At 64.4% G+C, this 54,778-nt stretch carries 57 protein-coding genes and 2 pseudogenes (1 of these 59 cut by a window edge); 19 read left to right on the top strand and 40 right to left on the bottom strand.

The features are described 5' to 3' along the window. Nucleotides 1-9, bottom strand: partial view of an autotransporter family protein gene (locus tag PCJ21_RS11655; RefSeq protein ID WP_269931577.1) — the beginning only. Its footprint begins 2,661 nt before the window's first position; 9 of the gene's 2,670 nt are visible here — the first part of the coding sequence; its start codon is at nucleotides 7-9; its stop codon lies beyond the left edge, outside the window. 399 nt (nucleotides 10-408) lie between these two features. Between PCJ21_RS11655 and PCJ21_RS11650 the strand changes: the two genes are divergently transcribed. The 4 genes from PCJ21_RS11650 to purF all read left to right on the top strand — a co-directional run bounded on the left by PCJ21_RS11650 (nucleotide 409) and on the right by purF (nucleotide 5,630). Beyond that, the gene (locus PCJ21_RS11650) at nucleotides 409-1,908 is read left to right on the top strand and encodes a replicative DNA helicase (protein WP_269931576.1); all 1,500 of its coding nucleotides are present in this window, start codon (nucleotides 409-411) and stop codon (nucleotides 1,906-1,908) included. 121 nt (nucleotides 1,909-2,029) lie between these two features. Further along, the gene (radA, locus tag PCJ21_RS11645) at nucleotides 2,030-3,433 is read left to right on the top strand and encodes a DNA repair protein RadA (protein WP_269931575.1); all 1,404 of its coding nucleotides are present in this window, start codon (nucleotides 2,030-2,032) and stop codon (nucleotides 3,431-3,433) included. Nucleotides 3,434-3,460: 27 nt separating this feature from the next. Next, complete coding sequence (locus tag PCJ21_RS11640; RefSeq protein WP_269931574.1) at nucleotides 3,461-4,075, top strand: CvpA family protein; 615 nt, start codon at nucleotides 3,461-3,463, stop codon at nucleotides 4,073-4,075. Nucleotides 4,076-4,160: 85 nt separating this feature from the next. Further along, nucleotides 4,161-5,630, top strand: a complete 1,470-nt coding sequence (purF, locus tag PCJ21_RS11635; protein WP_269931573.1) for an amidophosphoribosyltransferase — start codon at nucleotides 4,161-4,163, stop codon at nucleotides 5,628-5,630. A 111-nt stretch (nucleotides 5,631-5,741) separates the two neighbouring features. Here the strand turns inward: purF and PCJ21_RS11630 are convergent, their stop codons facing one another. Then, nucleotides 5,742-6,146, bottom strand: coding sequence for a DoxX family protein (locus tag PCJ21_RS11630; protein ID WP_269931572.1), 405 nt, complete (start codon nucleotides 6,144-6,146; stop codon nucleotides 5,742-5,744). Nucleotides 6,147-6,331: 185 nt separating this feature from the next. Between PCJ21_RS11630 and PCJ21_RS11625 the strand changes: the two genes are divergently transcribed. Next, complete coding sequence (locus PCJ21_RS11625; protein WP_269931571.1) at nucleotides 6,332-7,078, top strand: SDR family NAD(P)-dependent oxidoreductase; 747 nt, start codon at nucleotides 6,332-6,334, stop codon at nucleotides 7,076-7,078. A 313-nt stretch (nucleotides 7,079-7,391) separates the two neighbouring features. Beyond that, nucleotides 7,392-8,018 carry a hypothetical protein gene (locus PCJ21_RS11620; protein WP_269931570.1) on the top strand — a complete coding sequence of 209 codons (627 nt, stop codon included), beginning with the start codon at nucleotides 7,392-7,394 and terminating at the stop codon, nucleotides 8,016-8,018. Nucleotides 8,019-8,043: 25 nt separating this feature from the next. Here PCJ21_RS11620 and PCJ21_RS11615 read toward each other — a convergent pair whose 3' ends face one another. Next, entirely contained in the window at nucleotides 8,044-8,550 is a 507-nt protein-coding gene (locus PCJ21_RS11615) for an OsmC family protein (protein WP_269931569.1), read from the bottom strand. Between the two features lie 123 nt (nucleotides 8,551-8,673). Between PCJ21_RS11615 and PCJ21_RS11610 the strand changes: the two genes are divergently transcribed. Further along, complete coding sequence (locus PCJ21_RS11610) at nucleotides 8,674-9,573, top strand: DMT family transporter (protein WP_269931568.1); 900 nt, start codon at nucleotides 8,674-8,676, stop codon at nucleotides 9,571-9,573. 228 nt (nucleotides 9,574-9,801) lie between these two features. Beyond that, a complete protein-coding gene (locus PCJ21_RS11605; protein ID WP_269931567.1) occupies nucleotides 9,802-12,024 on the top strand; it encodes an AMP-binding protein in 2,223 nt (740 codons plus the stop codon). A gap of 2 nt (nucleotides 12,025-12,026) precedes the next feature. On the opposite strand, the gene pssA is transcribed toward PCJ21_RS11605, so the two are convergent. From pssA to PCJ21_RS11580, 5 genes are all read right to left on the bottom strand, one after another. After that, nucleotides 12,027-12,803: a CDP-diacylglycerol--serine O-phosphatidyltransferase gene (gene pssA / locus PCJ21_RS11600; RefSeq protein ID WP_269931765.1), complete on the bottom strand. Its 777-nt coding sequence runs from the start codon at nucleotides 12,801-12,803 to the stop codon at nucleotides 12,027-12,029. Between the two features lie 80 nt (nucleotides 12,804-12,883). Beyond that, complete coding sequence (locus PCJ21_RS11595) at nucleotides 12,884-13,582, bottom strand: phosphatidylserine decarboxylase (RefSeq protein ID WP_269931566.1); 699 nt, start codon at nucleotides 13,580-13,582, stop codon at nucleotides 12,884-12,886. 228 nt (nucleotides 13,583-13,810) lie between these two features. After that, a complete protein-coding gene (locus tag PCJ21_RS11590) occupies nucleotides 13,811-15,706 on the bottom strand; it encodes an ABCB family ABC transporter ATP-binding protein/permease (protein WP_269931565.1) in 1,896 nt (631 codons plus the stop codon). A 14-nt stretch (nucleotides 15,707-15,720) separates the two neighbouring features. Then, nucleotides 15,721-16,059: an ArsR/SmtB family transcription factor gene (locus PCJ21_RS11585; protein ID WP_269931564.1), complete on the bottom strand. Its 339-nt coding sequence runs from the start codon at nucleotides 16,057-16,059 to the stop codon at nucleotides 15,721-15,723. 158 nt (nucleotides 16,060-16,217) lie between these two features. Continuing rightward, nucleotides 16,218-17,570 carry a LysM peptidoglycan-binding domain-containing protein gene (locus PCJ21_RS11580; protein WP_269931563.1) on the bottom strand — a complete coding sequence of 451 codons (1,353 nt, stop codon included), beginning with the start codon at nucleotides 17,568-17,570 and terminating at the stop codon, nucleotides 16,218-16,220. A 109-nt stretch (nucleotides 17,571-17,679) separates the two neighbouring features. On the opposite strand from PCJ21_RS11580, the gene PCJ21_RS11575 reads away from it, so the two are divergent. Further along, entirely contained in the window at nucleotides 17,680-18,291 is a 612-nt protein-coding gene (locus PCJ21_RS11575; protein ID WP_269931562.1) for a TIGR00730 family Rossman fold protein, read from the top strand. Between the two features lie 9 nt (nucleotides 18,292-18,300). Here PCJ21_RS11575 and PCJ21_RS11570 read toward each other — a convergent pair whose 3' ends face one another. From PCJ21_RS11570 to cysS, 10 genes and pseudogenes are all read right to left on the bottom strand, one after another. Continuing rightward, nucleotides 18,301-18,987, bottom strand: a complete 687-nt coding sequence (locus PCJ21_RS11570; protein WP_269931561.1) for a glutathione S-transferase family protein — start codon at nucleotides 18,985-18,987, stop codon at nucleotides 18,301-18,303. A gap of 20 nt (nucleotides 18,988-19,007) precedes the next feature. Then, nucleotides 19,008-19,916: an EamA family transporter RarD gene (gene rarD / locus PCJ21_RS11565; RefSeq protein ID WP_269931560.1), complete on the bottom strand. Its 909-nt coding sequence runs from the start codon at nucleotides 19,914-19,916 to the stop codon at nucleotides 19,008-19,010. A 126-nt stretch (nucleotides 19,917-20,042) separates the two neighbouring features. Then, nucleotides 20,043-21,713, bottom strand: a complete 1,671-nt coding sequence (gene cimA / locus PCJ21_RS11560; protein WP_269931559.1) for a citramalate synthase — start codon at nucleotides 21,711-21,713, stop codon at nucleotides 20,043-20,045. Nucleotides 21,714-21,834: 121 nt separating this feature from the next. Further along, a complete protein-coding gene (pip, locus tag PCJ21_RS11555; RefSeq protein WP_269931558.1) occupies nucleotides 21,835-22,794 on the bottom strand; it encodes a prolyl aminopeptidase in 960 nt (319 codons plus the stop codon). Then, nucleotides 22,791-23,267 carry a GFA family protein gene (locus tag PCJ21_RS11550; protein WP_269931557.1) on the bottom strand — a complete coding sequence of 159 codons (477 nt, stop codon included), beginning with the start codon at nucleotides 23,265-23,267 and terminating at the stop codon, nucleotides 22,791-22,793. The genes pip and PCJ21_RS11550 overlap by 4 nt, the downstream gene beginning before the upstream one ends. Further along, nucleotides 23,264-23,737, bottom strand: coding sequence for a GFA family protein (locus tag PCJ21_RS11545; protein ID WP_269931556.1), 474 nt, complete (start codon nucleotides 23,735-23,737; stop codon nucleotides 23,264-23,266). Before PCJ21_RS11545 ends, PCJ21_RS11550 begins: the two co-directional genes overlap by 4 nt. Continuing rightward, nucleotides 23,734-24,222 (bottom strand): GFA family protein, encoded by a 489-nt coding sequence (locus PCJ21_RS11540; protein ID WP_269931555.1) that lies wholly within the window; start codon nucleotides 24,220-24,222, stop codon nucleotides 23,734-23,736. Before PCJ21_RS11540 ends, PCJ21_RS11545 begins: the two co-directional genes overlap by 4 nt. 12 nt (nucleotides 24,223-24,234) lie before the next feature. Next, nucleotides 24,235-24,615 (bottom strand): VOC family protein, encoded by a 381-nt coding sequence (locus tag PCJ21_RS11535; RefSeq protein WP_269931554.1) that lies wholly within the window; start codon nucleotides 24,613-24,615, stop codon nucleotides 24,235-24,237. Next, nucleotides 24,575-24,748, bottom strand: a pseudogene (locus PCJ21_RS11530) (DUF559 domain-containing protein); the annotation flags it as partial. The gene PCJ21_RS11535 and the pseudogene PCJ21_RS11530, both read right to left, overlap by 41 nt. A 22-nt stretch (nucleotides 24,749-24,770) precedes the next feature. After that, entirely contained in the window at nucleotides 24,771-26,183 is a 1,413-nt protein-coding gene (cysS, locus tag PCJ21_RS11525; protein WP_269931553.1) for a cysteine--tRNA ligase, read from the bottom strand. 447 nt (nucleotides 26,184-26,630) lie between these two features. Between cysS and PCJ21_RS11520 the strand changes: the two genes are divergently transcribed. Continuing rightward, nucleotides 26,631-26,786 (top strand): transcriptional regulator, encoded by a 156-nt coding sequence (locus tag PCJ21_RS11520; RefSeq protein ID WP_269931552.1) that lies wholly within the window; start codon nucleotides 26,631-26,633, stop codon nucleotides 26,784-26,786. Here PCJ21_RS11520 and PCJ21_RS11515 read toward each other — a convergent pair. Together PCJ21_RS11515 and PCJ21_RS11510 are read right to left on the bottom strand one after the other, a co-directional pair. Further along, nucleotides 26,783-27,400 carry a LysE/ArgO family amino acid transporter gene (locus tag PCJ21_RS11515; RefSeq protein WP_269931551.1) on the bottom strand — a complete coding sequence of 206 codons (618 nt, stop codon included), beginning with the start codon at nucleotides 27,398-27,400 and terminating at the stop codon, nucleotides 26,783-26,785. The genes PCJ21_RS11520 and PCJ21_RS11515 overlap by 4 nt on opposite strands. Nucleotides 27,401-27,420: 20 nt before the next feature. After that, on the bottom strand, nucleotides 27,421-28,200 hold the full coding sequence (locus tag PCJ21_RS11510; protein WP_269931550.1) for an SOS response-associated peptidase: 780 nt from the start codon (nucleotides 28,198-28,200) through the stop codon (nucleotides 27,421-27,423). 113 nt (nucleotides 28,201-28,313) lie between these two features. On the opposite strand from PCJ21_RS11510, the gene PCJ21_RS11505 reads away from it, so the two are divergent. The 4 genes from PCJ21_RS11505 (at nucleotide 28,314) to PCJ21_RS11490 (ending at nucleotide 30,471) form a co-directional block, all read left to right on the top strand. Then, nucleotides 28,314-28,733: an NUDIX hydrolase gene (locus PCJ21_RS11505; RefSeq protein ID WP_269931549.1), complete on the top strand. Its 420-nt coding sequence runs from the start codon at nucleotides 28,314-28,316 to the stop codon at nucleotides 28,731-28,733. 62 nt (nucleotides 28,734-28,795) lie between these two features. Further along, entirely contained in the window at nucleotides 28,796-29,173 is a 378-nt protein-coding gene (locus tag PCJ21_RS11500; RefSeq protein WP_269931548.1) for a TIGR02301 family protein, read from the top strand. Between the two features lie 133 nt (nucleotides 29,174-29,306). Beyond that, entirely contained in the window at nucleotides 29,307-29,564 is a 258-nt protein-coding gene (locus PCJ21_RS11495; protein WP_269931547.1) for a hypothetical protein, read from the top strand. 82 nt (nucleotides 29,565-29,646) lie between these two features. Further along, nucleotides 29,647-30,471: a hypothetical protein gene (locus PCJ21_RS11490; protein ID WP_269931546.1), complete on the top strand. Its 825-nt coding sequence runs from the start codon at nucleotides 29,647-29,649 to the stop codon at nucleotides 30,469-30,471. A gap of 142 nt (nucleotides 30,472-30,613) precedes the next feature. On the opposite strand, the gene PCJ21_RS11485 is transcribed toward PCJ21_RS11490, so the two are convergent. After that, entirely contained in the window at nucleotides 30,614-31,945 is a 1,332-nt protein-coding gene (locus PCJ21_RS11485) for a dihydroorotase (protein WP_269931545.1), read from the bottom strand. 69 nt (nucleotides 31,946-32,014) lie between these two features. Here PCJ21_RS11485 and ygfZ point away from each other — a divergent pair, with 69 nt between their 5' ends. Then, entirely contained in the window at nucleotides 32,015-32,869 is an 855-nt protein-coding gene (gene ygfZ, locus PCJ21_RS11480; protein WP_269931544.1) for a CAF17-like 4Fe-4S cluster assembly/insertion protein YgfZ, read from the top strand. After that, entirely contained in the window at nucleotides 32,869-33,480 is a 612-nt protein-coding gene (locus tag PCJ21_RS11475) for an HD family hydrolase (protein ID WP_269931543.1), read from the top strand. Before ygfZ ends, PCJ21_RS11475 begins: the two co-directional genes overlap by 1 nt. Before the next feature lie 4 nt (nucleotides 33,481-33,484). Here the strand turns inward: PCJ21_RS11475 and PCJ21_RS11470 are convergent, their stop codons facing one another. The 8 genes from PCJ21_RS11470 to PCJ21_RS11435 all read right to left on the bottom strand — a co-directional run bounded on the left by PCJ21_RS11470 (nucleotide 33,485) and on the right by PCJ21_RS11435 (nucleotide 40,287). Then, nucleotides 33,485-34,111 (bottom strand): glutathione S-transferase family protein, encoded by a 627-nt coding sequence (locus PCJ21_RS11470; RefSeq protein ID WP_269931542.1) that lies wholly within the window; start codon nucleotides 34,109-34,111, stop codon nucleotides 33,485-33,487. Between the two features lie 270 nt (nucleotides 34,112-34,381). Beyond that, nucleotides 34,382-35,173 (bottom strand): SDR family NAD(P)-dependent oxidoreductase, encoded by a 792-nt coding sequence (locus PCJ21_RS11465; protein ID WP_269931541.1) that lies wholly within the window; start codon nucleotides 35,171-35,173, stop codon nucleotides 34,382-34,384. 1 nt (nucleotide 35,174) lies between these two features. Then, nucleotides 35,175-35,762 carry an SRPBCC family protein gene (locus tag PCJ21_RS11460; protein WP_269931540.1) on the bottom strand — a complete coding sequence of 196 codons (588 nt, stop codon included), beginning with the start codon at nucleotides 35,760-35,762 and terminating at the stop codon, nucleotides 35,175-35,177. Beyond that, nucleotides 35,759-36,121 (bottom strand): ArsR/SmtB family transcription factor, encoded by a 363-nt coding sequence (locus PCJ21_RS11455; RefSeq protein ID WP_269931539.1) that lies wholly within the window; start codon nucleotides 36,119-36,121, stop codon nucleotides 35,759-35,761. The genes PCJ21_RS11460 and PCJ21_RS11455 overlap by 4 nt, the downstream gene beginning before the upstream one ends. 52 nt (nucleotides 36,122-36,173) lie before the next feature. Next, the gene (locus PCJ21_RS11450; protein WP_269931538.1) at nucleotides 36,174-37,634 is read right to left on the bottom strand and encodes a RimK family protein; all 1,461 of its coding nucleotides are present in this window, start codon (nucleotides 37,632-37,634) and stop codon (nucleotides 36,174-36,176) included. Then, complete coding sequence (locus PCJ21_RS11445; protein ID WP_269931537.1) at nucleotides 37,631-38,737, bottom strand: GNAT family N-acetyltransferase/peptidase C39 family protein; 1,107 nt, start codon at nucleotides 38,735-38,737, stop codon at nucleotides 37,631-37,633. Before PCJ21_RS11445 ends, PCJ21_RS11450 begins: the two co-directional genes overlap by 4 nt. Nucleotides 38,738-38,977: 240 nt before the next feature. Continuing rightward, nucleotides 38,978-39,772: an anti-sigma factor family protein gene (locus PCJ21_RS11440; RefSeq protein WP_269931536.1), complete on the bottom strand. Its 795-nt coding sequence runs from the start codon at nucleotides 39,770-39,772 to the stop codon at nucleotides 38,978-38,980. Next, nucleotides 39,769-40,287: an RNA polymerase sigma factor gene (locus PCJ21_RS11435; protein ID WP_269931535.1), complete on the bottom strand. Its 519-nt coding sequence runs from the start codon at nucleotides 40,285-40,287 to the stop codon at nucleotides 39,769-39,771. Before PCJ21_RS11435 ends, PCJ21_RS11440 begins: the two co-directional genes overlap by 4 nt. A 235-nt stretch (nucleotides 40,288-40,522) precedes the next feature. Between PCJ21_RS11435 and PCJ21_RS11430 the strand changes: the two genes are divergently transcribed. After that, nucleotides 40,523-41,764 (top strand): MFS transporter, encoded by a 1,242-nt coding sequence (locus PCJ21_RS11430; RefSeq protein WP_269931534.1) that lies wholly within the window; start codon nucleotides 40,523-40,525, stop codon nucleotides 41,762-41,764. A gap of 76 nt (nucleotides 41,765-41,840) precedes the next feature. Here the strand turns inward: PCJ21_RS11430 and PCJ21_RS11425 are convergent, their stop codons facing one another. The 8 genes from PCJ21_RS11425 to PCJ21_RS11390 form a co-directional block, all read right to left on the bottom strand. Further along, nucleotides 41,841-42,467, bottom strand: coding sequence for an outer membrane protein (locus tag PCJ21_RS11425; protein ID WP_269931533.1), 627 nt, complete (start codon nucleotides 42,465-42,467; stop codon nucleotides 41,841-41,843). 407 nt (nucleotides 42,468-42,874) lie between these two features. Beyond that, on the bottom strand, nucleotides 42,875-45,613 hold the full coding sequence (locus PCJ21_RS11420) for a DUF2339 domain-containing protein (protein ID WP_269931532.1): 2,739 nt from the start codon (nucleotides 45,611-45,613) through the stop codon (nucleotides 42,875-42,877). A 29-nt stretch (nucleotides 45,614-45,642) separates the two neighbouring features. Beyond that, nucleotides 45,643-46,161, bottom strand: a complete 519-nt coding sequence (locus PCJ21_RS11415) for a PaaI family thioesterase (protein WP_269931531.1) — start codon at nucleotides 46,159-46,161, stop codon at nucleotides 45,643-45,645. Further along, nucleotides 46,158-46,919 carry a DNA repair protein RecO gene (gene recO, locus PCJ21_RS11410; RefSeq protein ID WP_269931530.1) on the bottom strand — a complete coding sequence of 254 codons (762 nt, stop codon included), beginning with the start codon at nucleotides 46,917-46,919 and terminating at the stop codon, nucleotides 46,158-46,160. Before recO ends, PCJ21_RS11415 begins: the two co-directional genes overlap by 4 nt. 72 nt (nucleotides 46,920-46,991) lie before the next feature. Continuing rightward, nucleotides 46,992-48,173, bottom strand: coding sequence for an MFS transporter (locus PCJ21_RS11405; RefSeq protein WP_269931529.1), 1,182 nt, complete (start codon nucleotides 48,171-48,173; stop codon nucleotides 46,992-46,994). 169 nt (nucleotides 48,174-48,342) lie between these two features. Continuing rightward, nucleotides 48,343-49,575 (bottom strand): peptidase T, encoded by a 1,233-nt coding sequence (gene pepT / locus PCJ21_RS11400; protein ID WP_269931528.1) that lies wholly within the window; start codon nucleotides 49,573-49,575, stop codon nucleotides 48,343-48,345. Nucleotides 49,576-49,684: 109 nt separating this feature from the next. Next, nucleotides 49,685-49,915: a DUF4287 domain-containing protein gene (locus tag PCJ21_RS11395; protein WP_269931527.1), complete on the bottom strand. Its 231-nt coding sequence runs from the start codon at nucleotides 49,913-49,915 to the stop codon at nucleotides 49,685-49,687. 29 nt (nucleotides 49,916-49,944) lie between these two features. Next, nucleotides 49,945-50,859 carry a DMT family transporter gene (locus PCJ21_RS11390; RefSeq protein ID WP_269931526.1) on the bottom strand — a complete coding sequence of 305 codons (915 nt, stop codon included), beginning with the start codon at nucleotides 50,857-50,859 and terminating at the stop codon, nucleotides 49,945-49,947. 50 nt (nucleotides 50,860-50,909) lie between these two features. Between PCJ21_RS11390 and PCJ21_RS11385 the strand changes: the two genes are divergently transcribed. Further along, on the top strand, nucleotides 50,910-51,461 hold the full coding sequence (locus tag PCJ21_RS11385) for a MarR family winged helix-turn-helix transcriptional regulator (protein ID WP_269931525.1): 552 nt from the start codon (nucleotides 50,910-50,912) through the stop codon (nucleotides 51,459-51,461). A 24-nt stretch (nucleotides 51,462-51,485) separates the two neighbouring features. Here PCJ21_RS11385 and PCJ21_RS11380 read toward each other — a convergent pair whose 3' ends face one another. Further along, nucleotides 51,486-52,367, bottom strand: coding sequence for a sugar phosphate isomerase/epimerase family protein (locus PCJ21_RS11380; RefSeq protein WP_269931524.1), 882 nt, complete (start codon nucleotides 52,365-52,367; stop codon nucleotides 51,486-51,488). 136 nt (nucleotides 52,368-52,503) lie between these two features. Here PCJ21_RS11380 and PCJ21_RS11375 point away from each other — a divergent pair, with 136 nt between their 5' ends. Next, nucleotides 52,504-53,187: a pentapeptide repeat-containing protein gene (locus PCJ21_RS11375; protein WP_269931523.1), complete on the top strand. Its 684-nt coding sequence runs from the start codon at nucleotides 52,504-52,506 to the stop codon at nucleotides 53,185-53,187. A 24-nt stretch (nucleotides 53,188-53,211) separates the two neighbouring features. Here the strand turns inward: PCJ21_RS11375 and PCJ21_RS11370 are convergent, their stop codons facing one another. Together PCJ21_RS11370 and PCJ21_RS11365 are read right to left on the bottom strand one after the other, a co-directional pair. Next, entirely contained in the window at nucleotides 53,212-54,417 is a 1,206-nt protein-coding gene (locus tag PCJ21_RS11370; protein WP_269931522.1) for an NAD-dependent formate dehydrogenase, read from the bottom strand. Between the two features lie 251 nt (nucleotides 54,418-54,668). Then, nucleotides 54,669-54,778, bottom strand: a pseudogene (locus PCJ21_RS11365) (IS5/IS1182 family transposase); the annotation flags it as partial.

Raw genomic sequence — 54,778 nt, 5'->3', positions numbered from 1 at the left:
AATACGCATGTTGCCTCCTCAAGCAGATGAGGCCAATGCGCAAACACAGCGCGAATTGGCCCCTGGGACCCGCAGGGCAAACGCATCGCCATGTGCCGCATCGCGATGAAAATCCCCCTAGGGAGGACAACGATCATCGAATATCCAAGCAAAATCAACAAGAAGCTTGGCGATCTGCGCGTCGACTCGCCGGGCGCTTTGTTAGGGAATTCAACGCTCCACAAATATTCCTGTTTTGTTCTTGTCGGCTCGACGCTAAAATCCTTGCGAATCGCGTCAACCGGTTTCCACCGTCCAGCGCCCGTGCCTGTGGACGAGTGTGAATAGCGTGACCAGTTGAAATGACGATGGGCGGTTTTGGTCCTGGCTCTGCTACTGGGAACGTTCGGCAACGGATTGGGGACGACATTGGCAGAGGCAGCGCGCAAGTTCGAAGTGGCGGAAGCGACCCCGCTCTATCGGGAAGCCCCGAACAACATCGAGGCCGAACAGGCGCTGCTCGGCGCAATGCTGGTCAACAACGACGCCTTTTACCGCGTCTCCGACTTCCTCAAGGCAACCCACTTTTACGAACCGCTGCACCGCAAGATTTTCGAGGTCTCCTCCGAGCTCATCCGCATGGGCAAGATGGCCAACCCGGTGACCATCAAGACCTTCCTGCCCGCCGACGAGAAGGTCGGCGACATGACGGTCTCGCAATATCTGGCCGCCCTTGCATCCAATGCCGTCACCGTCATCAACGCCTCCGACTACGGCCGCGCCGTCTACGACCTCGCCACGCGCCGCGCGCTGATCACAGTCGGCGAGGACATGGTCAACATCGCCTATGACGCGCCTGTCGACATGTCGCCATCCGAACAGATCGAGGACGCGGAGCGCCGCCTGTTCGAGCTTGCCGAAACCGGCCGCTACGACGGAGGCTTCGAAAGCTTCTCCGATGCGGTCAAGACCGCCATCGACATGGCCAGCGCCGCCTACATGCGCGACGGCCATCTCTCCGGCGTCGCCAGCGGCCTGCACGACCTCGACGCCCGCATGGGCGGCCTGCAGTCTTCCGACTTGATCGTGCTCGCCGGCCGCCCCGGCATGGGCAAGACCTCGCTCGTCACCAACATCGCCTTCAACGTGGCGCACGCCTATGTGCCGGCGCAGCAGGCGGACGGCTCGTTCAAGGCCGAAAATGGCGGCGTCGTCGGCTTCTTCTCGCTCGAAATGTCGTCCGAGCAGCTCGCCACCCGTATCATTTCCGAGCAGGCAGAGGTGCCTTCTTCCAAGATCCGCCGCGGCGATCTCACAGAGGCTGACTTCGAAAAGCTGGTCAGTTGCACCCAGACGCTGCAGAAGATTCCGCTGTTCATCGACTCGACCGGTGGTATCTCGATCGCCCAGCTCTCGGCGCGCGCCCGCCGCCTCAAGCGCCAGCGCGGCCTCGACCTCATCATCATCGACTATATCCAGCTGATGCAGGGCTCGTCGGCCAAGTCGTCGCAGAACCGCGTCCAGGAAATCACCGAGATCACCACCGGCCTGAAGGCGCTGGCCAAGGAACTCAACGTCCCGATCATCGCGCTGTCGCAGCTGTCGCGCCAGGTCGAAAGCCGCGACGACAAACGCCCGCAGCTCTCCGATCTTCGCGAATCGGGTTCGATCGAGCAGGACGCCGACGTCGTGATTTTCGTCTACCGCGAGGAGTACTACCTCAAGAACAAGGAGCCGAAGCCAGGCACCGACGATTACATCAAGTGGGAAGGCGACATGGCCGAGGTGCGCGGCAAGGCCGAAGTCATCGTCGCCAAGCAGCGTCACGGCCCCACGGGCACCGTCAGCCTGGGCTTCCAGGGCGAGTTCACCCGCTTCTTCGACCTCGCGCCCGAGCATCATTTGCCGGAGAGGTTTGGAGAAGAATAGGCTTTGTCCGACACCGCATTTCTTCCCACCTTGTCCTACTCGCCTGCCGGTCTGGCCAGAAGGCCAGTAGGCGGCGTGCCGATGCTCAGTTCCCCCTCAGCAGAAATGTATTCCCGTCCCCATGGCTAAAGCCCGCGTTCAGTTCGTCTGCCAGAATTGTGGCGCCGCGCACCAGCGCTGGGCCGGCAAGTGCGATTCCTGCGGCGAGTGGAACACGCTCGTCGAGGAAGGCACGTCGGGCGGCATCGGCTCCGGCCCCGGATCGCTGAAGAGCGCGCGCAAGGGCCGCGCGGTCACGCTGACCTCGCTGGACGGCGACATCGAGGACGCACCGCGCATCGTCTCGGGCATCGGCGAACTGGACCGGGCGACCGGCGGCGGTTTCGTCCGTGGCTCTGCCTTGCTCATCGGCGGCGATCCGGGCATCGGCAAGTCCACACTGCTCACCCAGGCGGCCGCAGCGCTGGCTTCGCGTGGCCACCGCGTGGTCTATGTGTCGGGCGAAGAGGCGGTGGCGCAGATCAGGCTGCGCGCCCAGCGGCTCGGCGTCGCCTCGACGCCGGTGGAGTTGGCCGCGGAAACCAATGTCGAGGACATCCTCGCCACCATCGCCGACGGCAAGCGGCCAGACCTGGTCATCATCGATTCGATCCAGACGCTGTGGACAGACCTCGCCGACTCGGCGCCCGGCACCGTTACCCAGGTGCGCGCCGCGTCCCAGGCGATGATCCGCTACGCCAAATCGACGGGCGCAGCCGTCGTGCTGGTCGGTCACGTCACCAAGGAAGGCCAGATCGCCGGCCCCCGCGTCGTCGAGCACATGGTCGACGGCGTACTCTATTTCGAGGGCGAAGGCGGCCACCACTACCGCATCCTGCGCACCGTGAAGAACCGATTCGGCCCGACCGACGAGATCGGTGTGTTCGAGATGTCGGACAAAGGGCTGCGCGAAGTCGCCAATCCATCAGAATTGTTCCTCGGCGAACGCCACGCCAAATCGCCGGGTGCTGCGGTTTTTGCAGCTATCGAAGGCACGCGACCTGTGCTGGTGGAAATCCAGGCGCTTGTAGCGCCCTCGACGCTTGGTACGCCGCGCCGCGCCGTCGTGGGCTGGGATTCGCCACGCCTGTCGATGATCCTGGCAGTGCTCGAGGCGCATTGCGGTGTGCGCTTCGGCCAGCACGACGTCTATCTCAACGTCGCCGGCGGCTACCGCATCTCGGAACCCGCGGCGGACCTGGCGGTAGCTTCCGCACTGGTTTCATCGCTCACCGGTATTGCCCTGCCTGCTGATTGCGTCTATTTCGGCGAAATCAGCCTTTCTGGCGCGGTGAGGCCGGTTGCTCATGCGCAACAGCGCCTTAAGGAGGCCGAAAAGTTGGGGTTCGGAAGGGCTGTATTGCCTTCCGGCAGTGGGGACATCGCAGGCGGGACAAATGCCGGGACGTTCCAACCATCCGCGCTGGCGGACCTGGTGGCGCGGATAGCCGGCTCAAAACGAAGCCGCGCGGAAGAGACGGACTAAAGCCGCCGTCATGGAGTGGACGAGACGATGCCGATAACGCTGCTCGACGGAATTCTGGTCGGCTTCACCCTGGTTTCGGCGATGCTTGCCATGGTGCGCGGCTTCTCGCGTGAAGTGCTTTCGATCGCTTCCTGGGCGGCGGCGGCCATTGCCGCCTTCTTCTTCTACAAGCCGGTCGTGCCCTACGTTCAGCCCTACATCGACAACGAAAAGATCGCCATGGCGGCCGCCGCCGGCATCGTGTTTGTCGTGGCGCTCATCGTCGTCACCATCATCACGATGAAGATCGCCGATTTCATCATCGACAGCCGCATCGGGGCGCTCGACCGCACGCTCGGCTTCCTCTACGGCGCAGCGCGCGGCGTCCTGGTCGTCGCCGTCGGCCTGTTGTTCTTCAACTGGCTGGTCGGCGACAAGGCGCCAGGCTGGATCACCGAAGCCAAGTCGCGCCCGCTGCTCGAAAGCATCGGCACGACGCTTGAAAACCTGCTGCCCGAGGATCCCGAGAACTCGATCCTCAAGAAGCTCAACCCGCAGGGCGAAGAGTCCGGCACCGCGACGCCACCGGCGGAAGGCGGCGCGGAAGCGCCCGCCGAAGGCGAAGCCGATGCTCCCGCCGAGCCGGCGCCGAGCAGCAACTGACGATGGCGTGAAGGGCGCGGAACTTCCGTTGCCCTTCACGCCCCTTGGCACTATATAGCCTTTTTGCGACGAGAGGCCTCGCCCCATGGCAGACGCATCGACCGCTCTTGCAGCGGAAGCAGATGATCATTTCCACGACGAATGTGGTGTGTTCGGCATCTTCGGCCGACCGGAAGCCGCGGCGATCGTCACGCTGGGGCTGCATGCGCTCCAGCACCGCGGCCAGGAGGCCGCCGGCATCGTCAGCTATGACGGCAGCCAGTTCCACGTCGAGCGCCACATCGGCCTGATCGGCGACAACTTCACCAAGCAGTCCGTCATCGACCGGCTAAAGGGCAACCGGGCCATCGGCCACACGCGATACGCCACCACCGGCGGCGCGGGCATGCGCAACGTGCAACCCTTCTTCGCCGAGCTGGCCGACGGCGGCTTCGCCATCGCCCACAACGGCAACCTGACCAATGCGATGACGGTCCAGCGCGCGCTGCAAAAGCAGGGCGCGATTTTTTCATCGACGTCAGACACGGAAACGCTGCTTCACCTCGTCGCCACGTCCAAGGAACGCGACCTGAACTCGCGCTTCATCGACGCCGTTCGCCAGGTCGAAGGCGCGTTCTCGCTGGTTGCGATGTCGTCGAAGAAAATGATCGGCTGCCGCGACCCGCTGGGCATTCGTCCGCTGGTGCTGGGCGACCTCGACGGCGCCTGGATCCTCGCTTCCGAAACCTGCGCGCTCGACATCATCGGCGCACGTTTCGTACGCGACCTGAAGCCCGGCGAAATGGTTGTCGTCACGTCGAAGGGCATCGAGAGCATGTTCCCGTTCGAGCCGCAGAAGTCGCGCTTCTGTGTGTTCGAGTATGTTTATTTCGCCCGCCCGGATTCCTCGGTCGAAGGCCGCAACGTCTATGACGTGCGCAAGCGCATCGGCATCGAACTGGCCCGCGAGAGCCCGGTCGACGCCGACATTGTCGTGCCTGTTCCCGATTCGGGAACGCCGGCGGCGATCGGCTTCAGCCAGGAAGCGGGCCTGCCGTTCGAGCTTGGCATCATCCGCAACCACTATGTCGGCCGCACCTTCATTTCGCCCGGCGATTCGATCCGGCACATGGGCGTCAAGCTCAAGCACAACGCCAACCGCCGCATGATCGAAGGCAAGCGCGTCGTGCTCGTCGACGACTCCATCGTGCGCGGCACCACCAGCCAGAAGATCGTGCAGATGGTGCGCGAAGCAGGTGCCAAGGAAGTGCATATGCGCATCGCCTCGCCGCCGACGCGCGCTTCGTGCTTCTACGGCGTCGACACGCCGGAAAAGGCCAAGCTTCTGGCGTCGCGCATGTCGATCGAGGAAATGGCGGAGTTCATCCGCGTCGATTCCCTCGGCTTCCTGTCGCTGGACGGCCTTTATCGCGCAGTGGGCGAACCGGGCCGCAACGAAGAGCAGCCGCAGTTCTGCGACGCCTGCTTCTCGGGCCAGTATCCGACCCGCCTGCTCGACCACGAAGGCGCCGACAACGTCCGCACGTTGTCGCTGCTGGCGACCGGCGGACAGTAGGCTACGTCCACAATTGATGTCTGGCCGCAGCAGGATCTTGGCGTTGCCGTGGTCGCGATGACCGCCCCCAAGCCGGTGATGCGCTCATGGGCTTGTCCGGGAGCAACCGGCTCAACGGCTGGACATGATCGTCTTTCGAACGGCCAGCACCTCGCCCGGGCCATGAACGGCTGCGTACAGCAATCCGGCCAGGAAGGTGAAGTGGTCGACGAAAAAGCCGAACTCGGCCTGATTTGACTGCCAGTGCGACGGGCCGTGGAAGGCGAAAGCCAGGAAGATCACATAGGCTCCGGCCAGGAGCGCCGCTTCCGAAAAGAACGCGCCGCTGAGGAAGGCCAGCACCAGCCCGACCTCGAAGAAAGCCGCGATCCATGCCAGCGCCAGCGCAAACGGAAAGCCGGCTGCGGAGATATAGGCGGCTGTGTCTGCCATACCGGCGAATTTGAAGATGGCCGCCATCGCAAAGACGCCGGCGAAGATCAGCCTGGCAAGCAGGATTGCAGCAGTTTTGCCCATCATGTCCTCCTGTGGGGTAAGTCTCGTATCCTAGGACGCAGCGCAGTCGGGATTTCCGACATCGTGGGCAAGAAATAGGGCATGGCCATGCACCTGCGGCATCCATTCAGCCCCGATGGGGTTTTGTTCGAGACAAAATCGTCCTATCAGGCTGCGGAACGATCAAGATCGAACTGGATGCCCTGATGACCACCGTTCCCGACCTTTCCGGCCGCATCGCCCTCGTCACCGGCGCCTCGCGCGGCATCGGCTACAACGCCGCCAAGCAACTGGCGGCGGCCGGCGCGCATGTGATCGCGGTTGCGCGTACGGTCGGCGGCCTGGAAGAACTTGACGACGAGATCAAGGCTGCCGGCGGCAGCGCCACGCTCGTCCCGCTCGACCTGACCGACATGACCGGCATCGACCGGCTGGGCGGCTCGATCCACGAGCGCTGGGGCAAGCTCGACATTCTGGTCGCCAACGCGGCCGTGCTCGGCGTAATCGCACCGATCGGACATGTCGAAGCCAAGGTGTTCGACAAGGTCATGAACATCAACGTCAATGCCACCTGGCGCGTCATCCGCGCCGTCGATCCGCTGTTGCGCATGTCCGACGCCGGCCGCGCGGTGGTCGTAAGCTCGGGCGCGGCGCATTCGGCGCGCGCATTCTGGGGGCCTTACGCTGCGTCCAAGGCAGCCGTCGAGGCGCTCGCTCGCTCGTGGGCCGACGAGACCAAGAATACCAAGCTGCGCGTCAACATCTTCGACCCGGGTACCAGCCGCACCGCAATGCGCGCGCAGGCCGTGCCGGGCGAAAACCCCGAAACCGTGACCCATCCGTCGGAAACGGCAAGGCACATCCTGCCGATGCTCGACCCGGCGCTGACCCACACCGGCCAGATCTACCAGATCAGGCAGGAGCGCTGGGCTTCCTACCAGATGCCTGCCTGAGACAGCGTCTGCCAGCAACTCCACCGGGACCGACGCAACGATCGCGCGGCTGCCGCGTTGACGCCGGTCATGCTCGCATCGCGTTGATGGTGGCGGCGTTCATCCGGGGCGGTTCCGCTACGACCTGGTCGCATACGCCGCGCTGATCGCGGCAGTGCGGCGGCGGTGCCGTTGCTGATGCTCGTCTGGCCAATGCAAGCGGCATCCTGCACGGTCGTTCGAATTCCACTTTGGCGACACGCAAGCGTGATTGGCGGCGGATTTCCACTCGCCCTAGCTTGCCTGATCGACGAAAACAGGGAGGAACATCCGCATGAAACACCTACTTCTCGTGTCGGCAGTCCTGTGCGCCGGTCTCGGCACGGCCTATGCACAAGACAACACCATGAGCTTTTTCGTCACCAGCGCCGGCTCCGGCAAGGGCGCCAATCTGAGCGGCCTCGAGGGTGCGGATGCCCATTGTGCCAGCCTGGCGGAAGCCGCCGGCGTCACCGGCAAGACCTGGCATGCCTACCTCTCCACCGGCTCGGTAGACGCCAAGGACCGCATCGGCGCTGGCCCATGGGTCAATGCCAAGGGCCAGAAAATCGCCGACGATGTCGCTTCGCTGCACAGCGATGCCAACAACATCAACAAGGAGACCGCGCTCGACGAAAAGGGCAATGCCGTCAACGGCCGCGGCGATACGCCGAACCGCCATGACATCCTGACCGGTTCCAACCCCGACGGAACGAAAATCGCCGACCAGACCTGCGGCGACTGGACCCTCGATGGTACCGAGGGGGCGGCCATGTTGGGCCACCACGACCGCATGGGGCTCGACGAGTCGGCTGCCGCGAAATCCTGGAATTCCTCGCACGCATCGCGTGGCGGCTGCAGCCAGGAGGCGCTCAAGGGCACCGGCGGCGACGGCCTGTTTTATTGCTTTGCCGCGAACTGAGCAGTCCAGGGGCGCTTCGGCGCCCCTATCCCTGCACGGTCACCGAAAGCTCCGGGCGAACGGCAAGCGTCTGGAACACCACGCAATAGCGCTCGGTCAGCTTGACCAGCGCGTCGATGCGCTCCTGTGGCTCGTCGGTATCGAGCTTGAAGCCGAGCCGGATGGCGCGGAACCCTACCGGCGCATCCCTTGTAACGCCAAGCGTGCCGCGAAAATCGAGATCGCCTTCGGCTGAAACAACCGCCTCGCCAAGCCTGAACTCAAGTGCCGTCGCCACTGCCCTGAGGGTGACGCCGGCGCAGGCCACCAACGCTTCGAGCAGCATGTCGCCGGAGCACAGCTCGAGCCCGGTGCCGCCAGTCGCCGGATGCAGTCCCGCCGTCAGAAGCGCTCGTCCAGTGTCGATCTTGCAGGAAATGGACTGGTCGTCGACCGCGCCTCGCGCCCTGAGCGTGATCAGCGCGCTCGCGGCATTGTCGCGATAGGCATCCTTCAACGGCCCCTGCAGAGCCTTTAGTTCCTGGGCGTCCATGGACTTCCTCCGCATGCGCTGCCCTGACAATACCACGCCATCGACCCATCGGCATGGCAATGCTGACAGCAGGCTGGCAGCAGCGGCGCGATAGAGTATCGTGCTGCAGAGAGGATGGTCGCGATGCCGGCTGGTTCGGATCACAGGCTCGGTGTCGCGCTCGTGTCGGCCTCGACCGTGGTGTTCGGGTTTGCCGGGGTGCTGACCAAGGCCATCGACGCCGACCCGCTGACGGTGACGTGCTGGCGCGGCCTGATCGGCGGCCTGCTGATGACCGCCTATGTATTATGGCGACGCCGCGGAATTGGCGGCGAGAGCCTGCGCCTTGGCTGGCCCGGTTGGCTGCTGGCGGTGCTCGGCACGATCGCCAGCATCGCCTTCATTGCAGCCTTCAAGAACACCTACGTCGCCAACGTGGTCGTCATCTACGCCACAGTCCCATTCGTCGTGGCGTTGCTCGCTTGGCTGATCATCGGCGAGGCGTTTCGCCGCGAAACGGCAATCGCCGCCGCCGCCTGCCTTGTCGGCGTCGCGATCATGGTGCGTTCGGGGCTTGGCGGCGGCCATGTCCAAGGCGACCTGCTGGCCCTGGTCATGACGCTTACCTTCGCGCTCTACGCCGTTCTCGTGCGCCGATTTCGCGACGCACCCGTCGTCTGGGCCGGCGCGGTGTCCGGCTTGCTCGGCTTCATTCCGGCGTGGTTCGTCAGCGATCCGTTGAACGTACCCGTGACGGACTGGCCGGTGCTCGCGACATTCGGCTGCACGTTCGCGCTTGCCGTCATCTTGTGGACCGAGGGGGCGCGCCGGATCCCGGCCGCAGAGGCCGGCCTGCTCGGCACCATGGAGGTTCCGTTCGGCATATTGTTCGCCTGGCTGTTCCTGGGAGAAGCGCCGCCAGCCGCCAGCCTGACCGGCGGAGCGATCGTGCTTGGCGCGGTCGTCGCACACAGCTGGCGCGACTGGGCGACCTCGCGCAAAGGCATTTCGGGCATCGTGCAAAAAGAATCAGAAAATGTTTGAGGTTTGCGGAACCATTTCGGTCAAGCCGCGTTGTTGTGGCAGGACGGGTTGCCCATCCCCCATCCCCTCCACCCGTCCCTTTCAGCTTAAGCCGGTCGCAAGACCGGCTTTTTCCTGTCTGGAGCATAGGGATGGAGGTTACGATGCGCATTGACCTCGCGTCGTCATCGGCTAGGTTCGGTGCGCGCGGCTTCGGTCAAACGGCCCGTGCGCATTGGGAGGTGCGGCATGATCCTGGCCAGTGCAGTTCTGCTCGGCGTCGCCGCGGCCATCACGCTGGCGGCGTGGTATCTGACGTATGACCTCGGCATCGGCTTTCGCCAGGCTGTGCTCTACTTGCCCTTCAAGCTCGCCTACAGGGTGCGTGACAGCGCGATGCGCCAGGCCCGCGAGGTCGACGCCGCCGTCATCTATGTGATTTCCCACCAGTCCCGCATCGAACCCGCATTGATGCTTTCGCTTTTGCCGGAGCAAACACTGCACATCCTCGACGAGGCCTCGGCGCGCTCCCATTGGCTGGAGCCCTGGCGCGAACTCGGGCGCACCATAGCCTTCAACGCCGAACATGTTTTTGTGAGCCGCCGGCTGGTTCGAGTGCTGCGCGGCAAGGGCCGCCTCGCCGTCTACATTCCGGACACTGTGGAGCCCGACGTCAAATCATTCCGGCTGTTTCGCGCCATCGCCCGCATCGCCATGCAGGCGGACGCAAAGATTGTCCCGATCTTCGTGTCGGGAACCCGCTATCTGCCGTTCTCGCTGACACCGGCGGAGCAGGCACCAAGAAGCCTGTTTCCGGGCCTGGCCATTGCCGCCCTGGCCCCAATGACGGTCGCCGAGTTGCTGCAACGCGCAGGCTATGACAACACCACCACCGCCAATGCGCTGTTTGACCGGTTCGCGGAGGCGCGACTGGCCGGAACGGACCTCAACCGGGGTATCTTCTACTCGATGGTCGACGCCGCCGAACGCTTCGGCGCGTCACGCGTCATCATCGAGGACGTCGTCGCCGGCCCGCTCAGCTATCGCCGGCTGATGACCGGCGTGCGGGTGCTCGGAAAGCGCTTCGAACAGATGTCGATTCCCGGCGAGGCGGTGGGGGTGCTGCTGCCCAATTCCAACGCCATGGTGCTGTCGCTGCTGGGGCTGATCTCCGCGGCCCGTGTCGCAGCGATGGTCAACTACACGGCCGGACCTGCAAACGTCGCCTCGGCGATGAAGACGGCGGCGATCAAGACGGTGATCTCGTCCCGCGCCTTTGTCCAGAAGGCCGACCTGGCCGAGGTGGTCGCTGCGATCGAGCAGGCCGGCACCCGCGTGGTTTGGCTGGAGGATATCAACCAAAGCATCTCGACAACCGAGAAGCTGTCCGCAGCGCTGCAATGGCACAGGCCGCTGCAGCCGCAAGATGCGGCGAAACCCGCCGTCGTCCTGTTCACCTCGGGCTCCGAAGGCACGCCAAAAGCCGTCGTCCTGTCCCACCGCAATATCGTCGCCAACGCGATGCAGGCGGAGGCCCGCATCTCGATCTCCTGCACCGACAAGCTGCTCAACGTGCTGCCGGCGTTCCACTCCTTCGGCCTCACCGGCGGAACCCTGCTTCCGCTGCTGACCGGCATCAGGCTGTTCCTGTACCCCTCGCCCCTGCACTACAAGCTGATCCCCGACATCGCCCGCAAGGCGCGCCCGACGATCATGTTCGGCACCGACACGTTCCTTGCCGCCTATGCCCGGACGGCCGAGGACGGCGACTTTTCCAGCCTGCGCTTCGTCGTCGCCGGGGCCGAGCCGGTCAGGCAGGAAACACGCCGCGTCTGGCGCGAACGGTTCAGTGCCGAGATCGTCGAGGGCTACGGCCTGACCGAGGCAGCGCCGGTGGTTTCCGTCAACTCGGCGTCCCACAACCGCGACGGCACCGTCGGACGCCTGCTGCCCGGCATGCGCATGCGGCTGGAGCCTGTCGACGGCGTCAGCGACGGCGGCAGCCTGTCGCTGCTCGGCCCCAACCTGATGATGGGCTACATGAGCGCCGACCGTCCGGGCGTCTTGCAACCGCTCGACGGCTGGCACGATACCGGCGACATCATTTCGGTCGACCGCGAAGGCTTCATCACCATCAAGGGCCGGGCCAAGCGGTTCGCAAAGATCGCCGGCGAGATGGTGTCGCTCGGAGCGGTCGAAATTGTGGTGCAGGCGCTGTGGCCGGAGCAGCACCATGCGGCTGTCGCTGTGCCGGACAAGCGCCGAGGCGAGCGTATCGTGCTCGTCACCACCGCCCCGGACGCCGACGCCGAGACGCTGCGCCTGTACAGCAAGCAGACCGGCGTCGCCGAACTGATGGTACCGCACGATATCGTCAAGGTCAGGGAACTGCCGGTGCTCGGCTCGGGCAAGACCGACTACGTCACCGCCAGGCGCATGGCTATCGACCAGCTCGGGCTGGCGGCGGCCTAAATTCAGCTTTCCGGCGTCGTCTCAGGTGTTTCGACTGCTTCCACAGCGGCCGTGTCGGCCGCAAGCTTTGCGCTCTCGATCCTGGAACGGCGGGCATAGGCGCTGGCGCTGAGCGGCAAGAACAGCAAATAGCCGACCACCGATGCCGTCAGCGTCTGCCAGGGATAGCCGGTCAGGAGCAGCACATAAAAAACCGCCGCCAGCATGACGGGCAACAGGTATTCCCTGCGGATGGTCAGCTTCTTGCCGGAATAGACCGGCAGGCGGCTGACCAGCAGGAAGGCCACGAGGATGGTGAAGACTGTCGCGGCATAGGCCACTTCGCGCGTGCCTTCGATGCCGAGGAAGCCGAGATACATCGGCAGCATCAGCATGATGGCGCCGACCGGCGCTGGAACGCCGACGAAATATTCAGCCTGCCATGCCGGCCGTTCCAGATCCTCGTCAAGCACGTTGAAGCGTGCCAGCCTCAGCCCCATGGCAATGGCGAAAAGCAGGGTTGCGATCCAGCCGAACGAGCCCGCCTTGTCGAGCAGGTAGGCGTAGAGCACAAGCGCCGGAACGACGCCGAAATTGACGATGTCGGCGAGCGAATCCATCTGCGCGCCGAACTTCGACGTCGCCTTCAGCATGCGCGCAAGCCGGCCGTCGATGCCGTCAAGGAATGCGGCCAGCAGGACCATCACCACAGCCGATTCGAAGCGGCCCTCGAAAGCCAGGCGAATGCCCGACAGTCCGGCGCAGATCGCCAGCACGGTGATCAGGTTGGGCAACACCATGCGCAGCGGAATTTCGCGGATGCGCGGTCCGCCGCTGCCATGCGGCTCGAAGGGATTGAAGGATGACAACGCCGCCGTCCTCAGGAAACCCGCACCAGCGGTGCGTGGCTCGTGCCGCCGAACTCGGCGAGAATGGTTTCACCGGCGACGGCCGTCTGGCCGACCGCAACTCGTGCGACCGCGCCCGCAGGCAGGAAGACGTCGACGCGGGAGCCGAAGCGGATGAGGCCGAAGCGCTCGCCGACGGCGATGTTTCCGCCGACATCGGCCCAGCAAACGATGCGGCGCGCCACCAGGCCGGCGATCTGCACCGCCGCCACCTGCCCGTGCGGGCTGTCGATGACCAAGCCGTTGCGCTCGTTTTCCTGGCTCGCCTTGTCCAGCTCGGCATTGAGGAACTTGCCCGGACGATGCTCGATGCGCACGATCTTGCCGCGCACCGGCGCACGGTTCACGTGGCACGAAAAGACATTCATGAACACCGAGATGCGGGTCATCTCGCCATTGCCGAGACCGAGTTCGCGTGGCGGAACAGCGGGGCCGACAGCCGAGACCACGCCATCGGCGGGACTGACCACGAGATCGTCGTCAACCGGGGTCACCCGCTCGGGGTCGCGATAGAAATAGGCGCACCAGGCGGTCAGAATCGCTCCGACCCAGAACAGCGACGTCGAAAACAGTCCGAGCAGAACAGTGATCGCCGCAAACCCGGCGATGAAGGGGTATCCCTCGCGATGCACCGGAACAAAGGCGTTGCGGATCGTATCGGCTATGCTCATGAAGGGGCGGCCATCGCTGTTGAAGTTCCGGAGTGCTTACCGGAAACGCCGGCCCGCCGCAACGCGGCATTGGCGCGGCCCCCCTCGCCCGGAGACGGCACACGCCGCAGCGACTGGCGGCAGGAGCTCCGCCAACGCACCTGAAGACTGTCACGCTCCTGCGGTTTGCCGGCGCAAGGCATGGCCGACGCGGCCGGAAAGGAACGTCCTTGCGAGCGAATGGCTGCGCTACCTCTCGTCCACAACTTCCGGCGTGCGGCGACGCGTGACGACGCCGAACTCGTCTTCCTCGCGAACCTTGCGCAGCCGTTCTTCGGCTTCCGTGGCCTCGCGCTGGCGGTCCCACATCTTGGCATAGAGGCCGCGATGGCGGAGCAATTCGGCATGGGTGCCGCGCTCGGCGATCTGGCCATCCGCCAAAACGATGATCTCGTCGGCTGAAATTACCGTCGAGAGCCGGTGCGCGATCACAAGCGTGGTGCGGTCCTTGCTGACCAGATCGAGCGCGCTCTGGATGTCGAGCTCGGTTTGGGTATCAAGCGCGGAGGTCGCCTCGTCGAGCATCAGGATCGGCGGCGCCTTGAGGATGGTGCGGGCAATCGCCACGCGCTGCTTTTCGCCACCAGACAGCTTGAGGCCGCGCTCGCCGACCATCGACTTGTAGCCGTCGGGCATGCGCTCGATGAAGCTCGAGATCTGCGCCAATTCCGCCGCCTTCTTCACATCCTCCTCGTCGGCATTCATGCGGCCGTAGCGGATGTTGTAGGCGATGGTGTCGTTGAACAGCACGGTATCCTGCGGAACCATGCCGATCTCGGCGCGCAGGCTCTCTTGCGAGACGTCACGAATATCCTGCTCATCGATCAGGATCGCGCCCTTCTGGATGTCGTAGAAGCGGAACAGCAGGCGCGAGATCGTCGACTTGCCAGCGCCCGAAGGTCCGACGATCGCGACGGTCTTGCCGGCCGGCACCTCGAAGCTGACACCCTTCAGGATCTGGCGGTTGGGGTCATAGGCGAAATGAACGTCGCGGAACTCGACCCTGCCGGAGGCGACGACGAGTGCCGGCGCGCCGGGCTTGTCGACCACTTCCTGCGGCACATCGAGCAGGTCGAACATCTTTTCGATGTCGGTCAGGCCCTGGCGGATTTCGCGGTAGATCATGCCGATGAAATTGAGCGGCACCGAAAGCTGCATCAACATGGCGTTGACGAAGACGAAATCACCGACTGTCTGGGTGCCAGCCATGACTTCCCGCGCCGACATCCACATGACGATCGCCATGCCGACGCCGAAGATCACGCCCTGGCCGAAGTTGAGCCAGCCCAGCGAGGTCCACGTCTTGGTCGCGGCGCTTTCATAACGCGCCATCGAGCGGTCGAAGCGCTCGGCCTCCATGCGTTCGTTGTTGAAGTACTTGACCGTCTCGAAATTGAGCAGCGAGTCGACCGCCTTGGTGTTGGCGTCGGTGTCGGAATCGTTCATTTCGCGGCGGATGGCGATGCGCCAATCGCTCGCGCGCACCGTGAACCAGACATACAGCCACACGGTGACAGCCACCACGGCGACATACTGCCAGCCATAGGCGAAGGCGAAGATTCCGGCGGTCAGCGCGAATTCGAGAACGGTCGGCGCGGTGTTGAGGATGGTGAACCGAACTATCGTCTCGATGCCTTTGGTGCCGCGCTCGATGATGCGCGACAGCCCGCCGGTGCGGCGTTCCAGGTGAAAGCGCAGCGACAGCTGATGCATGTGCACAAACGTGCGATGGGCGAGCTGGCGCACGGCGTATTGGCCGACGCTGGCAAACAACGCGTCACGCAGCTGGTTGAAGCCCAACTGGACGATGCGCACGAAATTGTAGGCGACGACCAGCATGACGGGTGCCGCAAGCAGCGCCGGCAGCGCCAGCGGCGTGCGCTGGTCGCCGGCCAGTGCATCGGTCGCCCATTTGAAGAAATACGGCCCCGCAACCAGCGTCAGCTTGGCGACCAGAAGGAACACGGTAGCCCAGACGACCCGCGCCCGCAGGTCGGGCCTGTCTTCCGGCCACATGTAGGGCCAGAGGTTCCTGATGGTGCTGAAGGTCGAGCCGCGTTCGGCGGAAACGGTCTTGTTAGCCACTGCTGTTGCCTTGATTAGGTGCCGGCGCCGTCGAGGGCGCAGCAAGATTCCACGAGCGCGGAGACGGATGCGGAGACTGCGGCGAGCGCTGCCTCGTCGATCTCGTAGCGCGAGCGCTGCCGCTCGGGCGCATAACGCACCAGGCCAGCTTCGACGAGAATTTTGAGGTGTTGCGAGACGGTCGATTGGGCGAGATCGAGATGCTCGACCACTTCCTTGCAGCAACAGGCCCTGCCGCCACCGAGCCGGCGCAGAATTTCAAGCCGCGCGGGATGCGAAAGGGCTGCGAGTTTCTGCGCGACATCCTCGGTCGAGGCGGCGCGGCAATCTTGCTGTGCGGAGAAAGATTTCATCGTCTATCGACGATATACGATGGAATGATTTCGTGCAACCTGAGTCGATTGAAACAGCGATGCTGCTGACGTGCATCAGCCCGAAAACCGGAGAGATTTTCGGGCTGATGCATGAACTTGAAGAATTCGGCGCCGCATCGGTGGCGCTGCGACGTGCCTCAGGGTTTTGGAGCGGGCATCGCCTGTTCGCCGATGGCGTCCATGTTGGCCGCCTCGCCTTCCTTCGACTTCTCCGGCACCCGGAACACCTGCCCCGGCCAGATGCGATCGGGGTCGCTGATCTGATCCTGGTTGGCGAGATAGATGGTCGAATAGCGCACGCCGTGGCCGTAGACGCGGCGCGAGATGCGCCACAGCGAGTCGCCGCGGCGGATGATGACCGCGGCATTGACCGGCTCGAGCTTCGGCGCGGTAACCTCGGCTGCGGCCGGCGCGCCGTCTGCAGGTTTCTGCGGATCGGCCGGAACGGTGCCGCCCATTGCCACTGTGGGCTGCGCTGCGCCCGGCTTTGCGGCCTCAGCGGCGGCAGGGGCAGTTTCCTGCGGTGCCACCGCTGCTATCGCCTCACCCGGATCGCGCTGGAACGGCACTGCGGCGCGCGCAACGACCTTGACGCCATCCGGCTCAAGCGCATCGACGCGGATGATGTAGTCGCCGACCGGCAATTCGCGTTCGGCTTCGATCAGGAAACGCCCCTCCGGCGAAGCCTGTGTTTCGCCAATCAGAATTTCGTTGGCATAGGCACGGACCTTGCGGCCTGCGTCAGCAGCGCCTGCGATGAAGATCTTCTTGCCTTCGATCTCGACCGCCTCGACGGCGATCCTGGTCTCCGGTGACGCAGCTGCCGACTTTGCCGGCGCAGGAGCGGGCGCGGCTTCAGGCGTGGCCGCCGGGGCAGTACCGGCCGCCGGCTGCTCAGCGACAGGCGGCGTAGCCGGAACCTTGGCGGGGACAGGAACGGTAATCAGTTCCGCCGGCTTGCCGGGCTCTTCGACCAGCGCAAGAACCTGGCCACCAGGCTGTTCGGGCACCGAGACGACTGCCGTTTCGGTCGAGGTGGCAACTGTGTTGTCAGGTGCTGTCGCGCGCAGCACCAGCTGGTAGTCGCCGGGCTTCAAGGGCTTTTCGAGCACGATGGCAAAATCGCCATCGGCGCCAGCCGTCGCCGCGCCGATGACCTGCGAGCCGGTGACGATCTCGACCTTGGCGCTCGGCGCGGACTTGCCGGCGACAACCACCGAGCCGTTGTCTTCGACACGAACCACATCAAAGGATGGAGCAACGACCGAACCAGCAGGCTGCTGCGCCGCAGGCGCTTCAGTCGCCGGCTTGCCAGCTTCGGGCGTCTTGCTGGCCTGGGGGGCGACAGTTGCCGGCGCCGGCAATGTGGCCACTGCGGCGGGTGGCTGCGAAAGATATGGATCGAGCGCGCCCGACACATAGGCGACTGTTGCAGCGGCGACCGAGCCGCCAGCTGCCAGAAGGAATATTTTCAACGGAGTAATTGCCATATTTTCCTGCCCCTGAGCCCGGAACGGGTCTACCTTGTTTTGCCGGCAGCGACAAGAAAAAGCCCGCAAAGGCTTGACCCGGGGCACGGAGGCAATACCCAATCAGGCCATGAACAAGATTCGATCCATCTGCGTGTATTGTGGCTCGTCGCCTGGCCGCGACGAAGTCTATTTGAAAGCCGGCCATCTGCTTGGGCATTCGATCGCAAAAGCCGGTCTGCGGCTGGTCTATGGCGGCGGCACCAAGGGCATCATGGGTGCAGTCGCCGACGGCACCCGACGTGCCGGCGGCAAGGTCACCGGCATCATTCCGCGCTTCCTGATGAACAAGGAAGCGACCGAGACGGCGCTGACCAGGCTCGACGAGCTCGTCATCACCGACAACATGCACGAGCGCAAGCACCTGATGTTCGAGAAGTCGGACGCGTTCGTGGCGTTGCCGGGCGGCATAGGCACCGTGGAAGAGATCGTCGAGATCATGACCTGGGCCCAGCTCGGCCATCATCGCAAGCCGATCGTCTTCGCCAACATCAAAGGCTTCTGGGACCCGATGCTGTCTCTGCTCGACCACATGAAGACGGAAGGTTTCGTCCACACCTCGCATCTCGTCCAGCCGCTGGTCGTCGATGAGCCGGAGGCGGTGGTCCCCGCAATCATGACCGCGGCCGGCGCGGACGCCACGCCGACCGAAGGCGTTCAGTCGTTGATCGACAAGATGTAAGCGCGGGGCTCAGGCCCTGGCGCGCAGATCCTCGGTGATCGCTCCCGAGGCCGTGACCTCGTCCTCATGCGGCTGGTCGCGCCAGATCTCTGCAAGGGCAGCGTCGTACCATTCGCGCATCGCAGCGGTGTCGAGCATCGTTGCGATGTATTCGGCTGACCTGCCGCCGAAATCGAGCGCGTAGGTCTGCGCCCGAAACACGACCGGGGCAAAAAACGCATCCGCCGCCGTGAACCTGTCTCCAGCCAGGAACGGACCGCCAAAACGGTCGAGACCCTGGTTCCACAGCGCACCAATGCGCGCGATGTCCTTTTCCAGGCCAGCCGGCCGTTGCTTGAGGGCGACGCGCACGCCGCAGCTCATGCCGCAGATGTTGCGCAGGCTCTGGAAACCGGAGTGCATCTCGGCCGCAGCCGACCGCGCCCAGGCGCGGGCCGCCGCATCGGTGGGCCAGACGCCTGGATGGCGCTCGGCGACGTATTCGACGATCGACTGCGAATCCCAGACGGCGATTTCTCCATCGATCAGGCAAGGCACGCAGCCATTGGGCGAAAAAGAACGGAAATCAGGCTGCCCCGGCAGGTTGCCGAATGGCACCTGGCGCTCTTTGAACGGGATGCCGAGCGTGCGCATCAGCACCCAGGGCCTCAACGACCAGGACGAGTAGTTCTTGTTGGCAATATAGAGCTCGTACATTCGTTCCATCGCTACTGAGGTCAGCTGTTCTTTGTCCGCTCGGAGTACATCGACCACGTGTAGATCGCGAGCGCCACCCAGATAAGGGCGAACGCGACGGCGCGCTCACTGCTGAACGGCTCGCGGAAGATGAAGATGGCGATGACGAAGATCATTGTCGGTGCGATGTATTGCATGATGCCGATGGTCGACAGGCGCAACAGCTTGGCGCCGTTGGCAAACAGGATCAGCGGCACCGCCGTCACCAGGCCGCAGCCCAGCAGCAGCCAGACATCCGTCATCTCGGCGGAAAAGAAGTGTCCAACGCCAGACGACTGCAGGTAGACGATATAGCACAGGGCAGGAATGCCGAGGATCAGCACCTCGAGGAAGAAGCCCTGCGCCGGGCCGATCGGCAGGGTCTTCTTGAACATGGCGTAGAAGCCCCAGGACAGCGCCAGGACGATGGACACCCAGGGCAGGCCGCCGCTTTCCCAGGTCAACAGGCCGACCGCGAGGGCGGCTAGGCCGATGGCCAGCATCTGGGCGCGCGTCAGCTTCTCGCCGAGCACGACGGCGCCGAGGAAAACGCTCAACAGCGGGTTGATGTAATAGCCCAGCGCTGTTTCGAGCGCCCGGTCGTTGCCGATGGCCCAGACATAGACGCCCCAGTTGATGGTGATCAGCGAAGCGGTCAGAGCGCCCAGCGCCAGGGTGCGCGGGCTGCGCAAGGCGGTCTTGATGTCAGCGGTGCGCCCGAGCCACCACAGCAGCACGGCGGCGATCGGGATCGACCAGATGATGCGGTGAGCGATCACCTCGGCAGCCGGAATGTGCGCGACGGCCTTCATGTAGAACGGCAGGAAGCCCCACATCAGGTAGGCCGAAAGGGCAAACAGGAAGCCACGCGTGGCTTCGTCGCGGGAAATGGCTGGGGCTTGCGTGCTCATGGCGCGAACCTATGCGCCTGACGCCCGGCTCGCGCCATTTCAAAATAGTGATGGTCCATGCGCTTTTCGTTGATGGATCAACCCCTGTCGAACGTCTGCGACAGCTGGCAAACGCGGCAGCGACGCCTATTCCGCCGCCACCAGCCCGGCCATCTCGCGGTTCTTCATTAGCTTGTAGATGATCGAATCCATCAGCGCCTGGAACGAAGCATCTATGATGTTTGTCGACACGCCGACGGTCCACCAGCGCGCTCCGGTGGCGTCGTGCGATTCGATCAGAACTCGCGTTATGGCCTCGGTGCCGCCATTGAGGATACGCACCTTGTAGTCCGCCAGTTCCAGGTCCCCGATCTCGTCCTGGAACTTGCCGAGGTCCTTGCGTAGCGCGATGTCGAGGGCGTTGACCGGGCCATCCCCTTCGGCAACCGACATCTTGTCTTCGCCGTCGACAACAACCTTGACCACCGCTTCCGATACCGTCTTGAGGTTGCCGTTGGCGTCGAAGCGACGTTCGACGAGACAGCGGAAGCTGGTGACCTTGAAGAATTCCGGCACGCCATGGAGCATCTGCCGGGCCAGAAGCTCAAAACTGGCGTCAGCGCCTTCATAGGCATAGCCCTCGGCCTCGCGCTCCTTGACCACCGCAATCAGCGCGTCGAGCCGGTTGTCGTCCTTCGGCACGTCGATGCCGCGGCGCTTCAGTTCGGCGATGAAATTGGCCTTGCCGCCCTGGTCCGAGACCATGACCTTGCGGCGGTTGCCCACCGTTTCCGGCGGCACATGCTCGTAGGTTTGCGGCTCCTTGGCGATCGCCGAGGCATGGATGCCGGCCTTGGTGGCAAACGCCGACGCGCCGACATAGGGCGACTGCGTTTCGGGCGCGCGGTTGAGCAATTCGTCGAAAGCCCGCGAAAGCCTGGAAATGCCGGTCAAGGCTTCGGCCGAGATGCCGGTTTCGAAACGCGCGGCAAAATGCGGTTTCAGAGCCAGCGTCGGCACGATGGTGACCAGGTTGGCGTTGCCACAGCGCTCGCCGATACCATTGATAGTGCCCTGCACCTGGCGCACGCCGGCCTCGATGGCGGCCAGCGAATTGGCCACCGCCTGGCCGGTATCGTCATGGGCGTGGATTCCGAGGTGAGCGCCCGGGATGCCGGCCGCGATCACCTTGGCGACGATGTCGCGCACTTCCGAGGGCTGCGTGCCGCCATTGGTGTCGCACAGCACCACCCAGCGCGCGCCGGCCTCATAGGCTGTCCTGGCGCAGGCCAGCGCATAGTCGGGGTTGGCCTTGAAGCCGTCGAAAAAGTGCTCGCAGTCAACCATCGGCTCCTTGCCGGCCGCGCCCGCCGCCTCGACCGATGCGCCGATGCTATCCAGGTTGTCTTCGTTGCTGACACCGAGGGCGACGCGGACATGGTAGTCCCAGCTCTTGGCGACAAAGCACACGGCATCCGATCTTGCCTGGACCAGCGCGGCCAGTCCGGGATCGTTGGATGCCGACACCCCTGCCCGCTTGGTCATGCCGAAGGCGACGAACTTCGCCCGCCTGGTGCGCTTTTGCTGGAAGAACGCCGTGTCGGTCGGATTGGCGCCGGGGTAGCCGCCCTCGACATAGTCGAGGCCGAATTCGTCCAGCATGCCGGCAATCGCAATCTTGTCCTCGACGGAGAAATCGATGCCCGGCGTCTGCTGGCCGTCGCGCAGCGTCGTGTCGAAGAGATAGATGCGTTCTTTACCCTCCCCCTTGTGGGGAGGGTCGGCGCGCAGCGCCGGGGTGGGGGGTGAGGCCGTCATTGGTTGAACCCCCACCCCGTCTCACGCATTCCGCTGCGCTCCATGCGCTCGCCGACCCTCCCCACAAGGGGGAGGGTGAGGCCGCCGCACCGTCGTGCCGACACTTGCAACGTGCGCATCATCACTGTTTCCCTGCGAACCTGTCGGTCGCCCTGATCAGCTGATCGAGAATGCCCGGTTCCGAATAAGCGTGGCCCGCGCCTTCGATCAGATGGAAGTCGGCCTGCGGCCAGGCCTTGTGCAGCGCCCAGGCATATTTCGCCGGGCACGGCATGTCATAGCGTCCATGGACGATGACGCCGGGAATGTCGTGCAGCTTGTGGGCGTCGCGGATGAGCTGGCCTTCGTCGAGCCAGCCGGCATGGACGAAATAGTGGTTCTCGATGCGGGCGAAGGCCACCGCAAAATCGTCCTCGCCGAACTTGCCGCTGGTATCGGGATCGGGCAGCAACGTGATGGTCTCGCCTTCCCATATGCTCCACGCAAGGGCGGCTTCCACCTGTGCCTTGCGGTCGTCACCCACCAGCCGCTTGCGGTAGGCCGCCATCATGTCGCCGCGCTCGGCCTCGGGGATCAGCTCGACGAAACGTTCCCACTTGTCGGGGAACATCTCGGAGACGCCGAACTGGTAAAACCAATCAAGCTCGGCGCGGGTGACCGTGTAGATGCCGCGCAGGACGAGTTCGCTGACACGATCCGGGTGCGTTTCGGCATAGGCGAGCGCCAGCGTCGAGCCCCAGGAGCCGCCGAACACCTGCCATGTGTCGAAACCGGCCATCTCGCGCAGCCGCTCGATGTCGGCGACCAGGTGCCAGGTGGTGTTGGCCTCGAGCGAGGCATGCGGCAGCGACTTGCCGCAGCCGCGCTGGTCGAACAGCATGATGTCGTAGAGCTTGGGATCAAACAGCCGCCGTTGCTTCGGCGAGGTCGCTCCACCGGGTCCGCCATGCAGGAACACCGCCGGCTTGGCGCCTCTGGTGCCGGAGCGCTCCCAGTAGATCTGGTGACCGTCGCCGACATCCAGCATGCCGCTTTCGAAGGGTTCGATCTCTGGATAGAGGCCGCGCAGTTCGTTGCTCATAGTTTCAGTCCATGTTCCGGCCAGTTGGCCGTCTCTTCGTCGGGATGCTGGAAGGAAATGATCGATTCCTGCCGCTTGTAGTAGTCGGAATTGTCGTGAACCTCAGCCTGGAAGATCGTCTCGACCCAGGGCAGCCTTGCGGCATGATTGATCTGGATGGTCGGAGCCAGGTCGGAACGGTCGTCGAAGGCACCGATGGTGATTTCCAGCCCATCCGGCTGGCGAAAGGTCATCGGCGTGCCGCAACGCTGGCAGAAGCCGCGCGCGATGTTGACCGACGACTGGAAGTAGCTCGGCTCTTCGCGGATCCACTCGACGCCGTCGTTGGGAACGGCGACGAACGCGCCGAAGAACGAACCGAACTGCTTCTGGCACATGCGGCAATGGCAGATCGAGACGCGTCCAAGCGCGCCGTGGATGCGGAATCGAACGGCGCCGCACTGGCAACCGCCGGTTCTGATTGTCTCCGTCATGACCTGTTCTCCGCTGGCCATTGTTCAGTGTCGTGGTCGGGGTGCTGATGGTTCGAGGGCGCTATCGCCTGATACCAGGACGTCTCGTCCGACGACGGCTCAAGCGTGTCGAGTTCACCGAACCAGGGCTGCCTGGCATGGAGGCCGCACTGGAACGTCGGCTTCACCGCCTCCGGGTCGTCGAGCGAGCCGAGCACGACGTTGATCGTGTCGCGGTCGACGACGTCGAACAGCAGCGGTGTGCCGCAATCGCGGCAGAAGCCGCGGCGCACGATGTCGGACGACTGGAACCAGCCGATCTCGCCACGCGTGACGGCGAATTTCGCCCTGGGCGTGCGCGCCAGCGGCATGAAGTAGTTGCCGGACGCCTTCTGGCACATGCGGCAATGGCAGATATGCGCATTCTCCAGCGCCTGGTCGATGCGATAACGTACCGCCCCGCACTGGCATCCACCTGTTGCCGACGTCATTTGCGATCCTCCGGCCAGCGTTCGGTGTCGTGATCGGGATGCTGGTAGGAGACGATGTCGTTGACGAAATCGGCCGCGTCAGGGTCTTCCTCGGTCGAATAACCAGGCAGTTCGTGGATGCCGTCGACATAGGGCAGCTTGCCCTCGAGCCCCCACTGAACCGTCGGCGCGATCTCCTCCGGCTCGTCGAAGGCAGCTATCGCCAGTGCCGTGCCGTCCGGCGCCTCGTAGCTCAGCGGCGTGCCGCATTCGCCGCAGAAGCCACGCAAGGCATAGTTCGAGGAACGGAACCGCTTCGGCTCGCCGCGCGTCCAGGCGAGCTTGGCCTTCCGCACCGAGACCAGCGGGGCGTAGAAATTGCCGAACGCCTTCTGGCACATGCGGCAGTGGCAGACCGAGGCGTCGCCGAGTGCGCCTTCAACATGAAAGCGCACGGCGCCGCACTGGCATCCGCCCGAATAGACAGGCCTGTTGTCGAGGCTCATCGGGCCGACCCCTCAACCCGGCGCATGGCACACCGCCTCGATGTTGTTGCCGTCAGGGTCGAAGACGAATGCGGCGTAATAGTCAGGATGATAGTGCGGCCGCGGACCTGGCCCGCCATTGTCCTTGCCACCAGCAGAAATCGCCGCCGCATGGAACGCTTCGACCTCGGCCCGGCTCCGCGCCGTGAACGCGTAGTGCCGGCCCGGCCCGGCCGGCGCTTCGTGCAGCCAGAACACCGGCCGCTCGCGGCCGTAGCCGCCGACCTTGACGCCGCCGGTATGCTCCGCCGGCACCATCATCAGAAGCGACGCGCCCAACGGCGCAAACGCCTTGTCGTAAAACGCCTTCGCCTTATCGAAATCGGTTACCGAAATTCCAGTGTGGTCGATCATTGCACGAACTCCTCTTCATGCGGACGGCCGCTCCGGCCGAGATCACGATGTGCTGGCAGACGTTATCCATATCGCGAAGCGCGTCGTCGTTCCAGAAGCGTAGAATGGTCCAGCCGCCGGCCCGAAGACACGCCGCACCCCCTGCCCTGCCATCATCACCGCTTCACTTCCCACGTCGTCACACGCTCGCCGCTTACCGGATCCTTGCCGTCCTTGAGCTGCACGCCCTGGGCCAGCAGCTCGTCGCGGATGCGGTCGGCCTCGGCCCAGTTCTTTTGCGCGATGAAGGCAAGGCGCTCCGCAATGACTTTCGCAACCTCCGCCCCGTCAACTTCGGCCGCGTCGAGTGTGAAGCCCAGGAACAGCAGCGCAGCCTTGAGCTCAGCTGCAGCGATGCCGCCCGACTCGCCGGCCAGTTGCGACAGTCCATGGAATGCGGTTGCTGTGGCGAGATCGTCGCTGAGTGCTGCGATAAGCGACGCAGGAACGGCAGCCTCGGCAGCACCGGCGCTGTCGGCCGCGCGCTTCCATTTGCGCAACGTGTTCTCCGCCTCCTCAAGCTTCCTCACCGAGAAGTCGATCGGCTCGCGGTAGTGCGTCATCAGCATGGCCAGGCGCAGCACTTCGCCCGGCCATTTGCGGCCGCCGAAATTCTCGGTCTCGAGCAACTCGTGGATCGAGAAGAAGTTGCCCAGGCTCTTGGACATCTTCTGGCCCTCAACCTGAAGGAAGCCGTTGTGCATCCAGTAGTTGGCCATCACCTCGGTACCGTGGGCGCAGCGCGACTGGGCGATCTCGTTCTCATGGTGCGGGAAGATCAGGTCGAGCCCGCCACCGTGGATATCGAAGACCTCGCCGAGATAGGCCGACGCCATCGCCGAGCACTCGATATGCCAGCCCGGACGGCCGCGTCCCCACGGGCTGTCCCAGCCCGGCTCCTCGGCCGAAGATGCCTTCCACAACACGAAGTCGCCGGGATTCTTCTTGTGCGCCTCGACCTCGACGCGGGCACCGGCCTGTTGCTCGTCGAGATTGCGCTTCGACAGTTGGCCGTAGTCGGGCATCGAGCCGGTGTCGAACAGCACTTCGCCTTGTGCCTCATAGGCATGGCCGCGATCGATGAGACTCAGAATCAAGGTGATCATGTCGGCACGGCCGTCGGGGCGGGGCTGCACGAATTCCGTGGCGCGTGGCTCGACAGTCGGCTCGAGGCAGCCAAGTGCTGCGACGTCCGACTGATACTGGTTGGCGGTCTTTTCGGTGACGCGCCTGATCGCCTCGTTCAGCGGAAGATCGGGAAAATCACGCAGGGCGCGCGCGTTGATCTTGTCGTCGAGGTCGGTGAGGTTGCGCACATAGGTGACGTGATCTTCGCCATAGAGATGGCGCAGCAGCCGAAACAGCACGTCGAAGACGATCGCTGGCCGAGCGTTGCCGATATGGGCAAAGTCGTAGACGGTCGGGCCGCAGACATACATCCGCACGTTTTGCGGATCGATCGGCACGAAGTCCTCCTTCGTGCGCGTCAGCGTGTTGGTAAGGCGCAGGCCCCTGAATGCTTCAGACATAGAACTCCCCGTGTGCGTGGCCCCGGAAAATCTACGATCTTCGCAAGGATCATGCGCCAATTCTCAGTTTCACCGCGTCCTTTGCACGTCCGAAATGGACGCGCGGCGCCGTGGCCTGCTGGCCCGGGCGTTTGACCTGTCTTTGTGAAGAGGAGGCGAAAACGTCCTGACCAGCGCGAACGCTAGCCAATAATGCAAATGCCGGAAATGGCGAAAGACGTTTTCATCAGGGGCTTTATCGCCTCGGACCCTGTTGCCGTCAAGACGCATCGACATGAAACTTTACCGCCGCAACCGGAACGGAAGCAGCACCGAAACAATTTATTAAACATAGCGGCACCGTAATGAAACATTGCCCGGCTAGAAGCCGCCGCATGCCACGAATTCGACCGAATCCGTAAGCAAATGCAGCCGATCTCAACAGAGTTGACTTAAGGGAAGAGACCGATGAAACGAAAACAGGCCGAACAGGACCGAGCGCGTAGCCAGTACGCGGAACTTGCCAAGCACTACCGGGCCATTGGGCCTGCTGCGATCGCCGCCGCGCTGATCTGCGCGACGAAAAAGGAAAAGTCAGCGCCGAAGCTGAACAAGGCCGCCTAGACGCGGCTGACCAGGCTGAGCCCGATCGCGGCCATGACAAGGCCGATCACGACATCGAGGACGCGCCAGGCGGAAGGCCGGGCAAACACCGGCTCCAGCAGCCGGGCGCCGTAGCCAAGCCCAAAGAACCAGACGAATGATGCCGTCGCAGCGCCAAGCCCAAAGGCAAGGCGCGCCTGGCCCTCATAGGACGCCGACAGGCTGCCGAGCAGCACGACGGTGTCGAGGTAGACGTGTGGGTTCAGGAAGGTGAAGGCAAGACAGGCGGCGACTGCCGGCCAGAGCCGCGCCTCGCCCGACTTCGCAGCTTGCAGTACCTCTGGCTTCATGGCGCGGCGAAAGGCGATGATCGCATAGGTGAACAGGAACAGCGCGCCGCCCAAGGTGACGACCAGGATCAGGTTCGGCGACCGCGAAATCAGCGTGCCGAGCCCGGCGATACCGGCGGCAATCAGCAGCGCATCCGACGCCGCACAGATCAGGCACAGGATGAAGACGTGCTGGCGCAGCAGCCCCTGGCGCAGGATGAACGCATTCTGCGCGCCGATCGCGATGATCAGCGATGCGCCGAGCAGAAATCCGGAAATGGCGGCGGAAAGGACTGGCGTGAACACGCCGCCTTTCTAGCGCCCCCTCAGAACAGTTTCATCTGGTCGTCGTCGCTGGACTTACGCTTTTCCGCTTTTGGCTTCGCCACCCTGGCCGGCGCTTCGTCGTGCAACGGCTCCACGCGGTCCTGTATCTCAGGCCCGACATTGGCGAATTTGTTGACCAGGTCGGAGACGGGAATCTGCTCGAAGAAATCAGACTGCGCCGGCCGCATCAATTCGGCGACATGGCGCGGCTCCTGGGTGCGGCAGTCGAGCCAGCGCGTGAAGTTCTCGGGCTCGATGACCACGGGCATGCGGTCGTGGATGTGCCTGATGTCGGCGCTGGCGTAGGTGGTCAGGATCGCCGCCGTATCCATTTCCGATCCGCCCGGCTCGCTCCACGTCTCCAGCAGCCCGGCCAGTGCCACCAGCCCGCCCTTGCGCGGCCTCAGCCAATAGGCCTGGCGGCGATTGCCCGGCAGCTTCTTCCATTCGTAGAAGCCGGAGACAGGAACCAGTGCCCGCCGGTGTCGCATGGCGTTTCGGAAGGCGGCCTTGTCGATTGCCGTTTCCGAGCGCGCGTTGAACAGCAGCGGCATGTCGGATGGGTTCTTCGCCCAGGCCGGGATCAGGCCCCAGCGGGCCAAAAGCGCCATGCGGTCGGGCAGGTTCGAACCCGGGGGCCGCTGCGGCCCTGCCGTCACCACGAGGATCGGCTGTGTCGGCGCCACATTGTAGCGCGGCGGAAAGCTCTCGAGGTCGGCTACGCCGAGAAAGGCGGCCGTCTCGTCGGGCGATGCAATCACCGCTATTCGTCCGCACATCGCTTCACGTCCTCGTTCGGAGAGAAAGTGGCGATGGATCGCGCCGGCCGCAACCGCTAAAGCAGCTTACCCCCTGCCGAACATGGGGCGGCGCTAACAGACAGGACGGCGGAATGAACCAGACAAGCATCGTCCCTGCCGTTTCGGTTGCCGTCATGCGCGATGGCAAGATCATGCTGGTGCGGCGCGGGCGCGCGCCATCGAAAGGGCTTTATGCCTTTCCGGGCGGGCGGGTCGAGGATGGCGAAACGCTGGAAGAGGCGGCGCGGCGCGAACTCATCGAGGAAACAGCCGTCACGGTGGCGGAACTTGTGCTGCTGCGCGCGATTGAGATCGACAGCCGCGACGACGGCGGCTCGCTCTATCTGCTTACCGTCTTCGGGGCGCGCCACGCGCAGGGCGAGCCTGTCGCGGCGGACGACGCCGACGAGGCTGCCTTCTTCACCCTGGCCGAGATCGAGCGGTTGCCGTTGACCGACTCGACGCTGGAAATCGTGCTCGAACTGGTGAGCGGGCAGTCCGCCCTGCCGTGATCACCGTTGGATAGCGCCGCAGCGGCCTTGCGGCAGCCAAATTGTTTCGCCACAAAACGCTGATGAGCCGCGCTTCGACCCTGTTGATTGCCATGACGCTTGCCGCAAGTACGACGCTTGCCGCGCCCGCCCGCGCCGTCGAGGCACCGTTCGAGCCGGGCCTGCTGCGCCTGGCCGAAGTGCTGGGCTCGCTGCACTTCCTGCGCAACCTGTGCGGCGAAAAGGGCACGCAGTGGCGCGGCGAAATGGAAAAGCTGCTGCTGTCGGAAAACCCCTCGCCCGAGCGCCGCGCCCGCTTCATCGCCAGCTTCAACCGCGGCTACCGCTCATTCGAAGGCACCTACACCGCTTGCACCGCCTCGGCCACCGAAGCGATCAAACGCTACATGAGCGAAGGCGAGACGCTGAGCCGCGACATTGCTTCGCGCTACGGCAATTAACAGGCTATTTACTTTCCCGGCATTGCCTACCGTACACCGACGACCGATTGTGTTAGTTCTCTTAACGGGACATTAAAGGGATAGCTCAAGTTGATCCGAATCAGCGGGTCGCTTGGCAGGGTGAAAGACCGCAATGGAACAAAGCCTAACCGACATCGACGCCCTGGTTCGGGAAGAAAAGCGCCTGACCGCCGTCGAGAGCCATAACGAGGCATGGGCCGAAGGTCTTTCCGCCGGCATCGAACCCGAGATCATCGCCGAGGCGGCGCTTGCCACAGCGTTTGCGGAGATTGTTGCCGCAAATGGCGAAAAGGCGGCTGTCGCCATGCTCAACCGCATGCGCGCCAAGCTTGAGGCCGGCGAGTTCGAGCCACTGCGCCTGCGGCATTGAGCGCTACCCCGGTTCTTTGACTAGCCGACGCGGGTTCGGCATCATGCCGGCATGTCACAAGAATCCCCCGGAGCGTAGTTCGATGCGGCCACACACTGACCTTGCGCCTCGCGCCACGTTTCGAATCGCGGCCTTTGGCCTCGCAGCGTCCTTGATCCTAGGTCTCGGTTCGACTTCGGCGCAGGCGCTGAGCGAAATCAAACGCGAGGAAATCCCGGCTCCCGTGACGCCGCCGAAGCCGGCCGACTCACAGACCGCGCCGACGGAAAACGCAGTTCCGATGCCGGATCCGATCCAGGCGCCACCGGCAACGTCGCCCAACGGCGCACCCGCCGACCAGCAGACGAACCCCGACGAGGCCGAGCCGGACGGCTCCACGCCGGCCGAGCCTGGCGATACCGCCAATCCGGCGATGCCTTCCATCGACAGCGACGGGCCGCTGCCCGAGATCATCTACGACCTTTCCCGCTTGCCGGAACCGGTCAGCCGGATGCGCACCCTTCTGGTCGAAGCGGCCAAGACTGGCGACATCGAAAAGCTGCGGCCTTTGATCGGCACCGGCGACAGCATGCCCCAGCTTTCCTTCGGCGATATCTCGGGCGATCCGATCGAGTTCATGCGCTCTCTGTCGGGCGACGGCGAAGGCCAGGAACTCCTGGCGATCATGGAAGAGGTCCTTAGCGCCGGCTACGTGCATCTCGGAGAAGGCACCGACGAGGACCTCTATGTCTGGCCCTATTTCTTCGGCCTGCCGCTCGACAAGCTCGATCCGCGCCAAAAGGTCGAGCTGTTCAAGATCGTCACCGCCGGCGATTACGAAGACATGAAGCAGTACGGCACATATGTGTTCTATCGCCTCGGCATAACGCCCGAAGGACACTGGGCGTTTTTTGTCGCGGGCGATTGAGCAGTTGCCTCTTCCTTCTCCCCGTTCACGGGGAGAAGGTGGCCCGAAGGGCCGGATCAAGGGCGGCTCCAAGTTCTGAGCGGTAGGCTCGGGCCCTCACCTGCCTGCCGGCATCCTCTCCCCGTGGACGGGGAGAGGAAAATTACTTAACCACCGCTTCCGAAAATTCGACCGCCCTGCCCTGCGACGGCGTGGTGATTTCGGCTTCCCACATCACGCGGATGCCGCGGACGATGGTGCCGACCGGCCAGCCGGTGACCTGCTTGCCATCATAGGGCGTCCAGCCGGCCTTCGAACCGGCCTGGGCATTGGTGATTGTTTCCGTTCGCTTCATGTCGACGACGGTGAAATCGGCATCGTAGCCGGCGGCGATGCGGCCTTTGCGCGCCATGCCGAAGATGCGGTTCGGGCCGTGGCTCGAAAGATCGACGAAACGCTCCAGCGTCAGCCGGCCGGCATTCACATGGTCGAGCATGATCGGCACCAAAGTCTGCACGCCGGTCATGCCCGAAGGCGAAGCCGGATATGGCTTGGCCTTCTCGGCCAGCGTGTGCGGGGCGTGGTCGGAGCCGAGCACGTCGACGACGCCTTGGCCGATGCCATGCCAGATGCCGTCGCGGTGGCGTGCCGAGCGCACTGGCGGGTTCATCTGCAGCAACGTGCCGAGGCGGGCATAGTCGTCAGAGCTCATGGTCAGGTGGTGCGGCGTCGCCTCGCAGGTGGCGACGTCCTTGTGATGCTCCAGGAAGGCAATCTCCTCTGATGTCGAGATGTGCAGCACGTGGATGCGCGCGCGCTCCTGCCGGGCGATGCGCACCAGGCGCTCGGTGCACTGGAGTGCTGCGATCTCGTCGCGCCAGACCGGATGCGAGGACGGGTCGTTGTCGACGCGCAGGCCCTGGCGCTCGCGCAGGCGGAACTCGTCCTCGGAGTGGAAGGCAGCACGACGGCGGGTGTTGCGGAGGATGGACGCCACGCCCTCGTCGTCTTCGACCAGAAGGTCGCCTGTCGATGAGCCCATGAACACCTTGATGCCGGCAGCACCCGGCAGGCGCTCCAGTTCGGCGACGTCCTTTGCGTTGTCGCGCGTGCCGCCAACCCAGAAGGCGAAGTCGCAGTGCATGCGCGCGGTCGCCCGGCTCACCTTGTCGGCAAGGGTGGCCTCGCTCGTTGTCAGCGGGTTGGTGTTGGGCATCTCGAAGACCGCGGTGACGCCACCGAGCACGGCAGCGCGAGACCCCGTCTCCAGGTCTTCCTTGTGCTCGAGGCCCGGCTCGCGGAAATGCACCTGGCTGTCGACCACGCCGGGCAGGATGTGGAGGCCCCGGCAGTCAATGGTTTCGCCAGCCGATGCGCTGCTGAGATCGCCAATCGCGGCGATCCGGCCATTGGTCACGCCGACGTCACGGAGGCCGATGCCGTCATGATTGGCGACCGTCCCGCCCTTGAGGATGAGATCGAAGGTGATTGCCATCGCGGGTGCCCTTGTCTGGAAATTGCCTGCGGCTTACGTAATGGCTCTCCGAAATGCAAGATCAGGTCCATGCCGACAGCCATTCTCGCCGACCGCGCCATTGTCGATGTTTCCGGTCCCGACGCCGAGCACTTTTTGCAAAACATCCTGACCGTCGACCTTGCGGCGCTCGGAGAGCGTGAAGCGAAGCCCGGCGCGTTGCTCGCGCCGCAAGGCAAGATCATGTTCGATTTCCTGGTGTCGCGCAGCGGCGAAAGCGCGCTGCGTCTCGAATGCCGGGCCGATATCGCGGATGATTTCGTCCGCCGCCTGATGCTTTACCGGCTGCGCGCCAAGGCGGATATTTCCAAACAGGATCAAGTTGTTGTCTCTGTCTCATGGGAAGATGATTCAGCTGCTTCGCAATCCGATTCAACGGTCCGCGACAGCCGCTTCCAACAGCCCGTGTTCCGCCATTACGGCACGGCGCCTGCTGCCAGCGCCACCGAGGCCGGCTGGCACGCCTTCCGCATCGCCAATGGCGTCGCCGAGAGCGGAGCTGACTACGCGCTGGCAGACGCCTTCCCGCACGACGTGCTGCTCGACCAACTCGACGGCGTCGGCTTCAAGAAAGGCTGCTTCATCGGCCAGGAAGTCGTGTCGCGCATGCAGCACCGCGGCACGGCCCGCCGTCGTGTGCTGCTTATCTCCGGTGCCTCCGACCTTCCCGAACCTGGAACCGACCTCGTCGCCAGCGGCAAGGTGGTCGGTACGCTGGGCTCGGTTTCCGGCAAGACTGGCCTCGCCATCGCCCGCATTGACCGGGTGAAGGCAGCGCTCGACGCCGGTGCTGTGATCGCGGCCGGCGACGTCACTGTTACCCCAGCGATCCCCGACTGGGCGCGGTTCACCTATCCTGAAGTCGCCGGCGCGGAAGACGCCTGATGGCCGACCGTCCCGGTGCCCCGGCGCGAGCCTGGCAGCGCATGCTGTCTGGCCGCCGCCTCGACCTGCTCGACCCCTCGCCACTCGATGTCGAAATCGCCGACATCGCCCATGGTCTCGCCCGCGTTGCTCGCTGGAACGGCCAGACTTTTGGCGACCACGCGTTTTCCGTGGCGCAGCACTCGCTGCTGGTCGAAGCAATCTTCCGCAGGATCGTGCCTGCGGCCTCGCCCGAAGCACAGCTTGCGACTCTCCTGCACGACGCGCCCGAATACGTTATCGGCGACATGATCTCGCCGTTCAAATCGGTGGTCGGCGGAGGCTACAAGTCGTGCGAGGAGCGGCTCCAGAACGCCATCCACCTGCGCTTCAGCCTGCCCGCTGCCATCGCACAGGGGCTCAAGAAGGACATCAAGCGCGCCGACCAGATCGCGGCCTATTTCGAGGCGACGGAACTCGCCGGCTTCTCGGTGGCGGAGGCAACCCAGTTCTTCGGTCGCCCGCGTGGCATTTCCATCGACGGGCTCGATCTTTCGCCGCAACCGGCCAAGCGCGTGCAGAAAGCCTTCGTCGATCGCTTCCAGGCCATCGAGAAGCAAAGGGCGAAATAGTTCCCTAGTTCGGGGGGATGAACGCCTGGCTGATCTCCTGGAACACCGGCATCGCCTCCAGCCGTGACGACAGCGCGGCAAGCGCAGGGAACCCACCGATCGTCACCAACCCCGGATGGGCGTCGTTGATGAAGCGCAGCACGCAGACCACGCCGATGTCGGCATGGCCGATGCGATCGCCAAACCAGTAGTCGCTGTCCCTTCCGGCGCGGTCGGTTTCCAGTACGCCCAGCACGTCGGTGATCTGTGTCCGGCAGCGCTCCACCCACACCGTGGACACCTCCTTGTGCAGCCGCCGCTCGTAGAACAGGCTGACCGCCTTGTCACCCAGCCCCATGGCAAGGGCGGCGACCTTCAGGGCCTGGTGGCGAGCCGGTTCGGCGCTCGGAAACATCGCCTGTCCGCCGGGCGCCAGGCTGTCGAGATAGTCGAGGATGATGTGGCTCTCGATCAGCGAATCGCCGTTGTCGAGCACCAGCGTCGGCACTCGCGTCAGCGGATTGTAGCGCCTGACCTTGTCGGCATCACTGAAGGCCGACCACGGCTCGTGGGTGAAGGCAATGCCATAGAGCCTGAGCGCTATGCCGACACGGCGGACGAAGGGGCTATCATACTGGCCGATGAGGATCATGTCGTGCGTCCCGAAGCGAAAATGCCGGGCGATACTACACGAGACAATGCCCCGATCCAGAAGCCATGGATCGGGTTCGGCGGCAGCAACTTTGCCGGCACCAGCTTGCCAACGACCGCCCAGGGCCCGCGCGGCTGGCCTTGGCTCATTTCGCTCGATGCTTGCCGGGCTGGCCACGCAGTTCAAGATAGGCCACCAGCACCATCACGACGGTCGACGCAGCCTGCGATCGAAGAAGATCAAGGGAGACGGGAATTGGCAAGGCAGCTGTCAGTCCACCAGCGTGCCGCAGGTCAGATTGGCGATGGCGCCTGTCATCGCCCCTGCCCGATCGGAAGCGACGAAGGCGGCAAAGTCGCCGATCTGGGCCAGTGTCGGGAAGCGCCGCAACAGCGGCCCCGACGCGGCGCGCGCGGCGAGCATATCGTCAACCGACATGCCAGCCCTGCTGGCGAAGCCCTCGAAGGCGGCGCGCGCATGCGAGACATCGAGCGCTTCGGGGACGGCGTCCGGGCGAAGGCAGACGACCCTGATGCCCCGCGCCCCGAGTTCGCCGGCCAGGATGCGCGACATCGCCTCTACCGCGGCACTGGCCACGCCGTTGCCAAGAAATCCAACTCCCGACATGCGCGCGCCGGGCGTCGAAAGCGTCAGCAGCACACCGCCCTCCGGCATATGGCGCGCGACAGCGCGGGCGGTCAGGAAATTGGTCCTGACATAGGCGCCAACCGGCCTCTCGAAATCGGCAAGGGAGAGCTCCGCAAGCGGCGTTCCCTGCACATGGGCGATACCGACGGCATTCACCGCGATGTCGATGCCGCCGGTCCTCGACGCCACAGCGTCGGCGTGGCGCTCCACGGCCTTTTCGTCGAGCGCGTCGAGCACAGCGACTTCCGCAAGGCCGCCGTGCGCACGGATGTCGCGCGCCGTCTTGTCCAGCCGTTCGAGCGTGCGTCCGGCCAGGAACACGCGTGCGCCGTCACGGGCAAACGCGCTTGCCGCAGCACCGCCGATTGCACCGCCGCCGCCATAGACGACGGCCGTCCTGTCCTTGAGCAACATGTCAGGCTTCCTTTCCTGCGCCGTTTGCCTGCGGTGCGGCGATACGGGCCGCGTAGTCGGCCACCAGCCGCGTGTGAGCCTTCCAGAACCCCTCGGGCTCGCGACCGGCAAGCCGGTCGGCAAGGATGCCGAGATGCGCATGCCAGCCGGCGGCGACGTTGAGCATCGCACCATGACCGGTCAGGCGGCGATGCGTGACGGTCAGCAGCACCTTGTCGTCGCGCGATTCGAGTTCGAAGCGCACCTCGGAGCTTTCGCCCGCCTCGGCCCGGCCACCCCAGCTGTAGGCCAAAAGATGCGGCGGCTCGCAGGCGGTGATTTCGCCCACCACCTTATGCTCGGCAAAGGCGGCCATGTGTGGGGGCGGCGGATCGTCGTTGCGGGTGAGTGCGGAGTTGCGGAAGATGTTCTCGACCTTGCCGCCGGCGCGCAGTTCCATCGGTCCGCCGGCGAGCCAGGTCGCGCGCTTGTCGGCGTCGGTCAGGTAGCGCCAAAGCCGTTCGATCGGCCCGGGCAGCAGCCGCTCGATGCGCAATGTTCCGGATTCGGTGACGACGCCATAGGGCAAATGCAGGGACTGCGTGGTCATGAGCCTTGTCCTCCAGAGGGGTGCCCGGCGGCATCCTCGGCCTCGAGGATGGCCTGCAAGGCGTCGAGCCGCTGGTTCCAGTATTTCTCGTAGTGGCGGAGCCATTCGACGCCCGCATGCATCGGCATGGCATCGAGGCTGCAAATGTGAGTGCGCCCCTGGACGCTGCGCGACACCAGCCCTGCCCGTTCCAGCACCTTGATGTGCTTGGAAGCGGCGGCGAGCGACATGTCGAAAGGCGCAGCCAGATCGCCGACATTGCGCGGCCCCCTGGCGAGGCCGTCGAGCATGGCCCGCCGCGTCGGATCGGAGAGTGCGTGAAAGATGGCGTTCAGCCGTTCTGTATTTTTCTCAACCATAAGGTTGAATTTATGCCGAACAGGCGGAACTGTCAACCAATAGGTAAAATGACTATTTGCCGTTGCGATCGAGCCGGTCGAGGAACCATTGCGTCAGGCGCACCCAGACCTCGTCCTTCTCGCCGGAATCCTCGACGCCATGGTCTAGGTTCGGGTTGTCGTTGACCTCGATGACGAACACCCCGTCCCTGGTTTCCTTGAGATCAACGCCATAGAGCCCGTCGCCAATGCAGCGCGCGGCGCGCACGGCCGTGTCGATGACATGCGCCGGCGCGTGCTTCAGCGTGAAGGTCTTGATGCCGCCTTCGATCGGCTTGCCCTTGCCCTCGTGGTTGACGATCTGCCAGTGCTTCTTGGCCATCAGGTAATGGATGGCAAACAGGGGCTGGCCGCCAAGCACGCCGACACGCCAGTCATACTGCGTCGGCATGAATTTCTGGGCGATCAGAAGATCGGAATCCTCGAGCCAGGCGGTAGCCAGCGACTTCAGCTCGTCGAAATTGGACGCCTTCTTCACCCCGCGCGAGAACGAACTGTCGGGGATCTTCAGCACCAAAGGGAAGCCGAGCGTATCGGCGGCGAGCTGCAGGTCGAATGGCCCGGCGATCATCACGGTCGGCGGCACCGGTACGTTGTTGTAGGCCATCAACTCGTTGAGATAGACCTTGTTGGTGCAGCGGATCATCGAAAGCGGGTCATCGATGACCGGCATGCCTTCCTGCTGGGCGCGGCGGGCGAAACGATAGGTGTGGTTTGAGATCGATGTCGTCTCGCGGATGAACAGCGCATCGTAATTGGCAAGCTTGGCAAGATCCTTCCTGGTGATCGGCTCAACTTCGACACCCATTTTTTCGGCGATGCGGGCCCAGTGGCGCAGCGATGAAATCTGGGATGGCGGCAGTTGCTCATGCGGATCGATCAGGGTGGCGAAGGTGTAGCGTGAAGGCGTGCGCGCCTTGGTGTCGCGCCATTCGCGGCTGGTGTAGGTGTCAAGCGCCGCAACGAAGCGTTTCTTGTCGGCGTCGGCCAATCGGCCGAGCGCCGCGAAGCCGATCTTGTGGATCGCCGCCCATTCGCCGTCCTTGATCGCCACTTCCAGCGCCGGCGCGCGGAACCAGTCGAACAAGAGCCGGGCAAAACGGTCCCATGCCTTGGACGGGCCAATGCCGAAAAACACCGTCACCTTGGCGGGAAAGCCGCCGCCGAGATCCTTGCGGCATTTGTTGAGCGCGAGTTCAAGTTCCGGCAGCGCGTTTTCGTAGAGCTTGCGTTCCGACAGGTCGATCATCGTCTCGACGGTCGGGATCACCTTGTGGCCGCGCGAGCCGGCCAGCAGCGAGGCATAATAGCCCCGGCTCTGGTAGGTATAGCGGTTGGACAGGTTGATGATCTTCGGCCGTTGGCCGCGAAACAGCGAGGGATGGGCGAGATAGTCACGATTGGTGATGATCTTGTGCGGCGTCGCGGTCTGGTCGAGATCGCTCTGCCGGCCGGTGAGGATGACCCAGGTCATTTTCTGGCGGACTTTCCGAGGATGATGGCTGCACGCAGGCCGTCGGCGCCGAACTGGGCCATGCGCATGAAGATGTCGTAGGGAACGGGAATGTTGGCGGCATCGGAGGCCGTCTCGCGCTGTTCGTCCTCTATCCAGGGATCGTGGATCAGTATGTGGCCGCCGTCGTCGCCGATGGCGAGCACCCAGTGCGGCACCTTCTTGCCGAACATGATGAAGCCTGAGATCAGCACCAGCGCCAGCTTGCCCTCGGCCAGCCGCGCCCTGATGTCGTCGAGCCCGAACGGCCGGTAGGCGACCGGGATTGCGTATTTGTCGGCGCGAGCGCGGAAGTCGGCCTGCGCAAGCTCCATCACCCGGCGCTTCTCGGCGCTGCGCACCGACTGCAGGAACAGCGCGCCTTCAGCCGAGACGAGTATCTCGGTACCGAGCCCGGCCTCAAATGCCGCCACCGCCAGCCCGAAAGGTTCGCAGCCGCCCGGCCCCGACATCATGAAGATGGTCGTCGCCTCGCGCCACAGCCTGATCTCCATCACCGGATCCGGCACAAACTTCCGGTCGAAGTTGGCCATCGCCATCATCAGGCAGCAAGGCCCGCAGGTGAAGTCGCAGGTCTGGGCGTAGAACGGCACCTTCGTGGTGATCGGCACCTCGCCCCGCAGCATCTTCTCGTAGCGCAGAGCGGTCATGCCGTCTTCGTAATAGTCAGGCTCCTGGCCGATGCGGCGATAGCCGTTCTGCTCGTAGAGCCTGATGGCGCGGAGATTGTCCTCACGGACCTCGAGCCGCATCATCATGCGACCATGCGCGTAGGCGACGCGCTCGGCGGCGTCGAGCAGGCCGCGGCCAATGCCTTTGCCGCCGAGATCCGGGGCGATGGCGAAGGAATAAAGCCGCGCCACGCCGCTGCCCTTGCGAAACAGCACCATGGCGTAGCCGGCAATCTTGCCGGCGGCCTCGGCGACGAGCGCCTCGGCGGTTTCATGGTCGATGAGCTGGCGGAAGGAGCGGCGCGAAATGCGGTCGCCTGGGAACACGGCGTTTTCGATGGCGACAAGCGCATCGACATCTTCAGCGCGGGCCGTACGAATGTCGGCTGCCATCTGGTCCTGAGAACCTCGTCTGGGCGGAGAAGCCCTGATGGATATGTCCGTCCGAGGCGCTCGCAGTGCCTCAAATGCACTGCGCAGTCACGCTCCGATTCGGGCCTTATTGTGACATGGAGCAGGGCTCGACGAGGATATGAATCTCATAGGGATTCGTTTGAAAAGCGATGGGGCTCGACCAGCCCAATATTATCCCCATGGTGAGCCTGTCGCCGGGCAGGCGACCGACCGACTGCCTTAGGACCGTGCCATCCCTGCCCCGGCGATCAGTTGCTTGTAGGCGTCCCGGGCGACAACGCCGAGTTCCTGCGGCGGCAGGGTGCCGACGATGACGCAGCCATAGCCCTCATCCTCCCAGTAGATCGCTTCCGGCCCACCGCTCGCCAGCGTGAAAGTGCCCTTGGAGCGCTCGCCGCCCTCGGCGATGACATACACCGAAATGCGGTTGCCCTCGGCGTCGGCATAAAGCATCAGCGCCGCCGTGTTGCCGCCAGCCGGCACCAGCCGGCCACCGAGCAACTGGAAGCCATTGTTGCTGAGATCGGGCGCCACGAGCTTCAGGCCGGTGCGCTTGGACAGCCAACCGGTCAGATAGTCCGGGTTGGAGCCATCGACCTCGACCGGCCGGTTCTTGTCGCCGGCAAACGTCAGATGGGCGGCAATCGCCTGCTCTGCCATGCGATCATCGGAACCGACGGGCGAACCTAGTCCGTTCGTCCCCAGCAGGTATCCGCCAAGTCCGCCTGCCACAAGCAACGTCGCAGCCGCCGCCATGCGCCACCACGGCGGGCTCGACTTGCGTTTCGGCGTATCGCCTTCGATCACAGCCGCAAGGCGCATCGGAACGGGCTCGTCGAGAACGCCGACAAACAGGCCGCCCAGCGCGGCATTGTCCGCCGCGTAACGCTGGCTCTTCGCCTTCATGTCCGGATTGGCTTCCAGCCAGGCCTGGTAGGCGGCGCGTTCGTCCTCCGGCAATTCGCCATCGATTGCCAGGTGGATATCGCGGTCTGTAAAGTTGCGCGCGTTCATCTCTCGACGATCCTTATCGTCCGGCGCCGGGCCTGATCGTCCAGCAGCGCGCGAAGCTCTTCGCGGCCACGCGCAATTCGCGACATCAGCGTCCCGGCGGGAATGCCAAGCATGGTCGCCGCCTCGGCATATGAAAACCCTTCGATACCGACCATCACCAGCGCTGCCCGCCTGTCGGGGCTGATCGCCTGCAATGCATCGACGATCTCGCGCGAGGCAACAGTTTCGGCCTGCATGCCGGGCGTGGCCAAGGCCTCGTGCGCGTCGAGCGGCAGGATCGCCGCCTCGCCGCGCCGGTTAACCTTGCGCACATGGTCGATGAACAGATGATGCATGATCGTAAACAGCCACCTCCTGGGGCTTTCTCCGGTACGCCAACTTTCCATGCGCAAGAGCGCCCGCTCGAGGCAGTCCTGGACAAGGTCGTCGGCGGCGTCGCGGTCGCGCATGAGCGCGCGCGCATAGCGGCGCAGGCGCGGTATTTCCTGAAGGATCGCTGCTTTCTTCTCGTCCATGACCGCGGATCGCAACTCGCCCTCTCTGCACGCCGATTCAACGCGCGTTGCCAGCGCAACGCAAGCGGCCGAACTCTGGTGCAGCACCCGTCGGTCACCCAATCATCCAAATAACGCTTCAGGCGCGCGGTCTATTCCACAATCCATCAGAAAAGTTGAAGCATCCGCTAGTTCAATTGATTTTGAACATCGGCACGGATCGGATAGAAACCGGGTTCTCACGGGAGATGCAACGATGACGGCAACGGCAATGAACAGCAGGTCGCGCAGCAGCGTGCCGTGGCTGATCATCATCTGCGGCTGCCTGATTGCAGCGCTGACCTTCGGACCGCGTTCGTCGATGGGTTTCTTCCAGTTGCCGATGCTCGCCGAAAAAGGCTGGGACCGCACCACGTTCGGCCTCGCCATGGCGATCCAGAACCTGTTTTGGGGTCTCGGCCAGCCGATTTTCGGCGCCATCGCCGACCGCTTCGGAAGCTGGCGCGTGCTGACCCTGGGGGCCGTGCTCTACACGCTCGGCCTGTACATGATGGCCCATGCCGACAGCGCCTCGATGTTGTATCTCAGCGGCGGCGTTCTGGTCGGCCTTGGCGTCGCAGCAGGCTCGTTCAGCATCGTGCTTGCCGCCTTCGCCCGCAACACCAGGCCGGAAAACCGCAGCCTCGTCTTCGGCATCGGCACGGCCGCCGGCTCGGCCGGCATGTTCATCTTCGCGCCGATCAGCCAGGGCCTCATCGACACCTATGGCTGGTCGGATACGCTGGTCTACATGTCGATCGCCATGCTGGCGATCCCCGTCCTGGCCATCCCGCTTGCCGGCAACTCGAAGTCGGGGAAGGTATCCCAGGTCGAATTCGAACAGACGGCGCGCCAGGCCTTGTCGGAGGCATTCGCCCACCGGAGCTACCTGCTGCTCACCTCGGGCTTTTTCGTCTGCGGCTTCCAGGTGGCATTCATCACCGCCCACTTCCCCGCCTACATCAGGGATATCGGCATCGACGCCCGCTACGCGGTGATCGCACTTGCCCTGATCGGCTTCTTCAATGTCATCGGCTCGCTGGCCTCGGGCTTCATCGGGCAGAAATACTCCAAGCCGCATTTCCTCGCCTGGATCTACCTTGCCCGCTCAGTGCTGGTGACGGCGTTCCTGCTCCTGCCGCAGACGCCTGCAAGCGTCATCGTCTTCGCAACCATCATGGGACTGTTGTGGCTGTCGACCGTGCCGCCGACCAATGGCCTTGTCGCCGTCATGTTCGGGACGCGCCACCTCGGAATGCTCGGCGGCATCGTGTTCTTCTCGCACCAGATCGGCTCGTTCCTCGGCGTCTGGCTCGGCGGCTATCTCTACGACCGCCTCGGTTCATACGATCCCGTGTGGTGGCTCGGCGTACTGCTCGGCCTGTTCGCGGCCGCGGTCCACTGGCCGATCAAGGAGCGGCCGGTCGATCGCCATGCCGTGCTGGCGCCGGCCGAGTAAGGCCTTCAATTCAGCCAACATGAAAGAACCGGCGCAACCACGTTGCGCCGGTTCTTTGTTATTGACGCTCGCAGTCTCAGAACCGGTAGTTCAGGCCCGCCTTCAGCGTGTTGCTGCCGAGTTCGTCGGCCTGCTTCACGCCGCCTACCGTCGAGCGTACCTTGCCGTAGTCGACGTGGTTGTATTCGATCTTACCCGAGACCTTGTCGCTGATCGCCTGCTCGACGCCGGCGCCCAGCAGGATGCCGCCCTCCCAATTGTCGCCCGAGGAGACATTGCTCTTGGGCGTGAACTTGGTCACGCCGTAACCGGCGGTTCCGTAGACCAGCGTGCGATCGAGGGCGACGCCGGCGCGAGCCTTGGCAGCGGCGTCGAAGTTGCGCTCCAGCTGCGCACCATTGGCGATGTTGTGGCGGGTGCCGTTCGAGAAGCTGGCATCCATCTCGGCGCCGTAGACGAACATTCCGGACTGGAAGTTGGCGCCGACCTGGCCGCCGAGGCTCCAGCCGGTCTTGCTGGAGAACGGGTTCGGGAAACCGTCATTGGAAACGCCGACATGGCCACCGCCATAGATGCCCGACCAGTCGTAGGCGCCCGAGCTTTCCTGGTAGCCCGATGCCATGTCGGCCGCATGGGCGACGGCGGGCATGACGACAGGTGCCAGACCGGCGATGAGAACGAAAAACAGATTCCGCGTGGACATAGTGTAGTGCTCCGACATTGCTCAGGACCCGTCGATCCGCGATCGCGATCCGTTGACGGGGCGTCGGCGCAGCGGCAACAGGGAGGTGTTTCCGACGGCCGGTCCCGTGCGCCATATCATTGACGCGAGCGGAACTTGGCTCTCACCGGTTGCCGAAAGATTGCTCGAACTGAATAAAGTTCGATTTGATGCGGCAATCTTTCAGTAATGTTAACAAAAGCTTAATGCGATCGGATGAGGACGTCCGCACGGCAGGCAAGGCGATTGGGGGGAGATCTGCCTGCCATGGGGGCGGGATCGATCAGAAGCGGCGGTTGAGGCCGAGCTTGACGCTGTGGTTCAACAGGTCGTCGGTGCGACGGGTGCCGCCGGCAACGCCGAATGCACGTCGCTTTGAGTAGCTTCGGTCAAGCCTTCGTTGCCGCGTCGTCGTCCTGGCGCGCCGCTCTGGTGAGCAGGCGCTGGTAGAACAGCCCGATCCCGATCAGCACCGCTCCGAGCCCGATGAAAGACAAAGCCCTGAGCACGCCCTGGAGCTCGGACATGTCGAACAGGAAGACCTTTGCGACCGCGACCGAGATGAGCACGGCCGAGGCGATACGCAGGACCTGCGACCGCAGTGTCACGCCTGCAATGAGCAGCCCGACGCCCATGGCCAGCCAAAGCGCCGAGTAGGCGTAGGTCTCGACTTGCCCTAGCCCTGCCCACAGGCCGATGTGCTCGCCCTGGAACAGCCGGCGCAGTGACAGGGTCGCGTAGGCGAACAACAGCAACGCCGACGCCAGCGCCAGCATGGCCGAGTACCATTTCGGGCGCTTGGAGCGGGCGTAGTAAGCAAGTGCTGCGGCAGCTACCGCCGGCAGCAGGTAGGCCAGGAACAAAAGGTTGAAGAACGGAATCCGGCCTGTGCCTTCGTCGGTGAACAGCGGATTGAGCACGAGGAAGTGCTGGGCGAGGATGAACAGCACCGAGAGAACGCCAAGGCCAAGGGAGCCGTAGCGCAGCACCGGACTGGGCGAACGCATGTCTAGCGCTACCAGGATGCCGGCGCCGCCGAGCGAGATAAGCGTATAGATCGCCTGCTCGGCCAGGGTCGGCGCATTCGACGTGATAACGCCGCCGTTCATGGCATGACGCACCAGCATGGCGACCGTCAGCAGGGCGAACAGCGCAGCCACAGCCTCCATGACAAGGCGCTGACGCCCATTGGTGGTTCGGGAGAGCTGCCAGGCGGCAAAGCCGAAGGCCAGCGCCGGGATGCCGTAACCGCTCAGCAGCCAATTGAACACCGGGGTGCGTCCGAGCACATCCGCGCCGACGATTGTCGGGTCGAAGGCGATCCGCACCAGGACGGCGATGGCCGCTCCGACACATAGCCAGCCGAGCGCCGGATAGCTGCGCAGGCGCGTCGCAAGCGCCGGCAGAACGGCGGATGCCCCGAGCAGGACAGTGGTAAGCCCGGACCCGAAGCCTATGTGCAGCACCAGAAGCAAGGCCACGCCGGCCCCGCCGAGAGCGAACGACACAGCCGGGCCGCCATGAAGCGGCGGCTCCTCGCCACGGGCGATCCACTCGCCGCCGGCGACAAAGGCCGCGGCCAGGATTGCAGCGATCAGCGCCCGCACGAGATCGCGGTCTGGATTGCCATAGGTCAGCCACAGCGACAGCGCCACGACCAGCGGCACGGCAACGCCCCAGCCCGTCCATGCGGCGGCGCGCCACGGGGAGGCTGCCGCCAGCCGCCGCGCGCTCCAGAAGCCGGCGCCGGCGAAGACCAACCCAACAACCCAGCCGATGCGGCTGAGCAGCGAACCGGCCGCCTCTATCGGCAGGCCCTCCACCGTCAATCCGCCGATCGGCAGGTCGAGTTCGAAGGTGCCGCCGAGTATGCTTCGCAGATAGACCAGCACGATGACCGCGCCTGCTGCAAACAGCATGACCAAGGCCGCCGAGCGGTAAAGCGCCACCAAAAGCATGGCGAGCAGAAGGATCGCCCCGCGAAGCTGACCGCCCAGTTCTGCGTAGGTCGGGTGGATGAACAGGACCAGTGCGGTCATCGCGACAAAGAACGCCGGCACGAAGGACGGCCAGTCCAGCGGCGCCGTCAACAAATCGTCGCGCGGTCTCAACCACAGCAGGGCGAGCGTCGCCAGCGTCACTGAACTAATGAACAGGACCACCGGGAACTGGGCGACGGGCGCGTCGGCGAGATAGAGAAGCGTCCACAGGCCGGTGCCGACAAAGGCCGCGCCGATCAGCAGCGTCCACCGGCGGATACGGGCGACCGCTGCGGTCGCCACCAGCACGATGGCGAGATAGCCGAACAGCGCCCAGACGTTCGGTGCGGTGGACGAAATCAAGGCCGGCGTCACCATCGCGCCGAGCAGACCGAGGCCGGCCAGGGCCTGACCATGCGCCAGCGCGGCGGCGATGGTGGCTACGCCGACAATGCCCAGCAGGACGAAGGCCGGGCCGGCGCCGATGAAGCCGTACAGCCCATGCGCCGCGTAGATCGTGCCGAACAGCGCGAAGGCGCCCGCCGCAGTGAGGATCGCCGGGATGTAGGCGCTGCCTCCCCCTTCCACCTGAATACGGTAGCCGGTGCGGCGAATGAATTCGCCGCCGCCGACCAGGACAAGCCCGAGCAGCGTGGCCATCGTCAGTCGCGCGCCGGGGCCGAAAAAGCCCTGCTCGATGGAATAGCGGATCAGGAAGACGGCGCCGAAGGCAAGGGCCAGCCCGCCGACCCAGACGGCCCAGCGGGTGCCGAGCGCCGTCTCGATGTCGGCCTTTTCACGTGAGGGAGCGGTCTCGGCCGATGCGGGCTTTTCGCTCCACGGTCCGGCCACGGCGGCTTCAGCTTCGGTGCTTGCCGCCAGCGGAAGCTCCTCGCCTTTTGGAGCCTCCATCGGACTGGGCAATATCGCCGCCTGGTCGTCCGCAGACGCCACCTCGGCCTCCAGGGCAACAGGCGCTGCTGCCGCCTCGACCGCCGGTTTCGACACCGGCGCTGCGGCGACGCCGCCCAGCACGAGTGAGCGCAGCGCCCCCAACTCGCGCTCCAGCAGGTTCAGCCGCGACTGCTGCCTGGAGACGATGATGATCAGTGCGACGACGGCAATGACGCCAAGAAGGCTTTCAAGCATGGCCAGCTCCCCTCAGATTGGCCCGGATTTCAACGCGCCGCGAGATTGGCGACCGGAAAGATCGAACATGTCTCTGTGCCGAACGCCAACAGCTTGCCGCTGGAGTCCTTCAGCGTGGCTTCGGAGACAGCGATGGTCTTGCCCCTGTGGATCACCCTGCCCTCGCAGACGACTTCGCCGGTGTTCGGCGTGATCGGCCGGGTCAGATTGACCTTGAATTCGACCGTCGAGTAGGCTTCGCCCTTGTCGAGCGTGGCATGCACGGCGCATCCGAGAGCCGAATCGAGAACCGTCGCCGCCCAGCCACCGTGCACCGTGCCGAGCGGATTGAGATGGCGCTGGTTCGGCACGCCGCGGAAGACGACGCGCCCCTCATCCACTTCGGTCAGCCCGAAATTCATCACCGCGGCGATCGGCGGCGCCGGGTAAAGCCCTTCGGCGACGCGATGCAACAGTTCCTTGCCCGAATACAGGTGCACGTCGCCATGCGGGATCGTGCCCAGGCCCAGCGGAGAGACAAGGCCGGGAAACAGCTCAACTTCGCTCATGCGGCAGTTTCTCCACGGGAGATGGAACGTGCGGCGTGGAATTTGCGCAGCGCCACCAAAAGTCCGCTCCGGGCGTCCGGCACTTCGATGCCGCGCGGTTCATAGACATGACGGGAAAAAAAGAAGCTGCACAGCCTGAAGGCATCCTCGATGTCCGCCAGATCGGCTCCCTGGCGCGACCCGCGCTGCAGGAATGGAGGCAATGCAAACAGCTTGTCGCGCCACGGCTCGCCGGCGACGCGCGAAACGGCGCGGCCGGACTTCGGCGAGACGTAGGTCAGTTCCTCGACGGTGCCGGTCGCCGCGCACTCGGTGAGATCGAGTCCGAAGCCAAGCTCCTCGAGAACGAGCAGTTCGAAGCGAACCACCAGTTCGCCGACAACGTCGCCGTCGTTGAGATGATCGATCAGAATGGCCAGCGTCTCGTAGAGGCCGGCATGCGGGTCGCGTTCGGGCAAGAGCCTGAGATGTGCGGCCAAGGTCTGGAGCGCGTAGACGGCGATGGCGCTGTCGATCAGCCGGGCGGCGTTGAGCTCGATCGGTTCGGCCTGGAAGGTGCCCAGGTGCTCGTCGAGCCTGGCCCGCCAGATGAGGTCGACGCGGTTGCCGGCCTGCAGAACAGGCTGCTGCTTGCGCGACCGGCCGCCGCGCACAAGGCCCAGATGCCGGCCATGCGCGCGCGTCATCACCTCAAGCACGGCGCTGGTTTCGCCGTGCTTGCGGGTGCCGAGGATGATTCCTTCGTCGCGCCACTCCATTGCCGGACCATCAGCCGGTTGCGCGGCGAAATCAAGGAGAATGGCGCAGCCGGACCGGCTGCGCCGACGCCCCTACGCGTCTGGCAAAGGCCGGATGGCGACCAGCAGCAGCAAGGCGCCCAGCACCAGGACAGCCGCCCCCAGGGCCAAGGGCAAAAGGCCAGCCGTGATGAAGGGAGCCACAGCCGCGGTGCCGATCGCGGTGGTGCCGAGAATGGCCACCACGACGAGCGCTGCGCCGCGCGCGTCGTCGCCATGCGAGGCGACCACGGCGCGATGAAAGCCGGGCGGCCCACGGAAGCCGAGTCCGAGGTTGAACGGGATGAACAGTGCCGTCACCACCAGAGTGTTGCCGCCGCCGGCCAGCGCGTAGCCCAGCATGGACAGACCGCCCAATGCGGACAGCAAGGTGCCGACCCAGATCATGCGCTCGGCGCCAAACCGCCCCGTCAGCCGGCCGGTGGCGTTGGCCGCGACGATGAAGGTGGCAATGCCGGTGACCTGCATGATGATGAAGTCGGTCAACGTCGCGCCAAGTGCGGCGACAAAAACCGTGGGCGCTGCGAAGACGATGACCAGCAGAGCGCCGAGCGTGAAGGCATGGCTCACCGCGTAGCGCAGGAAGGTGGCGTCGCGCAGCAGATGGGCATAGCCGCCCGCGCCCTTGCCGGTCGTCAACGGTGGCAGATGGCGACCAAGGCTGGCGACCGCGGCGGCCAGCAGCAGCGCCAGCACGGCGATGACGTTGAACGAGGCGTTCCAGCCGGCGACCGACAGCAGCCAGACGCCGGCGATCGGGGCCAGCGCCGGCGTCAGCGATTCGATCGAGCCGAGCAGACCAAGCTTGCCGACAGCGCGCTCGTCGCCGAACAGCGCCCGGATCATGCCCGGCGCGAATACGGCGGCAGCCGAGCCGGCAGCCCCTTGCAGGAAACGCAGGCCGATCAGCATTTCCAGCGACGTGCTGATGCCTGCCAGTGCGGAAACGACGCCATAGGTAAGAAGCGACCCGACCAGCAGCCGACGTTGATCGAAGCGCGCGCCGAGCGTGCCGAAGGCGAGCAGCCCGACGGCCGCGCCGGTGACAAACGCGGCGAGCACCATTTGCGCCTGCGCATAGGTCCCGCCCAGAACCTCGGGCAGGCTGGGAACCGCCGGCAGCACGAGATCCGTGCCGGCGATGCCGAGCACAGTGCTGGTTACGATGAGGCCGAACGCGATGCCGCTGTGGCCGCCATTCCGATTGGTGGTCATTGTCCTGCCGGTCGATATCTGTCGGTGGCGTGTCAGTGCCCGACGATGGCGGGCAGGTCAATGTCGCCAACGGCACATATCACTGCCTCAGCGGCCATAGAGCCTGGTCCATCGCCCCGCCAGCCTGGAGCGGCACGCCGGGCATCCCTCCGGGCCGGCGCTTCCGCGGCTACGCGCGCTCTTCCCAGACCTGAGCCAGCTCGACGATGGTCCGCACAGCTTTTTCCATGTCCTGACGGCTGACCCATTCGAGCGGCGAGTGGAAGGCATGGCCGCCGGCGAAGATGTTCGGGCATGGCAGGCCCATGAACGACAGGCGCGATCCATCGGTGCCGCCGCGGATGCTGCCGCGCACCGGCTCCATGCCGGCGCGGCGTATGGCCTCGATGGCATTCTCGACGATTTCGGGATGGCGATCGAGCACCACCTTCATGTTGCGGTACTGCTGCTTGACCTCGAAGCTGTAGCTCGAGCCGGGGAAGCCCTTCATCACATCCTTGACGATCGCTTCGAGCATGGCCTCCTTTTCGGCAAGGCCCTCGTCATGGAAATCGCGGACGATCAGGCTGATCGTCGCCTTGTCCAGCGAGCCGCGCACATCAGTGGGGTGAACGAACCCCTGCTTTCCCTCGGTGGTTTCGGGGGCCGTGTCCCTGGGCAGCCGATCGATGATCGCGCCGGCGATCTTGATGGCGTTCTCCATGCGCCCCTTGGCGAAACCGGGATGGATGGCGACGCCGGTGATGACGATCTCGACGCCATCGGCGGAAAACGTCTCGTCTTCGATGGTGCCGGCGGTCTCGCCGTCCATGGTGTAGGCGAACCTCGCACCGAGCTTTTGCAGATCGACCTTGTCGACGCCACGGCCGATTTCCTCGTCGGTGGTGAAGAGGATCTTGATGTCGCCGTGCTTGATGCCGGGATTGTCGACCAGGATCTTGGCCGCAGCCATGATCTCGGCGACGCCCGCCTTGTCGTCGGCGCCGAGCAGCGTCGTGCCGTCGGTGGTGATGATGTCGTTGCCGATCTGGTTGTTCAATTCGGGATGTTCGCTGACGCGGATCACCCGGTCGGGATTGGCCTTGAGCACGATATCGCCGCCGGCATAGTTGGCGACGATCTGCGGCTTGACGCCGGTGCCGGTGAAATCGGGCGCCGTGTCCATGTGCGAGCAGAAGCAGATGACCGGGACCTGCTTGTCGCTGTTCGAAGGAATGGTCGCGTAGACGTAGCCGTGCTCGTCGAGATGCGCGTCGGCGATGCCGATCGCCAACAGTTCCTCAACCAGCACACGGCCGAGATTCTTCTGCTTTTCGGTCGAGGGCTGGCTCGACGATCTGGGATCCGACTGCGTGTCGATGACGACGTAGCGGAGGAAGCGATCGGTTACGGTGTCGGTCATGGCAATTTCCCCAATGCATCGGCTCTGCACTGCTATAGCGGCGGCCGGCGCAGCGGTGAATGCATTTTGCCGACGACGCATTATGCCAGCGAACCCGGCAGCCGCCGGGCTACTTGTCGCCGGGCTTCTTCTTGCCGGTCAAAAGCGCATAGACCGCCATCGAATGGCCATGGCCGAGATCGAACTCGTCGCGCAGCCATTCGATGATCTGCCCGGCCTTCACGCCCGGCTTCAGCTTGCCGTTGTCGGACAACCCCTTGCCGTCGGCGAGCGCAAGCAGCTCTTCCGGACCCTTGCCGGTCTTGGTCTTGATGGTATCGAGATAGGCCTGAAAAGACATCTTGTTCTCCTCGTTGACAGTTGAATGGATCAGGCGCGGCGGCGGTTGGCGAGCACGCCGCCGGCGATGATGGCCGCCAGCCCCACGACCGACAGCATGGTCAGCACGTCGTTGAACAGGGCTGCTGCCAGCACCACGCCGAACCCCGTGCCCCAATAGCCGAGCTGGCTGAAAAACACCGGTCCGCCGATCTCCTGCAGGCGGAAATTGAGCAGGTAGGACGAGGCCGAGGTGGCGACCATGCAGCCAATCCAGAACAGGATGTCGCGGTCGAAAAAGACCCAGCTCGACGGCGCCTCGAAGAACGGCGCGACAAGCGCCACCATCAGGCTGGAGCTCAGCAGGATGCCGCAGGAAAAGGCTAGCGCCGACGAGCCCCTGGGCCAGTAGGCCGAGCGGATGATGTTGCCGGCGGCAGCACAGGCCGGGATGGTGATGCCGAGCAGCACCCAGACAGTCTGCGAAAAGTCGATCTCCGCCAACTGCTGCTGCACAAGGGCGGCCATGCCGGCGAGGCCGATCAGGATGCCGGCGAATCGGCGGAGATACATGCGCTCGATGCCAAGCCCGGCGGCGAAGCTCATCGTCAGAAGCGGCGACAGCGAATAAACGGTCGAGGTGTAGGCCGGCCCTACCCGGTCGACGATGTAGTAGCCCAGCACCGTCGGGATGGTGAAGCTGATGATGCCGAGCACCAGGTAGAGCACGATATGGCTGCGCTCGCGCGGGATGCCCTGACCTGAGGCCGCCAGCAACGGCAACAGGATCAGGCCAGCGCCGATATTGGCGACCAGCGCCAGCTGGAACGGCTGCATGCCGGCATTCAGCGCCGCCTTCGAGATCATGATGCGGGTGGCGAAGACGAGACCGCACAGCGCCAGCAGGAACAGCGGCGAGCGCGCGGCATAGGCTACCGGCAAACGGAGAACTTGCTGTTGCGTCATGGCTGACCTCGATATATCTTACTGTTAAGATAAATAGCGGAATTATCTTAGTGTCAAGACATCTCGACGAAAATAATGGGGAATTGGCCGGCGACGGCTTGCACGACGGCATCGACGCGCGCCGGGCGCAGTGGGCCAGGGAACTGCCTCGTGTCGACACGCGCGGTATGGCGATCCTGGGTCGGGCCCGCTGGATCACGCTCGCCGCGCGGCCCAGGATCGAGGCGATCTTCGACGCCTACGGGCTCGACACTGGCGAGGCCGACGTGCTGTTCACGCTGCTGCGCTCGGGGTCGCCCTATCGGCTGCGCCCGACCGAGCTCTACAAGTCGATGATGATCTCGTCGGGCGGTGTCACCAATCGCATCGCCAAGCTGGTCAAGGCGGGCCTGGTCAGGCAGGTCGCCGCGGATGGCGATGGCCGCAGCCTGCCGGTGGAGCTGACGGACGAAGGCATGGCCCGCGCGCGCCAGGCCTTCGAGGCCGACATGGCGGCCGAGTCGGAGATGCTGGAATCGCTTTCGCAGGACGAGCAGCGACAGCTCGCCAGCCTGTTGCGAAAGCTCGCGCTGTCGCTCGGCAGTTCGCAGTCGCTCGAGTAGCGCCTGCGAACGGAGGGCTCCGCGTCAGGGGCGTTGCAGCTGCCGCAGGAGTGCTCGCGTCGCATCGGCCAGCCGGCCCACTGTCGCATCCGGGTCGCCGCGATCGGCGCTGAACACTTCCACAGCCAGGACAAGCTCCTGGTTCGCGCGCCGGAGCATGCGGGCCAGTTCGGCGACAGGCTCGTCGCCCTCCCCCGGCGCCAGCCGTCCGGCCATCGGCACATACGGCTCTCCCGGCTGCGGGCGGCGGCGGCCGCTGATCTGCGCTTCGAATATTCGCGGCGACAGCGACGTCCGCAGTTGCTCCGGCGAGCCGCCCGAGCGCAGGAAATGCCATGTATCGAACATTACGCCGACATCGTCGCGACCGCTCTCCTCGACGATCGCCAGCGTCGTCGCAAGGTCGGCAAAGCCGGTGTCGGGTATGAACTCCAGCGTGATGCGGACGCTGACGTCGGCGGCGCGTTCCGCTATCCTGCGCACCGCTTCGCCCATCAACCGCCGGTCGACAGGTTTGCCGAGGAAATGCGCGACATTCAAAGTGCGCGCACCGAGCGCCGTCGCCGCCTTGAGGCAATCGTCCACGCTGTGCAGGAACAGATGACGCCATTCCGGCCGCACGTCGTTCGCATCCGGAAGGCCAGGAAGACCGGACATCAGCGCGTCGATCACGCCAACCGTCACCCCGAGTTCGCCCAGCCGACCGCGCAGGACCACGTCTTCCATGCCGGCATCGAAATATTGTCCGGGCTGGACATGGATCTCGGGAAAGCCATGGCGGGCGGCCAGTTGAGCCAGCTGCAACAGGCTTGCTCCGGGCGCGCAGCCCCAGCACAGGGCGGTGCCCGCAAGTCCATCCGCAGCAACAGATTTGCCCACCAGAACGTCTCCCGTATCGACAACCATTCAGCTCTCCCCGCATGAATTGCCCTATCTACCGGCAGGCAGGGCGGTGCCAACGCCGTCCGAACAGACTAGCTACGAAGTAGATTCTTCTCGTCCGGAAAGCTGCTACAGCAACAGGCGCCTAGGGAATCAGCTGATGGACCGACCACGCAACAAGGCCATGCCAAGCATTCCAGACCCTACATCCCTCGCCGAGTTCGTCGTCGCCGGACAGAAATCTTTCAGCGGCCTCGATCTCAGCCACAGCTCGCTTGCCCGCCTCGACCTGAGCGGCTGCGAATTCGTCGACTGCAACGTGTCGGAGTGCGATCTCTCGGCGGCCATGCTGACCGACAGCCGGTGGATCAACTGCCGTATGCCACGGGCCAGGCTGACCTCGATCGATGCCGTCGACGCGCAGTTCGAGGGCTGCGATCTTTCGAACACCGACTGGACGCGTTCGCGGCTCAACACCGTCAAGTTCACCCGCAGCAAGCTTACCGGCGCGACGTTCGCCGACTGCGCGATGAACGGCGCCGACTTTCGGGAGTGCCGGCTCGTCAGCGTCTTCATGTCCGGGGTTTCGTTTCGCCGCAAGACGCTCGAAAGCCTCGATTTCAGCGACGCCGACCTGAGGGACTGCGATTTTCGCGAGACTGTTTTCGACGGCTGCAGCCTGCGTGGCGCAGCGCTGCGCCTCTGCCGATTCGACAAGGCCGACCTGCGCGGCTGCGACCTCGGCCCGTTGAAACTCAACGATGCGGCGTTCCTGAAGGGCGCGGTGATCTCGAAAAGCCAGGCGACCGACCTGTTGCGCAATCTCGGGCTTCAGGTGCTGTAAGTCGGCTGGTTGCTCGCGCCAGGCTCACGTGCTGGTCTTGAAGCGGGCCGCATCTTCCGAGCCGCGAGTGGCATCGCCCGCGCTGTAGGAATGCGCCCCCGCACCGGCGAGCTTGCCGCCATCGACGATCAGATACTCCTCGCGAATCGGCCGGCCCGCAAACCAGCACTCCAGGATTTCGCGGGTGCCGGCGGCGTAGCGCGCCTGGGCGGACAGCGACGACCCCGAAATATGCGGCGTCATGCCGTGATGCGGCATCGATCGCCACGGATGGTCCTTGGGCGCCGGCTGCGGGAACCAGACATCGCCGGCGTAGCCGGCAAGCTGGCCGCTCTCCAGCGCACGCGCTACAGCATCGCGATTGCAGATCTTGCCGCGCGCTGTGTTCACCAGATAGGCGCCGCGCTTCATCCTGGCGATCATGGCCTCGTCGAAGAGATTTTCGGTCTCGGGATGCAGTGGCGCGTTGATCGTCACCACGTCGCAAACAGGCACCATTTCCGCCGCCGTCTTGTGGAAGGTGAGGCCAAGTTCCTTTTCGACCGCCTCAGGCAGGCGATGGCGATCGGTGTAGTGCAGCTTGACGTCGAACGGCTTGAGCCGGCGCAGCACGGCGCTGCCGATCCGGCCTGCGCCGACGGTTCCGATCTGCATGCCTTCGACGTCGTAGGAACGCGCGACGCAGTCGGCGATGTTCCAGCCGCCCTTCACGACCCATTCGTAGGAAGGGATGTAGTTACGCACGAGCCCCAGGATCATCATCACAACGTGCTCGGATACGCTGATCGAGTTGCAAAACGTCACCTCGGCGACGGTGATGCCGCGGTCCATCGCTGCCTGCAGGTCGACATGGTCAGATCCGATGCCGGCCGTGATCGCAAGCTTCAGCCGGCTTGCCTTGGCTATTCGTTCTTCAGTAAGATAGGCGGGCCAGAAAGGCTGCGAGATGACGATTTCGGCGTCGACGAGCTCGCGTTCGAAAACGCTGTCGAGGCCATCCTTGTCAGCGGTCACAACCAGACGGTGCCCGGCGTTCTCAAGAAACTTCCTGAGGCCGAGTTCGCCCGACACGCTGCCGAGAAGCACCCCGGGCTGGAAGTCGATCGCCATCGGCGTCGGCAATGCCTGCCCGCCGGGATAGCGGTCGAGCCTGGGCAGGCCGTCCCGCGCGTATCTTGTGGGGTAGCCGTCGATTGGATCGTCATAGAGGACGCAAACGACCTTTGCCATTTTCGTATCTCCCTTCATCTCAAAACGACGAGGAAGACGTCCCATTGGTGACAATTGCCGCCGCCAGAACGCTGTTCAACGGGCGGTACGCTCTGACTTGGCTGAGGCTAGCAGGCGCTTCCTCGTTCGGAAAATTGCGCGCTATCCAAATTAGATGGAGAGGCCGAACGTGGTTTCAAGACCATCGAGCGCGCCGCACTCGATGGGATTGATCCTCGCCCAGCCCGCCTTCGTCTAGGTCGTGTGGACAATTACCGGATCCATAGGACAATTGCAGCTATTGTGACGACGGCGAGGTAGTGTCTCGCGGTTTTCTCGAAACGTGTAGCGACCCTTCGGAACTGTTTGAGCTTGGAAAAGC

Origin of the sequence: Aminobacter sp. HY435 (assembly GCF_027568395.1) — a bacterium.
Lineage (GTDB): Bacteria > Pseudomonadota > Alphaproteobacteria > Rhizobiales > Rhizobiaceae > Aminobacter.
The sequence above is the reverse complement of the archived record's forward strand: the minus strand, read 5'-3'. Positions and strand labels throughout refer to the sequence as shown.

Bases quoted from the DNA above. Each gene is read 5' to 3' on its own strand.
- PCJ21_RS11570 (WP_269931561.1), bottom strand. From the start codon at position 18,987: ATGTACGAGCTCTATATTGCCAACAAGAACTACTCGTCCTGGTCGTTG.
- PCJ21_RS11375 (WP_269931523.1), top strand. From the start codon at position 52,504: ATGGACCGACCACGCAACAAGGCCATGCCAAGCATTCCAGACCCTACA.
- pssA (WP_269931765.1), bottom strand. From the start codon at position 12,803: ATGGTGTTGCCCAACCTGATCACCGTGCTGGCGATCTGCGCCGGACTG.
- PCJ21_RS11425 (WP_269931533.1), bottom strand. From the start codon at position 42,467: ATGTCCACGCGGAATCTGTTTTTCGTTCTCATCGCCGGTCTGGCACCT.
- PCJ21_RS11460 (WP_269931540.1), bottom strand. From the start codon at position 35,762: ATGACCACGCAGTCCCTGCATTTGCCCTATGGCGTCGTCACCGAATCC.
- PCJ21_RS11445 (WP_269931537.1), bottom strand. From the start codon at position 38,737: ATGGCAGCCGACATTCGTACGGCCCGCGCTGAAGATGTCGATGCGCTT.
- PCJ21_RS11390 (WP_269931526.1), bottom strand. From the start codon at position 50,859: ATGACGCAACAGCAAGTTCTCCGTTTGCCGGTAGCCTATGCCGCGCGC.
- PCJ21_RS11540 (WP_269931555.1), bottom strand. From the start codon at position 24,222: ATGAGCCTCGACAACAGGCCTGTCTATTCGGGCGGATGCCAGTGCGGC.
- PCJ21_RS11440 (WP_269931536.1), bottom strand. From the start codon at position 39,772: ATGAACGCGCGCAACTTTACAGACCGCGATATCCACCTGGCAATCGAT.
- ygfZ (WP_269931544.1), top strand. From the start codon at position 32,015: ATGCCGACAGCCATTCTCGCCGACCGCGCCATTGTCGATGTTTCCGGT.
- PCJ21_RS11630 (WP_269931572.1), bottom strand. From the start codon at position 6,146: ATGGGCAAAACTGCTGCAATCCTGCTTGCCAGGCTGATCTTCGCCGGC.
- PCJ21_RS11450 (WP_269931538.1), bottom strand. From the start codon at position 37,634: ATGACCTGGGTCATCCTCACCGGCCGGCAGAGCGATCTCGACCAGACC.
- PCJ21_RS11455 (WP_269931539.1), bottom strand. From the start codon at position 36,121: ATGGTTGAGAAAAATACAGAACGGCTGAACGCCATCTTTCACGCACTC.
- PCJ21_RS11405 (WP_269931529.1), bottom strand. From the start codon at position 48,173: ATGACCACCAATCGGAATGGCGGCCACAGCGGCATCGCGTTCGGCCTC.
- PCJ21_RS11500 (WP_269931548.1), top strand. From the start codon at position 28,796: ATGAGCCGCGCTTCGACCCTGTTGATTGCCATGACGCTTGCCGCAAGT.
- PCJ21_RS11585 (WP_269931564.1), bottom strand. From the start codon at position 16,059: ATGAAATCTTTCTCCGCACAGCAAGATTGCCGCGCCGCCTCGACCGAG.
- PCJ21_RS11490 (WP_269931546.1), top strand. From the start codon at position 29,647: ATGCGGCCACACACTGACCTTGCGCCTCGCGCCACGTTTCGAATCGCG.
- PCJ21_RS11620 (WP_269931570.1), top strand. From the start codon at position 7,392: ATGAAACACCTACTTCTCGTGTCGGCAGTCCTGTGCGCCGGTCTCGGC.
- cysS (WP_269931553.1), bottom strand. From the start codon at position 26,183: ATGTCTGAAGCATTCAGGGGCCTGCGCCTTACCAACACGCTGACGCGC.
- rarD (WP_269931560.1), bottom strand. From the start codon at position 19,916: ATGAGCACGCAAGCCCCAGCCATTTCCCGCGACGAAGCCACGCGTGGC.
- PCJ21_RS11395 (WP_269931527.1), bottom strand. From the start codon at position 49,915: ATGTCTTTTCAGGCCTATCTCGATACCATCAAGACCAAGACCGGCAAG.
- PCJ21_RS11505 (WP_269931549.1), top strand. From the start codon at position 28,314: ATGAACCAGACAAGCATCGTCCCTGCCGTTTCGGTTGCCGTCATGCGC.
- PCJ21_RS11380 (WP_269931524.1), bottom strand. From the start codon at position 52,367: ATGGTTGTCGATACGGGAGACGTTCTGGTGGGCAAATCTGTTGCTGCG.
- PCJ21_RS11625 (WP_269931571.1), top strand. From the start codon at position 6,332: ATGACCACCGTTCCCGACCTTTCCGGCCGCATCGCCCTCGTCACCGGC.
- recO (WP_269931530.1), bottom strand. From the start codon at position 46,919: ATGGAGTGGCGCGACGAAGGAATCATCCTCGGCACCCGCAAGCACGGC.
- cimA (WP_269931559.1), bottom strand. From the start codon at position 21,713: ATGACGGCCTCACCCCCCACCCCGGCGCTGCGCGCCGACCCTCCCCAC.
- PCJ21_RS11430 (WP_269931534.1), top strand. From the start codon at position 40,523: ATGACGGCAACGGCAATGAACAGCAGGTCGCGCAGCAGCGTGCCGTGG.
- pepT (WP_269931528.1), bottom strand. From the start codon at position 49,575: ATGACCGACACCGTAACCGATCGCTTCCTCCGCTACGTCGTCATCGAC.
- PCJ21_RS11610 (WP_269931568.1), top strand. From the start codon at position 8,674: ATGCCGGCTGGTTCGGATCACAGGCTCGGTGTCGCGCTCGTGTCGGCC.
- PCJ21_RS11550 (WP_269931557.1), bottom strand. From the start codon at position 23,267: ATGACGGAGACAATCAGAACCGGCGGTTGCCAGTGCGGCGCCGTTCGA.
- radA (WP_269931575.1), top strand. From the start codon at position 2,030: ATGGCTAAAGCCCGCGTTCAGTTCGTCTGCCAGAATTGTGGCGCCGCG.
- PCJ21_RS11575 (WP_269931562.1), top strand. From the start codon at position 17,680: ATGAACAAGATTCGATCCATCTGCGTGTATTGTGGCTCGTCGCCTGGC.
- PCJ21_RS11535 (WP_269931554.1), bottom strand. From the start codon at position 24,615: ATGATCGACCACACTGGAATTTCGGTAACCGATTTCGATAAGGCGAAG.
- PCJ21_RS11415 (WP_269931531.1), bottom strand. From the start codon at position 46,161: ATGAGCGAAGTTGAGCTGTTTCCCGGCCTTGTCTCTCCGCTGGGCCTG.
- PCJ21_RS11520 (WP_269931552.1), top strand. From the start codon at position 26,631: ATGAAACGAAAACAGGCCGAACAGGACCGAGCGCGTAGCCAGTACGCG.
- PCJ21_RS11370 (WP_269931522.1), bottom strand. From the start codon at position 54,417: ATGGCAAAGGTCGTTTGCGTCCTCTATGACGATCCAATCGACGGCTAC.
- PCJ21_RS11545 (WP_269931556.1), bottom strand. From the start codon at position 23,737: ATGACGTCGGCAACAGGTGGATGCCAGTGCGGGGCGGTACGTTATCGC.
- PCJ21_RS11420 (WP_269931532.1), bottom strand. From the start codon at position 45,613: ATGCTTGAAAGCCTTCTTGGCGTCATTGCCGTCGTCGCACTGATCATC.
- pip (WP_269931558.1), bottom strand. From the start codon at position 22,794: ATGAGCAACGAACTGCGCGGCCTCTATCCAGAGATCGAACCCTTCGAA.
- PCJ21_RS11595 (WP_269931566.1), bottom strand. From the start codon at position 13,582: ATGAGCATAGCCGATACGATCCGCAACGCCTTTGTTCCGGTGCATCGC.
- PCJ21_RS11615 (WP_269931569.1), bottom strand. From the start codon at position 8,550: ATGGACGCCCAGGAACTAAAGGCTCTGCAGGGGCCGTTGAAGGATGCC.
- PCJ21_RS11475 (WP_269931543.1), top strand. From the start codon at position 32,869: ATGGCCGACCGTCCCGGTGCCCCGGCGCGAGCCTGGCAGCGCATGCTG.
- PCJ21_RS11580 (WP_269931563.1), bottom strand. From the start codon at position 17,570: ATGGCAATTACTCCGTTGAAAATATTCCTTCTGGCAGCTGGCGGCTCG.
- PCJ21_RS11605 (WP_269931567.1), top strand. From the start codon at position 9,802: ATGATCCTGGCCAGTGCAGTTCTGCTCGGCGTCGCCGCGGCCATCACG.
- PCJ21_RS11510 (WP_269931550.1), bottom strand. From the start codon at position 28,200: ATGTGCGGACGAATAGCGGTGATTGCATCGCCCGACGAGACGGCCGCC.
- PCJ21_RS11485 (WP_269931545.1), bottom strand. From the start codon at position 31,945: ATGGCAATCACCTTCGATCTCATCCTCAAGGGCGGGACGGTCGCCAAT.
- PCJ21_RS11495 (WP_269931547.1), top strand. From the start codon at position 29,307: ATGGAACAAAGCCTAACCGACATCGACGCCCTGGTTCGGGAAGAAAAG.
- PCJ21_RS11640 (WP_269931574.1), top strand. From the start codon at position 3,461: ATGCCGATAACGCTGCTCGACGGAATTCTGGTCGGCTTCACCCTGGTT.
- PCJ21_RS11435 (WP_269931535.1), bottom strand. From the start codon at position 40,287: ATGGACGAGAAGAAAGCAGCGATCCTTCAGGAAATACCGCGCCTGCGC.
- PCJ21_RS11465 (WP_269931541.1), bottom strand. From the start codon at position 35,173: ATGTTGCTCAAGGACAGGACGGCCGTCGTCTATGGCGGCGGCGGTGCA.
- PCJ21_RS11470 (WP_269931542.1), bottom strand. From the start codon at position 34,111: ATGATCCTCATCGGCCAGTATGATAGCCCCTTCGTCCGCCGTGTCGGC.
- purF (WP_269931573.1), top strand. From the start codon at position 4,161: ATGGCAGACGCATCGACCGCTCTTGCAGCGGAAGCAGATGATCATTTC.